The organism is Butyrivibrio sp. (genome assembly GCF_017940685.1).
Classification (GTDB): Bacteria; Bacillota; Clostridia; order Lachnospirales; family Lachnospiraceae; genus Butyrivibrio.
Window position 1 is genome coordinate 1 of the sequence record NZ_JAGAYD010000281.1, and the last position, 57,671, is coordinate 57,671.

The window sequence follows — 57,671 nt, forward strand, 5'->3', positions numbered from 1 at the left end:
AGAGCTTGGAGAGAGACTTCAGAGACTTACAGACGATTACACAGATGCATGTGTGACTATCAGAGAGCTTTATCCTGTAGGAGAAGAGAGAAAGCCTGGTATTGCAGACAAGATCAAGAAGTTTGTTAATTCCTATAACCTCATGGCTAAGGCAAAACAGCCAAGTGCAGAATTCCTTCGTGAAGCTGAGAGAGCTGACAATAAGGACGGCTTTAACAAGACAATTGATAAATACAGCAAGGGTACTGTGATTTTTAGAGAGGGTGAGCCTGGTAAGTGCATGTATGACATTCACTTTGGTACAATCGGTATCTATACCGGTTATGGCACTCCAAATGAGAAGTGCCTGACAACTCTCTATGCTGGCAAGTTCTTTGGAGAGATGGCCCTTCTTAGCGGCGAGACAAGAAGTGCTACAGCTGTTGCTCTTGAAGAGGGTACAATGCTTGAAGCTATCTATATGGATGATTTTGAGGAGATCTTTTCTAAGAACCCAACCAAGATCGAGTCAATCATCAAGCATATTTCCTTCAGGATCAGAAGACTTACATATGAGTATGTAAATGCCTGCAAGATGATCTATGATGCTGCAGAAGCTGAACTTAAAAATTCAGTAAATGATGAGCTCAAGAAGAAGGCACAGGAGTATAAAGAGAATTATTACGGCTGATAACGGTCAGAATTTGTGCCCGCTCAAAACTGAGCGGGCACATCTTTTTTATGAGGCAGGGAGAAAGCATGGAAGGTTCATCAAAACTCATTCAGGAAAATATCATGAGAAATATGGCAGAGGGTGTCATGTCCATCGGTTTTAATGGCGTGATAAACTATGTCAATCCTATAGCTGTAACAACTCTCGGACTTCCGGAGGACTGTGTCGGAAAGAAGTTTGCTGAGTGTTTCTTTGACAGCATTGACAACGACGAGTTTACGCAGATGGTCTTGGATGCTGTATATGACAGGACCAGGTCCCACGAGGGAATTGTGCCCTATATCAGAGGCAATATCACGCTGCAGCTGCGTGTTGTTACATCTTTTTTACAGGAGAAGGGTGAAAAAGTTGGCATCATCGTAGTTTTCAGTGATCTTAGCGAACTTATGGATCTAAGGGATGCTGTAAAGAGCATGGAAAAGATAAGAGCTCTTAATTCACAGCTTGAGCTTAGAAATAACCTCCTGTCTGAGACATTTGGAAGGTTCTTGTCTGACGACATCGTACGCCAGCTCCTTGATACCCCTGATGGTCTTAGGCTCGGCGGCAAGAAAAAAGAGCTGACAGTCATGATGAGTGATCTAAGGGGCTTTACAGCCATGAGCGAGAGGATGGATCCTGAGGATCTTATCACCATGTTAAACCACTACCTTGGTGAGATGACAGATGCCATCCAGAGCAAGGAAGGAACCATCATAGAGTTTATGGGAGATGGTATTTTTGCCATATTTGGGGCGCCGCTTGACAACGAAAGCCACGCTGCGGACGCAGTTGCTGCAGCTCTTGATATGCAGAGCAGGATGGAAGCCATCAATAAATGGAACATCGAAAGAGATTTCCCTCTCCTTGAGATGGGGATCGGTATAAACACAGGTGAAGTCATTGTTGGAAATATTGGCTCTGAAAAGCGCACCAAGTATGGCGTTGTAGGAAGTAATGTAAACCTCACCGGAAGAGTTGAGAGCTATACCATAAACGGTCAGATTCTTATATCCGGATCCACCAAGGAGTCAATTCTTTCAGATATGTCCATTGCAAAAGAAATTGTGGTTCATCCAAAGGGAGTCAAAGGGGACATGAAGCTGTATCAGGTTGTTGGTATAGGAGAGCCCTATAACCTGTTTATCGACGTTAAGAGCACTTTGCCCGACAAACTTGATAAGACCATACCTGTAACTTTCTATATTGTCGAAGGCAAGCACGGTGAAAAGAAATCTCACTACGGCGGAATAACTGCCCTTGGACAGGACATGGCTGTCATCGAAACCGAGGCAGAGCTTAACGTCTACGACAATATGCAGTTAGAAGCCGGAGGGGAACTGTACTGCAAGGTCATGGAGAAGAATGATTCCGGATACCTTATACATTTCACCTCTGTTCCATCGGGCTACAAGCAGTGGAAAGAATATTTTGTTGGAAAATGATTTTTTTTGAAATAAATCTGCCATGGTGACAGATCCTTCGTATAAATATATAGCAACACTATAAATGGCAGTGATCGGAGGATGATAGCTATGACAAGAAAAGGTTATAACACAGCAGATTTCATCATGGAGCAGCTCTCATTTGAGGAACTTGGGCTCATTACTGGTGGAGTAGGACTTGACAGCATATACATGATCGCAGCAAGCCCTAATACCACTCCGCCTCAGCCATGGTTTCCAAAGTGATCTCAAAATCCTTGGATCTGACTGGTACAGGAAAACTGTATGAAGAGTAGTGAAACTAAAAAGAAAAGATCACTAAAGAGGGTGGCACTAAGTGCTATCCTCTTTGGTGCAATAATAATCCTTTTTTCGGCGGTGCTTGTTGAGATAGTTCTTTTCATCTATCCGACCCTTGAAAACTACAAAAGGGAACTGACTCATGAGGGAGATTTTGCAACAGCGCTGATAGGTGATGAGTACCTGGAAAAAGTTTTTAGTGAGGTAAAGGACGTTTATTATAATACGCCTGAAGAGATACGGCATGAGCAGTATTCCGATGAGTATGTGAATATTATAAGGCCGTTGGTTGATGATGAATTTATGAATGCCAGGAACATCCTCACAACCTGCAGGGAAAGGTCAAAGCTTGAGAACGTATATTATACCTTTTTCGATGATGAATATGAAAGACTTGTTTATGTCATCGACGGCAATGACAGAAATTTTGCCTTCCTTCCGGGAATGTGGCTGTCTGATGAAAATGGCACCATTGATTCTCCCAAGGTGATAGAAAGAACCCTTAAGTCCAACTGGTATCTGCCTGTTACCTATGGAACTGTCCAGGGATGGACTGCTACCAATTACACTGCAGTTTACGATTCTTCAGGAAATGTCATCGGCTATATGACCATGAACATCACCATCAACTCTTTTGCCAGACAGATAAAGACGTTCCTGGCTATCTACATTCCGGTAATGGTAGTTGTGCTTGTTGGAATAGCTATTCTGGCAGCAGGTGCAATCAATAAGAGCATCATTGTTCCCATTAATAACCTGGCAGGAGCAGCAAGGAAGTATACATCCATCAGTAAGGTAGAAAGACATGTTGACACCTCAGTGTTTGAAGATCTCAGTATCAAAACTGGAGATGAGATAGAAGAGCTCTGGGAGACCATGGTAGACATGGAAGATGATGTATCCCAGGCAATGAAGCAGATAAGGGATGCAACGAAAAAGCAGGAGAGGCTTGCTACTGAGCTTGACCTTGCAAAGGGTATCCAGGCTGCAGTACTGCCCACAGATTTTAAAGAAATATCTGCAAAGGATGAGTTTGAGCTTTATGCTTATATGACTCCTGCCAAGGAGGTAGGTGGAGACTTCTACGATTTCTTCATGATAGACGATGACCATTTAGGTCTGGTGATAGCAGACGTATCAGGAAAGGGTGTTCCAGCAGCTCTTTTCATGATGATCAGTAAGAGCCTTATCAAGACAAGGGCCATGGAGGGGGGAAAGCCTTCTGAGATACTTAAGTTTGTAAATGACAGTCTCTGTGAAGACAATATAAACGATATGTTCGTTACTGTATGGCTGGGGATCCTGACCATATCCACAGGTGATGTGATCGCCGCAAATGCAGGCCATGAGTATCCGTTTATCACAGGAGAGGATGGAAAACTTACCCTTTATAAGGACCGCCATGGCATGGTAATAGGCGCCATGGGCGGAATACAGTACAAGGACTATGGCTTTAAGCTTGCAAAAGGTCAGAGACTTTTTGTCTATACAGATGGTGTGGCGGAAGCTACCAATGAAAAAAATGAGCTCTTTGGCCTTGAACGTATAGAGGAGAGCCTGAACAGGTACGATGGGGACAGTCCTGAGGGACTTATCAGATACATGAAGGCTGAGGTTGACGCCTTTGCCGGATCCATGGAACAGTTCGATGACATCACTATGCTGAGCCTATGGTATAAAGGATGATTGCCGCAGGCAGAGACTGTTTCGTATAAATATCCGATAGCATAAAAGTGATGCCAGAAAGAATGAGGGAGAAATATGAGTAAGAATTTGAAAAACGCCATGATAGGTGAGGATGAGCTTGAGCAGGTTTCAGGAGGAAAAGGATCTACTGCCAAGCATATCATCAAAACATCCAACATACAGCAGATTATCTGCAAGTACTGTAAAAAGCCGTTTTATGCTGATGTAAACAAGATACAGGTCACCTGCACAAACTGCAAAAAAAGAAATACTCTGGATGGCTGATTTGGTCTTTATTTCATTGAGCCATGCACTAAAAACAGATATAATTATTTTATAGTGACAAAAGCTGGGAGCGTGATTTCATGAAGATTTCTTTTGATCTGGATGAAGTACTATTTGTCTCACCTGATACCTTTGAAGTCGAGCCGGAACTAAAGTTTCCACTTAATAAGATGTTTACCGAGAGACTTAGAAAAGGGACTGTATATCTGATAAATGAACTTCAGAAAAGAGGTTTTGAAGTGTGGGTTTACACTTCTTCATTCAGGAGTGACGTGTACATTAAGGGACTGTTTCGGCAGTATGGTGTTCACTTCGATCAGATAGTAAATGGCTATAGGCACAAGGCTGAGGTCCAGGGTAACAGAGAACAGCTCTTGCCTCAGAAGATGCCACAGTTTTACAGGATATCACTTCATATAGATGACGAAGATGTTATTGTGCAGAACGCCAGAACTTATGGCTATAAGGTGCTTCAGATCTGTGATCCGGATCCTGACTGGACCACAAAGATCATTGATGAGGCTGAGCGCATCAGAAAGCTAGAAGAAGGGAAGTAAACCTTTATGACAGAACAAGATAAGAGAGAGAGAATAGCTTACGCTGAGTATCTTCTGGTGAAGAGTGGAGCAGCTCCAACGGACATAAAACCCAGAGGACAAGGCGAAAAAGAAAACAGACACATATACATCTTAAATGATAATTATTATCGCATTGGAGAAGCTACTTTTGAGGGAATCGACGATCCATATGTGGTGGTCAGTTGCACGGACACCAAAAAGTACGCAGAATATGGACTCTTTGATGACATCCATGCATTTGAATTTAACCTAAGTAATAAGGAGATGGAAAAAGAAATAAGGTTCGCCCTGGGACTGGACGAACTATTTCCAAGTTGATAATGACCGCCTTAATGACTGCTGACTCAGAAAAGTGTGAGACAGACAGTTTAAGGCGGCTTTTTTTATTGATGAGCTTTTCGCTGAAAAATTTATAAAAATTTTATTTCACATATTGCTAAAGCAGGCGCACTATTAATTCGTTAGTGTGTTATCATAGTATAAGGACTACTATATCTTGTGTTTTTGACTTTATGATTCAGAGGGGGAATCTTGTAAAATGGCAAGCAATCAAGTGTATCCATTCGAAAGAAATCGTTATTATCCAGGCAAGATGTTGACAACAGCTGATTTCCAGGCTGAACAGAGCTATCACATCAACAAGCTTCGGTTCATGAACAGCCTTATGTATGGCGCTGGGATCGTGTGCGGTTGTAGCGTGGTCAATCTGGACGATCTCTCAATCCTTGTAGAAAGCGGCGTTGTAATTGACGGTAGCGGCCGTGAGATAATAATCGATTCGTCTTTGGTAAAAAAGCTTTCGGCTATCGAGGGCTTTGATGATCTAAACAGCGACACTGCATGTCTGTGTGTGCGCTACAAAGAAAAAGACATTCATTCTGTTTATGCGGTAAGTCACAAGGAATCTGATCAGGAGTATGAGTTCAACCGCATAAGTGAAGGCTTTGAGATGTTCCTTGTAGACAAGGACGAATTTGACGAAGGCTTCGAAATGGAATCTGAATTCCTTCAGACTGAGAGCCTGTTTGTGGGCGCCAATTTTGAAGGAAGTATCACTATGCCTACAATTGTCAGCAAAGGCCGCAATGTAAAGGCAAGAGTAGAGATCCGCAAGACAAGTTCTGCGGATGTGAAACTGTCATATAGAGCTATATTGGATATCCCCAGCTTTTCTGCCCCCGACGGATCCCAACAGATAGATATTGAAATAGATGATATTGAACTTCCAGAAGGTGGAGTTTATTACAAGGATTTATGGATGGAAGTCCATAACAACGCAGGTATCGAGAGCAATGTGATCCTAAGAAGCGGATCAGCAACTGCTTTTGAAAACGACAAGGCTATTTCAGTAGAGAACAGCTTTGCCATGAAGGTAAGATTCTCAGAAGATACACCATCTTCTCTTATTAGAAGAGAAACAGGTAAGCTCTCCCTTGAAATGAGACAGGCTGTCACATCAGATGCCATAAAGCTTGCTGAGATCGATCTTATGAGAACTGACAGCGCTTATGTTATCGAGAACATAAGAGAGGTTAAAAAGAACCAGTATATCGACCTTCCTGCCCAGACAGGTATCAGAAATGACTACATGGAGTTCTTCAATAAGGAAGTAGATATTAAGGAAAAGCACGGCGAGTCTTCCTTTGAGCCATCCAAGGCTCCAGTTGTAGAGTACACAGGGTCAGAGCTTAAGAACGTTGCAACAGGTGTACTTGAGATTCCTTTGGGAAGAGATGCAAGAAAGGGCGACATCAGATATTCAGGTGAGATCACCCATGGCCTTGGATCAGGTAATGTTTATGTTTCGATAGGTTATGAGTATATTTCTCAGGACCAGACCCTTGGCGCAAGTGCCAAGAGCACTGTTTATGGCAATCCAGAGCTCTTTTCAAGACAGGCTCAGCAGCTTGTTGACGCTGAGACTGCTGTAAGAGTGCTTAATGATAAAGGAAGCTTTGTTGTTGCAGCAAGACTTCTTAGAGATGTGGACTTTTTGGTTCTTACCTACAGATGGGTTGCTATCAAGTTCCCTTCAGGAGAAGAGCTTGAGGCAGCAGATTACTATGGCAAGTCCATCACTGCCAAGACTCCTACTGTAGTTATGAGACCTAGGGAAAATTACTACTTTGGAGTTCAGTTCAACAATATGGATCCATGCAGTATCACATACGAGCTCACAGCTCCCGGAACAGGAGAGGTTTCAACTGATGGTGTATATTCTGCTCCTGCAAAAGAGGGCGTATATGAGATACGTATCTACTGTTCAGACATGCCTATGGTATGTACTTATGCTTATGCAATCGTTAAATCCACTGCTACGGAGGAGGATGTAGGAAGCATCAAGGAACAGGAAAGTGAGCCTATGGTCAAGCTACCGGATATGAAGGAATTCAACCTCTAAAGGGGATTAAAGAATGATCTACGAGTCCGACAAAATGCGGCTTTTGCCGGTGGCCACCAGAAGTCTTGGGGAAGTGAACGACTGCTATATCTGCAGGGATTTGAATTCTTCAGGTGGGATCTTATATACAACAGTGGTGATCCACCAACACGAAGTGGTACGCAAAGTTCTGGAACTGTTTAAGTTCTCCGGCAGAAGCGGAGAGCAGATACTGGTTGATAACTTTGCTGTAGGGGAAAAGCATGTTCTTGTTTTTCCCTACCACAACGAAAGACCGCTATTTGATTTCTATGAGGGGGAGTCAATGACGCTGGCTCAGTGCGAAGATATTTGTATCAGCACGATTCTTGCCTGCATAACGTCAGATCTCCCATATCCAATTTTATATTTGCTACTTAGTAACGGTAAGCTGAATCTGTCTGGTGACGGTTCGGTCTATTTTGGTTACGAAATGGACCTTAGCGAGCTAAACAGCGAGATAGGTGAAAAAGAGTGTACCGATGTGTGCGCAAGAACGCTCCTTCTCCTTCTCCAGCCCAAGTCAGGACAGAAGGCTACAAGCTTTTATCTGCTTGAGAAAAAGGTAGCCAATGGCAGTTACCACAGATTTACAGATCTGTACAGGGATATCACCATAGCTGCTGTTACAAAAAAGAAGATAACTCCATGGTTTTTATTTAAGCTGTGGGTTAAAAGAAATCAGGATGCTATCATCGGGATATTGTTCTGGATAAGCCTTATCCTGGGAGTTATTGCTCTTTCCATCATCCTTTCAAGGGTACTGCTTGGAGGCAATTCCTGGTTTAGATTACTGTTTAACACATTTAAGAAGATAGGAACTGAGAGTCTGTTGCAATAGGAGAACCTATAGATGGCAAGCAAAAGCTTAAGAACAAGAATCATCATAGTCCTTTACATCATTAGCTTTACAATATCTCTTTTCATCTTTTCCGCTTTGATGAGCCGGGTATCTGTGGATGTTGAATGTACTGCGTATTCACAGTATACGGTTTCAGGTGGTGATATTTACTATGCCCAGAACATGAAGGGCACAGGCGGTATCTTCAAGATGAATGGCAAGGGCAATGTTTCGAGGATGTACCTCACAAAGAGTATTGGAGATAAGAGGATTCTTGGGATCACAAATCGCGGGGATAACATTTATGCTGTGCTGTCTTCTTTTATAGAAGAAAAGGATCCAAATGATCCGGATGCCATCAAATATACTGCAGCTTATCGCATAATCTGTCTTGATAAAAAGCTTGCACTTCAGACCCAGACACAGAAGTTCACAATTAGCAACGATGAGATGATCAGTGGATTTTCCGCTGATGACAAGGCTCTTTTCATAACAACAATAAGCCTGGACGGTCAGTACGTAAGAGTTTACTCAGTTGATGTCAATCAGCTTAAAGACCCTAAAGATGTTGCAACAGATGCTCTTAAAGTATCATCTGTCAGATCAAAAAAAGCTACAGAGGGAAGGTTCTTTGCTGATGCCATCTACACTGCAGATGGTCTGCTTGTAAGAACTGATAGTGATGTTCCTGCAGGTGCTTTTGCAATTGACCCCTATATTCAGAGCGCAGTTTCAAATATGAAGCTGACCATCGGACAGCTCTGCTCACTGTATTCAACCTATATCATCTGGTATCTGGCAGGTCTTGCTATCTGGTTCATAGTTCTGTATCTGCTGATCAAGACCTTCGAAAACAGGAACAGATCTTTCTATTATATCGTTATTGCTGAGGCTACTTTGTTCTTCATCGTGCTCCTTGGAACTATCCAGATAGCTAAAAACCAGGCAGATGCAAGGGCTACAGAGCACTCAAGATTTGGGATCATTTCACTTATCAGTCTTGCAGATGAAGCAGGACTTACTGAGAATATCGAATACACTGATGATTTTTACGATTCAGAAAGATACTTTGAGATCGCAGGAAGTCTTGGAGAATTTGTAAAAAGAGAAGGAAATTCTGACATCTTCTATGATGTATTCGTATATAGACTTAGAGATGGAGTTGTCTGTGCAAGTGGAAGTGGAAGAAACAGACAGACTCTTACAGAGGTTTATGGACAGGATCTGGACTCGCTTGCCTACAATATCTACAGGGGACAGAGGTACACCGCAGTAGATACTGAGATCGAGGGACAGAACTACAGGGCAATAGCAGCAGCTGTAGATATTCTTGCTCCAGAGTATGCCCTGGTTGGCATCATCAATTCAACAACAACTGATGCCACAGTTTTTGCGGATAACAGAGGAGTGATCCTTGTATTTTTGCTTATCTACTTCCTGGCAAGTGCATTAGTGGTGCTTGTATGGTTCCTTCACATGAGAGACATCACAGCCCTGGAAGGCGCTCTTTCAGCTACAGCCCTTGGAGGTGAAATGCCAGAAAAGCCGGTATTTATTGGGCGTGACATCAAGGACATGTGGGACAGCGTTACAGAGATCCACAAGAGGATCGATGAGATCGAATACGCCAAGATAAGGATATTGGAGGCATACTTTAGATTCGCTCCAAAGAATGTTGAAAAGGTTCTTGGCAAGAAGTCAATCCTTGAAGTTCAGAGCGGAGATACCTGCAGCATTCAGGGCACGATCTCAATGATCGGTCTTGACCTTAAGGGCGGAAAGACCTTAAGAAAGCTTGACAAGATGATCGAAAACATAGGAGTTTACCAAAAGGATCACAACTCCATCATCATTGGCAAAGCTCCTGACCTTTCAAGACTTCAGCTGCTTTATCTTCATGATGAAAAACAATGTGTAAGGTCCTACATTGATCTGTTTGGATCAAGCTTTGGAAATAGTGATCACGCCAATATTTCAGCAGTACTGTTCTTTGACAGGTCAAGATTTGGCGTAATAGGAAGTGAAGAAGAGTCCACAACCTACATGTATTCTGACAATCAGGATCTAATCACTCAGATCAGCAGATTTATCACTCTTCACGGCCTTGGGCTTGTAATAACTGAAACTGTAAAGAGAAGAGAGAACATAAATCTTCCACTTCGTTTTGTGGGCTATGCAGGCAAGGATACAGACGGCAATATGGTTCAGCTCTATGAAGTACTTGATGTTTATTCAGCCAAGAAAAGAGCTGAGAGAATTGCTACTTTGGATAGATACAACGAAGCACTTCGCTTGTTCTATGAAAAAGATTTTTACATTGCCAGAACCAAGTTCTCAGACATCTTAAAGGAAACACCTGATGATGACCTTGTTAAGTGGTATGTATTTGAAGCTGACAGGTACTTAAATGAGAACGTTGAAGGCGATGCACACAAGATAATCCATCTTTGAGAAAGGGTTTTTAAACCATGGGCGAGGGATTTGGACTTCTTAATATTCTGATCCAGACTATTAAGTCCAAGATGACTGGACTTGTTACCAAGTTCAGACTCTACACAAACTGGAACTTCATAAAGACCAAGATTGTTGTAAGGATCCGAGACTTCTTCGCCAACATGATTGGCGTCAAGCCAAGGAACAAGGAGGACTACTACACCATTGGACGGTGGATGTTCAGTAAGCGCCTCCTGTACGCATTGGTTATTATCATTGGTGTTTTGAGCATCTGGTACATCACATCAGAGACTACTCTTTTCAGAAAGTTTTCTGAGGATGGGATTCAGACTTATAAATACAACTCAGTAAGACTTCGCACTGCAAAAGGAAGAGTAAGGATAACCGGAAAGAGCGGATACCTGGCATACGACGGCAGTGTTGAAAAGGGATATGTTACCGGCGATGGAACCCTCTACAACAAGGACGGCAATGTGGTTTACAAAGGAGCCTTCCTTCAGAACAAGTATGAGGGCTTTGGAACACAGAACTATGACAGTGGAGTACTTAAATATAAGGGAGCATTTCATGAAAACCTCTATGAAGGAGACGGAGTTCTCTACAGAGAGGACGGAACTACAGAATATAACGGCGAGTTTTCAGAGGGCATGAAAAATGGCCACGGAACCTTGTTTGACACAGGCGAAAACGAGATCTATGAGGGAACCTTTAGCAGCGACCATATAGCTTACAATGAGCTTCTTGGGAAAACAGTATCTGAGGTTTCGGACTGCTACAAGGCCCACAGAACACTTTTTATGACACCAACAGAGACTGTTGCCATCATGGATGATATAGGAGCCCTCTATCACGCCAGGAGCGATGCTGAGTCCCTTGAGGATGAAGAGGTAGTTGATTCAGTATATGTTCTTTCAAATACCTACAACATTGGAAATCAAGTGGTAGATACAGTTTCGGAACTCAAAGAAGTTTTTGGGGATCCTTCATATGAAGGTAACTCCAATGTGATCCTTCCTGAGGCAGTTGCCATCAACAAGTTAAATGAAAAAGAAAATGCCCTGTTTGGAAAGGTTGACATGGATGTGGAACAGACCTATTCAGACGTGGCAGAAGTAAACAGTTTTGACAGAAAGTATGTAGTTTACATCTATTCCTTTAAGCGAGGAGACGTAATGTACTCCTTCGTCTGCAAGGAAAAGGGTGCAGATTTTGACTTCTATTACATAACAGGAGCAGGAGATGAGAGTGCTTGAGAGTAAGCGAAAGCTGAATACTGTAAAGAGTATATTTGCAGGTACTCTGGCAGCAGTATGCCTTACTGTAAGCACTATGCCAATTCAGGCAGAGGCTGTGCTCCCGGCTCAGAAAAAACTCACCCTTGCTGCAGCAAGGAGGCTTGCTGTTGAAAACTCCACTGAGTATGAAAGCGCTGAGCTGACCATAGAGGCCAAAAAGGCTGCCTATGAAAGTGCTGTCAAGTCTGTAAAGCTAAAAGAGACTAGCATGAAGCAGTTCAGATGGAGCCCCGCTCTTAGTTTTAAATTTCCACAGGAACCCAATCTTGCAGAGGCTTCAGAGTTTAAATTTAAGCCTATTGCCAAACAGTATGAAGTAAGTGTTGCTGAGCACAACTATCAGGACAAGGTCTTTGCAATAAATGAAAAGACCAACAATCTCTACTGCGAGATAGTGGTACTTCAGGAGACCATCGCCTTTAATGAAAGGCGTCTTGAAGCAACCAAGGATGGTCTTGCCAAGAACGAAGCCAGGCTCCGTCTTGGACTTGCCAGTAAGGCTGACGTAGACAAACTTGAAAAGAAAGTCACATCCTTAAACAACAAGGTGGCAGCTGACAGGAGAACTCTTGAGGCGGACCTTAAAAAGCTCACCAAAATGGTGGGAATGGATGTTACAACAGGATATACATTTGAAAAGCCCTACATTGAGGCAACCATAGACAGAACTCAGCTCCAGCCCCTTATTCAGTACACAAGGGACAGAGACCAGACCTATTATGAGGCCTGTATCAATGAGTTCTCTGCAAGAACTGAGCTCACAACCAATGCAAGTCTCATGAAGCAGCATTACGGCAGTGAATATGGAATGATCGAGTCCTATGTGAGCATAGCTTTAAACGGCGGTGAAGTTAACAAAAAAGCTTTCACCAAGCAGTACAAAGCATTCCTTACACAGATAGACAGCCACTGGCAGGGCAAAAAGAAGATCTTCTGGTTCCTTAAGCTTCCAAAGATATGGTTTAAGGGTGACCTTGATGGAACAAGATATATAGAAGATGACGCGACAGTCCTTCAGACAAACGTACTTGACTACGTTTCAGCCCTTAACGACAAGAAGGGGGCAAGAGAAGAACTGGATCAGAGCGTAACTGATGCTTTTAATAATTACATTTCCGTTCGTAATTCGTATAAACAGTATATAAAGGATGTTGCTGATGCAGAGGAGAATCTTAAAAAGGACGAAATAAGAAACCGTGCAGGTGAAATGACCTTTGACGAGTACGACTCAGCAATGTCAAGTTTTGAGGAACTTCAGAACAATATGCTGGATTCCATGAAGCTGTATACTACAACACTTTACTCCTTTGACAGGCTTACCTGCGGAGGTATAAGCGCACTCCTTTCGGGAACAGATGCAGATATGAATTCAGCCAAGATAGGAGAGAGTTATATAGAAGAAAATAAGGCTGACGGTGCTTACTACACACTGGAATCCTTAGTAGAGGGAACAATTTTCGAACTGACTCTTCATATACCTGATGATTTCCCAGTTACCATAACTGATTATGAGCTGTGGATAAACAACATACAGGTTGGAGAAAAAACACCATCAGATAAAAAACTTCGTCACCTTACTTTGGACTATGACACAGTAAATGAAGCCAAGATAAGGGTATTTAATGGAGATGAGTTTATCGATGATGTGATCATCGATCCCACAGTTGAATCCGGTCCATTACCTATCAATACAGGATACGACATAAAGAGAGACCTTCCTGGTCAGGTTGGTACATTTAAGGTAGAGCAGAATGAGACCACGGGACTTATGTCACTTACCTTTGAACTTAACAGTGAACTTCCAGAAGTTACAAGCTTTAAGGTTCTAAACGATGAGGGCAAAGCCCTTGGCAAGGATGAGCCTATAGAAATTGACAAGCCACTTATATATGTGGAGCTTCTTAGGAAGTCACTTGATGATCTGACAGTAGAGTTTTACGACGAAGCTGGAGATCTTGTAGAAACAGCCAGATTTGATCAGGCCAACAGCGCAGTTATTCGAGAGGATGAGGAATAAATGAAATTTCCAAAGCTTTCCTACGACAAGTTAATAAGAAGAGGTATAGCCATTACCTTGTGCGCAGCTACTCTGGCACTTGTTTTTGGCAAGAGTTTTCAGTCACGGGCTCTTTTTGATGAGAGTAAGGCCATCAACTATCAGACCTTCGCATCAAGGACTACAGTGGAGAATTCAGTTCTCTTTATCGGAACTTATATCATCCACAAAGACGCCCTGACTGATGACCTCTATGAGAAAGCTCAGGATTCAGCTGCTGAGTCAGGTCAGAACAACATGTATTACAAGTCTGAACTGGCTGATGGAAACTGGTTTTTCCTTGATACAGTAGACAACGGCATCAAGGGAATTTCCTCCGAAGGTCTTCCTGAGAGCATAGATACCATCAATCCTTTGTATGTGACCTACTATGTTGGATCTGATGGAGTTTTAAGGGATGCCAAGACCATGGCTGGACTCAATCCTTTTGACATTCCGGATCCCTATAACCTTGCTAATCTTCCGGAGCTTGATCCCATAAGGACCCAGTACACCATGTCAGAGGGAGCAACCAGTATCTCACAGGAGGATTTCTTAAGTAACAGAAACTCCAAGGATTCAGGAAACCTTAGAAGTGATGTTTATTACTACCAGCTATTGTCCACGTTCTTTTCATTAAACCTTAGAGATGCGGCTACAGACAAGTGTGACACACAGCTTGCAAACTTGAATCAGTCCTATATCGCTCTAAAGGATGCAGGAGAAGATGAGAAGGCTGCTATTGTATATGACCTTATGAGTAAGGTAGATGCCACAAGAAGGCTTCTTATCATGGAGAGACTTTCTGAGATGGATGATAACCTCCTAAGTAAGCTCAATGAGTTATCTACCGGCACTTACTATACGCCTTATGGTAACTTCAAGGATTCTTCCGAGGATAAAAACAAAGATAACCTTCCGGACTATCTGGTAGATCTTGAAGACTCTACAAAGGGGGATATGAGTTCATCTTTTACATCTAATCCTTTTGTACTTCAAATGTTCAAACAGCTGGGTATTGTCTCCAATTCAAGTGGATGGTGGACAGTACTTGAGGAGTACGAGGCAGATAAGGAGAAAAGAGCTGAGGAGGCCAATGAAGATAATGATGACTACGTAAGAGACAAGTCTCCTTCAGAGTATCCTTTCGTACAGGATGCAGCAATCATTGAGGCTATTGGAACCGCAATGGAGAACTGCAACAACAGCTACAACACATACAGAGCTAAGGCATTAGTTGATTCTGATGATCTCTTGCAGCACTTTATCTATGATTACAGCACTCAGGTCATCGAGCAGACAGTTGGTACCACAGTTGGAGGCCCTATAGAGTTCCTTCAGCATGTCACCAACATAAAAGAAGATAAGATCAGCGACCAGGAAGGGGAGCTTACATATCTTTTAAACACTCTGATACCTATGGCAAGCAGCAGATATACTACATCTTCCAATGCTCAGCCAGGAGAAGCGTATGTGGCTGCTACTTCAGAAGGAGCTAAAAAGTCCGCCCTGGAAGATCAGAAAGCCGACCAGGAAGCTGACAGAGCAATGCTCCAGTTCCTGATAGAGGCCATGAGGCAGAGACAGACTGCTGAAACAGCCCTTGAATTTGTAAATGAGAGGATAACCATTACAGAAGGTCTTCTGTCAGCACTTCCTGATGGAGAGTACAGAACCTATTCAGCATCATCTGTTCAGGCCCACATTGTATGGCTCAAGGAAGAAGCCCAGAAGATCATTGATTCCGATGAATCCTTAAGATCCAAGCTGGCTGAGCTCCTTGCAAGGAAGAATGCTCTTCAGGATAAAAGAGATGGCTGCCTTGATAACAATGACCTGGCAGGAGCCAAGAAATATGATGCACTAATCGCAGCAGTTGATCAGGACATTGCAAGAGAAATCGCAGGCGGTGCAAGCGGCAGCCAGGACAATCTGGCAGACAAACTGGTAGATAAGGCACTTTCAAAGCTGGCAGATGATGCCAATGCAGATCTTTCCGGTATTGCTGATGCACTTGCAGAACTTGGAGAGGACGACAAACTTGATGCCCTTGCTGATAAGGCTGAGGCTTCCGGAGCAGGAGCTGATACTCTTGCAGGTATAAGCGATGCCAAGAACAAAGGAGATGGATCCGGTGTCGATTCGGATGCACTTCTTGCGCAGCTGGAAGCTCTTTTCGGAAAGAGCCTTGATGAAATGGACGAGGATGAGCTTGCAGTAGCAGGAGCAACCTGCTCAAGACTTTCAAGATCAGGTATTACTCCGGCAGATTCACTGACTCAGATCATTGTAGGTAAGCTCGTAGATAAAAATAACAGATTTACTTACAGCCAATACACTGAGAATGCATCCACAGAGTATATCAGCATGGAGACCCTGTCCAACTGTACAGATTTTAGATATTTTTACGATGATTCCAAAGCAATTGCTACCATGACCAAGGGTTCAATCGTATATATATTTAAGAGAGGTTCAGATGAGATGCATAAACAGGATACATCATCTGACGGAGAGCCCCTTACTGAGAAGGTTGCATACCAGGGAGTTGTATTCCTGGATGAGGATGATACTCAGAACTACTTTAATTGTGAAGCTGAGTATTGCAACAAGACCAAGTACGCTATCTGCCTTACAGCTCCCAAGCAGGCAGCTGTTAAGGATTACACAGAGAGACTAGAAGAGTTCTTTAAAGAAAACTGATGAAAGGACTTAACCTAAAATGGCTGATTATCCCATTATTGCAGACGTAAGTCAGTTTATAGTTAAGACGCTCAGGGACAAGATGTGTCCAGAGCCAATACCTTCTCCCAACAACATAGAGATTTCGTCCCCCACTTCACAGGACGTTGACTACCTTGTTGGTGTTTATCTCTATGACATAAGAGAAGAGGCAGAAGTTTCGACCCCAAGGTATATCCAGAAGGGAAGAACACAGATCACGAAACCTCCACGACCATATTCTCTTTACTATATGGTCTTCATCAACGGATCAGGTCAGATGGGCCTTAAAGATCCGGATATGCAAAAAATCATTGGGAAAATAGCGCAGATAGTTAACGACAACAATTCTATCTACCCCAATGAGCTCCAAAACTGGCTCGATGTGCCGGAACCTCCTATTGTACTGTCTCAGGCGAAGATAAGTCTGGAGGAAAAGGAACGGGTGTGGAGGATGGTCAACAAACCCTATCAGATCTCATTATTCTATAGGGCGGCCCCCGTTTACCTTTCAAGCGGCGAGTTTATCAATACTCCTCGCGTAAGCGATGCGAGCTTTGAAATTGGAGTAACCGGCGAAGAAAGGGGGTAAAAATTCTAAGTGACAACAGTGATTTCAGCAAAGTTATCACTAGCGGTAGCTCTCATGGATACTACTACAGGTCGGGGAGTTACTGAACCGGATGTCAGGTTCCTTAGAGATGGCAGGTTGATACCTGTCATGCGAAAAGGAGAAGGGCTGTACATCATTGTAAACGAAGGCAGGGAAGACTTTCCCATGCGAATAGAGGTTTACGGGTACGATCCAAAAGACGTCACGGTGTGCTATGAACAGCTGGATCCAAGGCTTCCTACGCTTGATGTCTTCCTGATGCCGTCAGAGAAGAACAGGCTTGGAGGATCAGTACTTGAAATATTCGGAACCCTTTCAAAACTGGAATATATCGAGGCGATCAATCTTGAACGCCCGATAGGTCTTTATCACAGCATGCAGGAGAAAAAAGGTGTTTATACCATGAACCTTTTACCTGTGCGCACAGGAGGTGGATGCAGGCTCGATCAGCTAAGCTACGCGCTTACTGATGAAGCATCAGAGCGCTACGATGTCTTTACTGTAAAAGAGCAGGATGCACCACTTAAGATCATCCTAAGAGATCCTTTCCAAAAAGAGCATAAGCTAAATGATAAGATCTTCCGTATCATTTATGGCAGAGCGGGTCCGGATGGTAAGTTCTCACTGAAGGTCAGAGATGACGCAAACTCACTTCCACATATTGTTCGTTTTGGAGTTGGAGGTAAGGAATACTTCAGAAAAGTAGACTTTCATCTGGAAAAAGGTGAAATAGATCTTTTAAAGGATGCAATAAAGGTAGAGCCTGTAGACCAGAAAGGAGAGGAACAAGATGAGTAATCTGGTAGTAGCAACAGGCACGGCAATGTGCACCATGGGAACGGCTCCTGGACCTATAAAGGTTACCAGTAACCAGAAGGTGTTAGCCAGCGGAAAACCCTGTGCAACCATTCAGGACAGTCAGCCCATGGCATGTGTAGGACCATTTGGGATGTGCACATCACTTGCTAACCCACAGGTTGCAGCAGCTACAGCAGCGGCTCTTGGAGTATTAACTCCCCAGCCCTGTATACCAGCTCCGGCAGGTACATGGATCCCAACTAAACCCAAGGTACTGATTGGCGGGAAACCGTGCCTTACCAATGACGCTAAGCTGGTATGTGCTTATGCAGGTCAGATTTCAATCACCAATCCAGGACAGGTCAAGGCAACAGCACAGTAAAACAAAAGAAAAGAGGTAAAGTATATGGCAGAGTATTTATCACCAGGCGTATACGTTGAAGAATATGATAACTCTCCACGGAGTATCGAAGGCGTAGGTACAAGTACAGCGGGCTTTATCGGACTGGCAGAAAAAGGACCTTTAGAGGGTGCCCCACTTCTCGTAACCAGCATGAGGAGCTTCAAACAGCAGTTTGGCGGATTCCTTTCCGAGTTTGGCTACGGCGAGTACAGATTCCTTGCAAACAGCGTAGAGCAGTTCTTTGATAATGGCGGAACAAGATGTTATGTAATGCGTGTTGCTCCAAGAGATGCAAAGCCTGCTTCAGCCAAAAAAGGTCTCTTAAACGTAACAGCAACAAGCCCAGGAACATGGGGAAACAAGATCCAGGTTATGCTCTCAACCAATAAAAAGCGTAAACTCCAGCTTGTTGAAAAGACAGATGCTGGATTTAAGGCTAAGACTCTTGAGGGCTTCAGAGAAGGCGATCTTGTAGAGTTTGAAGGAACCTTTACCAGAATTAAAACTATATTCGACAGAGAAGTTACTTTCGAGGATGACATCCCAGATGCAGCTGTAGATGCTGATATCATTCCAAAGTCTCTTTTGTACCTGGTAAGCATCGACATGACAGTTCGCTACGGCGACGATGTTGAGAACTACTCAGAGCTCTCTGTTAACACACAGTCACCTAAGTACATAGGATCAAGACTTGCTGGTTCAGATATCATCAAGGTTGAGGTATCTAATCAGAAGACTCCTGGAAACCCTGTAGCAGACATCCTTGGTGATGACGTTACAGACGGAGTATTCTTCCTTGAGGGCGGTACAGACGGTTCTGTATCCAAGATCGATCCTTCAACTTATATTGGTGAGGACAACGGCCCTGGCAAGAGAACAGGACTTCAGGCATTCGTAGAGAACAACACAGTCAGCATGCTGGCTATTCCTGGCATCACAATGCCAGAGGTTGTAGTAGCTCTTGTTGGACACTGTGAGAGACTTCGCAGCCGCTTTGCAGTTCTGGATATGCCAAAAGAGATGTACAAGACAGCAGATCTTATTGGCTACAGACAGATGGTAGATTCCACATACTGTGCAATGTATCATCCATGGATCCAGGTATTTGACAGATCCTCCAACAAGTCTGATTACATCCCACCTTCAGGTGCAGTAATGGGCGTTTATTCAAGAACAGATATCGACCGCGGTGTTCATAAGGCACCAGCTAATGAGGTTGTATTCTGTACTGGCCTTTCAGTTAACTATACCAAGGATGAGCAGGATATCCTTAATCCAGAGGGAATCAACCTTATCAGAGCCCTTCCTGGACAGGGAATCCGTATCTGGGGCGCAAGAACAGCTTCCAGCAACAGTGCATTTAAGTATGTTAACGTTCGAAGACTCTTTATCTTCGTTGAGGAGAGCATCAAGGCTAATACCAACTGGGTTGTATTTGAGCCTAATGATCCTACCCTCTGGCAGAGAGTTAATCTCACAATCTCCAACTTCCTTGATGGACTTTGGAGAAACGGAATGCTGGCAGGCGATTCAGCTGCTGACAGCTACTTCGTAGAGATCGGACCTTCCACAATGACAAGAGACGACATCATGAACGGAAGACTTATCTGCAACATTGGTATAGCTCCATCTCGTCCTGCAGAGTTTGTAATCTTCAGAGTAACACAGCATACATCTGAAGCAGGCGGCGAAGGCGGAGAAGAATAAAAAATAGAAAGGAGTCATAGAATATGGCTACTGGAGCATATGATAATGGTAAAGGTTCTGCCTATCCATTAACCAAAATGAACTTCCTCGTAACCGTAGATCAGGTTTCGGGAGTTGCAGCTTTTTCTGAGGTAACAGGAATCGAGGCAACAGTTGATGTTATAGAGTTCCGTCAGGGTAATTCAGGTTCACTTGCACCTGTTAAGATCCCAGGACTTGTAAAGCATGGAAATGTTACACTTAAGATGGGCTACATCGTTGACAGTGCATTCAAGACATGGTGCATGGAGTGTGTCAGCGAGATGCGTGGACAGATTCCTCGTTCAAATGTGACCATCGAGTTGGTTGATATCAACTCAGGTGCACCTACAGCAGCGCTTACAGCAAACGTTGGTGCAAGACAGTGGACACTTACCAATGCTTGGGTTACTAAGTATCAGGCTCCTGATCTTGATGCTAAGAACTCTGATGTAGCGATCGAGACAGTTGAGATTGCATACGAGGAACTGGTAATTCCGAATTAAGCATGGTTGTTTGCTTTTTGGGCATAGGAGCGTAAGCTCCTGTGTCCTGTAAAGCAAATAAATCTAATAAAGGTTTAAGGAGGAAAGTATGGAGACTATCTATGATTTTACTCTTCCAAAGGGGTATATTGATGCATCGGGGGAGGTGCACAAACACGGAAGAATGAGACTGGCTACGGCTGGTGATGAAATATCAGCAACAAGGGACCCAAGAGTACTTGCTAATCCCTCATATCTCACAATAGTGATCCTTAGTAAGGTAGTGACAGAGCTTGAAGGGCTGGATGCAGTAACAGCCACCACAATAGAAAAGCTCTTTACTGCCGATTTGGCGTATCTGCAGGACATGTATCAGAGGATCAACGACGTTGAGCCCCCAACAATGACCTGCGTATGTCCTGATTGTGGCAAGACCTTTGAGGTGCCACTAAATTTTACACAGGAGGGCTAAGGCTGTACCCAAAAGATGATCTCTACAGGGAAATGTCTTTTATCTCCTATTACTTCCACTGGGGTGAGGACCAGGTAATGGGGCTTCCCCACGCTGAGAGGCGCAGGTGGTGCAGTGAGATCAGCAGTATCAATAAGAGCCTTAATCCCTCTAAGAAGGAAAAAGAAAAGAGTATTTTTGACCTGAAACCAACCAGGTAAAGAGGAAAACACATGCCAAGAAGCTACATATCAGTTGAAGATGGTAAAACCACCATAAATACCACAGAAGACGGCGCTTTTAGCGGTAGTGCTTTAGAGGCTTCGGTCCTTGGTAATACGGATTTTGATGCCATCAATAATCCCATAACAGCTTTTAACTTCGTACTTGAGGTTGAAGGTTTGTATTTTCTGCCCATAAAATCTGTAAGAGCTTTTACCAAGGAAAATGAATTTGAGTATATCAGAGAAGGTGGTCTTAATGACTACGTTCATTTAAAGCGTAAGCCTATTTCAAAACCTTTTACCTTTCAGATTGAGAGATACGTGGGAACAGAGAGGTTTCTGGACCCTCTGGCCAATGGAACAGAACTTGTATTGCCTCTTGTCCTTTATGTATACAGGCATAAAGCCAGGTCAGGTCTCACTCAGTCTGCACCTGAGTGGCCTGCAAGAGTTTATACTTTTACCGGATGTACTGTAATGAGTAAAGAGTATGGAGGGCTGGATGCTGAAAAGTCCGGTCTCTTGACAGAAACAACAACCATTGCCTACAGAGAACTTGTTGTGCTCACCAATCCGTTCCAGGCAAGTTCCGAGGCTGAAGAATGGAATCCTAAAAAGGATCCAAGTCTCTACAAGAAAAGCGGCCCTGGCGCCTTAACCAAGTATGCGGCCACAAGCCCTAATGACAAGGAAGATTCAGGTACTTACTGGTATGAATGGGTCAATGAAGACAATGTGACCCAGATGAGGATGAAGGACGATGCACCATATCCTTTTCGAAGTGCTGCATGGGATGGAGATCCTAAAAACAGTAAGCGTCCTAAAAAAGCTGGGCCCGATGTACTTGGAGAGACTTACGAACAGGGAACAGTTGATGGTAAGCAGACACTTGTCAGAAAAGATTCATCAGACTTTAACAGACCTGCCTACAGTTTTGCAGATGATGGCAGCAAGCCCAAGTATGCGCAGCAGAGCCCTGTGGATATGAACACCGGTGAAAAGATCTATGACAAGGATGCAAAGGGCAACGTAAAGAGAATAGATCACGCCGAGAATAATAAGCCTGAGTGGACAGGAGCCAAGGATACCAAGGTGGCATGGGCAGCACAGGCTGCTCCGGACAAGGCTGGAAATACCTACTCAGTTACCAAGAAAGACGGCAACAAGGTCGTAAAGAGAAAAGACTCCGGACAGTTCAATGCAGGAGCCTACAATATCAGTAAAGACAAGAGCAAGAATAAGAGAGCCCAGGTAAGCTCCATTGACAAGAATGCTGCATCTCCAATCTACAAACAGGAGAAGGGACATACAGTAAGAAAAGACAATTCAGACGTAAACAAGGGTGCTTACAACATAGCCAAGGATAGAAATGTATCCAAGTACGCCAATGAGGCGAAAAATTCCATGGCCAGACCAGAGACAGGACCTGCTTACTCCATAGGAGAAGACGGATCTACTGCAAGATATGCCCAGGAAGCTTCCACAAGCCACGATAAGCCAGAGGCTCGCGCACCATACAAGATCTCTGATGGAAGTGCACCTAAGTACGCAGCCAAATCTCCTAAGGATGGTCAGAAGGCCGAGGCAAAACAGCCATACAAGATAGGAGACGGATCGGCAGCCAAGTATGCAGCCAAGTCCCCCAAGGACAGTGAAAAGCCAGAGGCAAGAGGACCATACAAGATATCCGATGGAAGCGGTGCAAAGTTTGCAGCAACATCACCTAAGGACGGCGAAAAGCCCGAGGCTCGTGCACCATACTCCATCAAGGCAGACGGAGCAAAGCCTAAGTACGCGGTACCATCACCTACCAATAAGCCTCTGCAGACTCCCGTGACTTGGCCTCCGACCCGCAGAGCACTTATGGCGGAGAACCTCAAGAAATAAATATTTAGTTAAGGATAGATATTAAATGTTAACGATTTCGGCGCCTATAGAGTTGAAAGCGAAAAGTACATACATTAGAGATCCGGAAGCGTTCTACCATAGGATTGTAGGAAATTATAGTCTTATGGAGAATCGCATAGATGAGGAGGATCTGCTGCATATAGCGTCTACGCCCCCTGAGATTTATGTTCAGGAAGGGGAGGGGATGACCAGTATCCTTCAGTACAGTGAGAGGAATGAGACCAATCTTAATAAGGTGGATATTCTCAATAATGTGCTGAACAGGATTGTGGCAAGTGCAGATGTGAATCTTACTTATCAGGACAGGGTTTTTATAACAGATGCATTGTACAAACTTGGTGTAAAGGATGACAGAAGGTTTATGAAGGCCTTCTATCAGATAGCAGAAGAGACCAAGAATACAAATACTCTCATTAACCTTTATCTCGAAAGAGGCGGTGAGCTGAGAGAGCTTATTGAAGAGGTTGAGACAAGAGAGAGGGAGCTGGTAAGTGCCTCAGAAAAGACCACTGAAACACAGAGAGAGAATTATCTCTATAACACAGTGATGGACAGGTTAAATACAGGAGCTATTTACCAGATAGTTTCCAACTTTAACAGGACAGTTGAGAACAACAATATCGATGCAAGCGAGTATTCAATAGCTGATCAGAGTTATACAGCTCAGCACATACTTTTGTCGGTTCTTAGAGAAAGGGCGGGAGTTGGAGCTGAGAACCTGGTGTTCCTCAACGAGAATACTTATGAGGAGACCATAGAGAACGAAGAGAATCTTGGAGGATCTGTTAAGAATGAGATCACCGCAGCAGTCCTTATGGATATGGTAAAGAATATTTACCATACGGGATTTGACAGGTTCTACACCAACAACCAGACATTTTACAGGTTTGAGGATACGTTCTTTAAATCATCAGACAAGACTTTCTTAAGACTGGTTGGTGGAAGTACAGAGAATTATTTTACAGAGAATATTGAAAGCGAAAACTACTACACAGAAAACAACAGGCTTACTTCCAGTGAGATAGAGCTTCTTGAAACCAGGACTGAGGGCGAGATGAGCCAGGAGGAGATCCTAAGGCTTACAGAGACAGTAAATGCCATTAATGTCCAGAATGAGCAAAGGCGTATTGAATACATGCAGGTTGTTGAGGAACTCAAAAGCAGGCAGGAGCCTCAAAAACCAGAAGAGGGACTTAAGCAGACCAGAAGGGATGCAGTCCTTGCTCTTACGGAACCACAAAAGCTCATGGAAAAGCTTGAAGAGAGAGCTCAAAGGCGTGACAAGAGAAGAAGAGAAGTTCTTACTGAACTTCGAAACATCATACCTGACCAGTCCATGGAAGTATATCAGCTTCTTGAACAGTACTATGAAGGTGACAGCAGTGTTGTGAACAACTTTGTCAGAAGAGCTGATGTGGGAGAACTCATCTATGACATTAACGATGTGGAGAATCCAAGGACAGAGACAGTAGTTGTACAAGCTCCTGAAGCTATGGAAGATAGCGCCATAGAAAGTCTTAGACAGATCCGGGCAGCCAGGGAAGAAGAGCAGATAAGACAGCTGGATGAAAGGGCAAGGAGAATGCCCGTTGAAACAGTTCACAGACTCAATGAAACCCTGACAGCTGAGGATATTACAGAGCAGCTAAACACCATGGAGAGCAACATCAAAAAGAATATCAAAAAAGATGTTGAGACCCAGATAATTGAAGAAAATCATGTTACTAACAAAACTTCTGTAGTGACCAATGAGACAGAGGTCAATCATTTAACGGCAAGAGATGTACAGACTCTTGTAGAAAACGGCTTAAAGAGCCATATGACTACAATAAGCAATCAGGTTATCAATAAACTTGAGAGGCAGATGAAGAATGAAAAGATGAGACGTGGCTATTAGCCTTCGTTTGAGAAAGGAGGATGACATATGGATGCATTATCAAGCCTAGGATCTAACTTTGGAAGCAGTGCAAAGGGCATGTTTTCTGAGAATGTCGGAGAAAAGGCACTATTATATATCTATCTGATCGATCTTTCTGGTGAAAATGACACCACGCTTTTGGATCTGAGCGGCTCAAGTAGCTTTGCAGATGAGATCAATAATTTAAACAAGCTGCAAAAGACCCTTATGAATAAAACAAAAGGAAAACTGAGCCTGTCATCAATCACAAGCGGTATTGGGAATGCAATCTCAGATCAGATCGACGCCTTAAAGCCCGGAGCAAACAGCCCTGACAAGGTAGGAACTGTTGACGGTGATTTTGTTAAATTCAAAGTGCAATATAATCCGGCAACCATGAGGCTTTACTCTGTAAATGGTAAGGTCCAGTCCAGGAGAGGCCAGGATAGCATCGATGAGTTGAAGGTCTACAATTACTCCGGAAAGAGTAAGCTCTCCTTTGATCTTATCTTTGATGATTGTGACAATATGAATGCCTTTGGACTTAATGAGGCAGCTAATGTCAATATGACTTCACTTGTCAATAAAGGACTTAGTGCATGGTCCAGCGGAGGACTGACCCATAGTGTCAGAAAAAGGATGGACGCTATAATGTCACTGCTTTCATCTGCAGCTACGCAGCAGGTGGTGTTTTTCTGGTCAAACATGGTATTCAGGGGAACTATCACTGACGTTGGCAACAAGTTTACCATGTTCAATCCGGAAGGTAATCCTATAAGAGGAGAGATGCACCTTGAGATCACTCAGGACAGGCAGTTTAAACAGCTTAAATACGATGAGACCTATTGGGAAAATGCCTTCAAAAAGTGCTTCAAAGCCAAATCAGGCCTTGCAGGCCTTGCAGGAGGCCAGTCTCTTACCAGTAAGCTTACTAATAACAACCTTATCAATCTTAGTTTATAAACGGAGTAGAACTTATGCCACTTAACCCTGATGCCAAAACGGGTATCGGCTCTGCGCTTAAGAATGGAGCAGCATCCCTGGCAGGCTTTAATCAAAAAGCTATAATTGAAATTGCAGATTTTTCTGACCTTAAACTGGTGGAAAAAGATGCCCAAAAACCAAGCTCAGGTGTGGGATTTGGTGGTCTTGGCGGCCTTAATCTTGACATTGGATTTAATCTGGATGCCGTCAAGAAGTTTGCATCAGCTATCGGACTTGCCGAGGATGATACTTTTGAGCTTTATGGAAATGTTAAAAAGTTCAGAATGGAATGTCAGTTCAATCCAAGTGAACTTAATATCAGCGGCTATGGAGGTGAGGAAATCCCTACCCAGAAATTCGCGGCAGCAGAAGAAAAAAAAGATGGACATGAGGGCGGAGATGAAGGAAAAAAGAAGAAGGGCACTAGAAACGGATCTACAATGGCTTCTGCATCAACACGTATTGATATGAACTTCAGGATTGCTTTTGATAAGTCCAATCCACAGGATGCTTTTTTCTCGGACAAGTTTACTCTTTCCCAGACAAACATCGGAAAGGGACTTTTAAGAGGAGGTCTTAAGGCTGCAGGCAAATCTTCTACCTCAGTTCAGCCGGAGGTGGAAGCTCTGACTGCCATAGTAAGAAACGAAAAGAGACGACTTGTAAGATTTGCATGGGGAGATATGTCCTATGAAGGAGTACTTAACAGCGTAAATGCAGAGTATGTGATGTTTAATATAAATGGTGAACCCTGCAGAGCTTTTGTTTCTATTGGTATGGTTCTCTACGATGAAGATGTAGCTGGAGCTAATACAGATATTTGGCAGGGTGAGTACATGGCTGATTTCTACAAATTGAAATCAGGACTTATTTCCCTTAAGCCTAGCATATAAAGGAACTTGACAGATGGCATCTATTGATCTTGAACAACTATATACGAAATATGAAGGCTATTACTATCCGCAGGTAAAAGTTTATCTTGGTGGCATTGATCCCACAGAGATAAAAAAGCTAAGTCTCGTTCCGGTGGATTTCAGCGTAGAACTCACCAGTGACTATAAGGCCAGCATAGCTACTTTTTCCCTGCTTGGGGTCTATGAAGTAAATATAGGCTACTTTATAACCCATGATCTTAAACCCCTTATTTCTCTTGGAACTGATGTCAAAATCCTCATGGGACATGCATCTGAGGTCACGGAGGTCTTTAAAGGCTATGTTGCAGGAGTGGATTTTGTATATAACAGTGATTCACCGTCAGAGTCATCCATAAGACTTACATGCCTTGATATCAAAGGCGTGATGATGGCGAATAGCTACAGTAAAAGACTTAAGGCCAACTATTATTCTGATGCTGTAAAAGAGATATTTGATTCGCAGGTTTATCAGAACCTGAAAAACAGCGGAGTAGTGGACAGCATATCCGTGGCTGATACTCCTGACAAGCCTCCGGGAGGGATACCTGCAGGAGCAGGTCCAGGTGCTCCGGACATCAGAATAGAGATGGCAGCGGAATCGGATTATGACTTTGTGGTAAAGGCTGCAAAGAGATTCAACTTCGAGTTCTTTTCCATAGGCGGTAACGTGGTATTTAGGAAGGCTAAGCTAAACACCTCAGTACTTGGAAGAATAGTCCCTCATGCAAGTATCATTTCTTTTGATATTGGCTATGACATCACGGGAGTTGTAGGACAAGTCCTGGTAAGGACCATGGATATAGGAAAGGGTAACAAGATAGAAGCCAAAAAGAAAAATGGTGGCACGTTTTCCTTAGGAGCCAAGGCAAAGCCACTAGTTACAAGCCAGCAGTATGTTTACATAGACTCTGCAATAGAGAGTCAGGAAGACGCCGATAACAGGGCAGCTTATATTATGGAGGACATGTCCTACAGGTTTGGAAAACTGACCATGACACTTTGCGGTATCCCGGAGTTTGTTCCTGGAAGATTCATTTCCTTAGTGGGCTTTGGGGATGCTGCTTCCAACACCTTCTACATCACTGATGTGGTCCATGAATATTATGCAGGTGGAAAATACACTACCACTATACTGGCAAAGGCAGCCACCTTATGAATAACAACCAGGGAGAGACAATATGCCATTTTTTGACATTGTAGACGATGTAGCCCGTCATCAGAACGAAAGAAGTGATATGGGCGATAACAGAATAAGCGGAGTCATGGTGTGTGAGGTGGTCAAGAACTATGATCAGGAAAGACAGGGCTTTGTACAGGTCAACATAAGCACCAGAGACTACGATGAAAACAGGCTTGTATGGGCCAGAATGGCGCTTCCCTATGGCGGCAGCAAATGGGGTGAGTACTTCTATCCTGAGGTGGGAGATCAGGTCATTGTGGTATTTGAACAGGGCAATATAGAAAGACCCTTTGTCATAGGTTCAGTTCCAAAAGCTAATTCAGGATTTATGAAGAAAGCTTTTGATGAAAAGAATCAGATAAAGCGTATTACCACCAGAAATGGCAACACCATTGATATCATCGATAAATCTGAGGGGGATGGAGACAAAGACAAGATAACCATTACCACCTCTAAAGGAAATCACAAGCTTGAGCTTGATAATGAAAAGAAAAAGATACTCATTTCTGATAAAGAGGGTGAGAACAAAATAGAAATGAAGACCGAAAACGGTCAGATGGAGATAGTTGCCAAGCAGAAACTCACCATAAAGGTTGGAGACAACATCAAGATGATCATGAACGGAAGTAATGGAACAGTTACTTTGGAGGCACAGAAGTTCAAGATCGACACTTCCGATACCACAGAAGTAAAAGCCAACAACAGGATAAATGTTGAAGGCGGAAACGTGACCGTAGCCGGAAACTCAATGCTGAAACTAAAGAGCAGCGGACCGGTATCAGTTGAGGGAACACCAATCAAGCTTGGATGATCAGGAGATTAGCATGGAACAGACTTTTTTAGGAACAGGGGTTACCTTTCCTCCGCAAATAGATCCTGCTACAGGCAGGTTTAAAATGAGTAGTGGCCCGCAGAGTGTCAAGGAGTCCATATATCTTATCCTTATGACGCAGGTAACTGAACGACTCACAAGGCCGAATTTTGGTACTGAGACAGCTTCATACGTCTTCATGGATGTATCACTTACAGAGCTGACCATCATGCGAAGGGACCTTACAGACAGCATACTCCGTCAGGAACCAAGAGTCAGCACAGTGGACATAACTACAGATATGCAGGCACAGCAGGGGTACATAATGATCAGTATCGACTACACCCTTGCAGATACCAATCAGAGAGACAATCTGGTATTCCCGTTCTATCTGAATGCAGAGCCGGAACCTTCTGAAGAAGAGGAATATTTTGAACCCGAAATTATTGACGTGGGAGATATCGACTGATGACTAATGCCTTTAAGCCCTTAAGTGCTGGGGATATTGAGAACAGAATAGAAGAGCTTAGAAAGAGCTATGCACCTGAGTGGAAGTTTGACAGGGATAACCCTGATGCAGGTAGCGTGATAGCCCAGATCTTTGCCCGTCAGCTGGAAGAAAACAACAGGCTCATGAGTCAGATGCCAGAGCGCTATCACATGGAGTTTGTCAACATGCTGGACGCAAACCTGCGCCCTGCACAGCCAGCAGCCAGTATGGTCATCTTTAACTATGACGGTGGAACCATAATGGGAACCCAGATCCCCAAGGGCACCAGACTTACGGCAGAGTCTGCTGACACGGATTCAGGACTTATTGTCTATGAGACTGAGCGAAACATCTATGTGACAGATTCTGAGATAGAGGCAGTCTTTATGACTGACGCTGAGGAGGGAACTCTGTCTCCTGTTTTTGGAGACTTCGATGTTCCACAGATCATCTCAGGAGAGATAAGAACTGACGCTGAGGAAGAAGAATCATCACTGTTTGCAGAGGAAGAAACGGAAGATATAGGGCTTGGACTTTCCAGGCATGTTCCGCCATTTACACTCTTTGGTGAAAAGGAAAATCTTGGCAGAAGCATTCTTATCATGTATGAGCAGAGGCTTTTTGACGGTATTGATGAGCCTATCTACATAAGGCTTGAAGGCGCAGAAGAAGTAATAAACAGGGTTCAGAGCGGTGAACTTACCTTTAAGTACTATACAAAAAAAGGATTTGAAACCTTTAAGAGTGTAAAGCTCATGGAGGATGGCTTCACTTTTATGCTGATCAAGGACAAAGAGTCCCAGAAGACCACCATTGGTGAGAAAGAGTACTCTGTAGTGATCCTTGAAGAGAATAAGGTGATGATCGATTCTCTTGAAGTCCAGAATATCCTGCTTTCAGCAGGTGGCAATTCCAAAGCTCCTGAATATGTTGGAGATGGAAGTCAGGAACTGGATCCGGGCAAATTTGATCCTTTTACTGATGAACTTGCAGTATTTAACGAGTGTTACATTGGCCATGATCCAAGCTTTTCAAAAGCAGGAGCAAGGATAAGTCTTGATTTTAAGGTTACTTACCATGAAAACCAGGTCAGGGTCACAGCTGAGGAGGAAGAGGCTGAGCTTTTGGTCATCAAGAGAAAGCCCAAGAAAACTCCCTATGACACTCCTGCACAGGTCAAGGTTGATGAGATCATAATCGAGTATTTCAACGGAATTGGCTGGAAAAAATTAAAATGTGACACAGAGTACGCCGGACTTTTTGAAGCCTGCGAAGAGGGTGACTACAAGCTCTCCTTCATATGTCCTGAGGACTGGCAAAGCTCTGAGTCAGGACCATATTCAGGAAGGTGCTTAAGGATCAGGATAACCAAGTCAGCAAACTGCTATATCCGCCCTGCGATCCACACCTATCCTACCATTGAGAATCTTAAGATCGCATACAGCTATGAGGGCCGCTTTACAGCTCCAGGCAGACTTGAAAGAATAGCCGGCACAAGGAAAGAAGATATAACAGCATGTCTTTTCTCAGATAAGTCCTTTACTGTCCTATCTGGAAACGAATATGCTGAGGATGCTATCTATATAGGCTTTGACAAAAAGCTTACAGAGGGACCTGTCAGTATTTACTTCCAGCTCTCTGACAACAATAACCAGAATGGTGTTAAGGTCAAGCTTGAATATGTAGGTGCAAATGGCTTTACTGAGATGCGCTTTACAGATCTTACTGAGGATTTTACAAGGTCTGGAACACTTATGTTCTTGCCACCTGCAGACATGTCAGACATGACCATCGAGGGGAAAAAGCTCTTTTGGCTAAGGCTCTCAAGAGCTAAGAAGCAAAAGGGCGCTGATAAAGATGTATTCCTTCCCAAAATAGCCAGGATGTGTCTAAATGCAGTGGTTGTCACCAACGTTCAGACCAGTGAAGAAGGTGACTACTACATAGAAGATGTTGTTCCAAACACCAGTGTTTCACTGGGAAGAGATAACATTTTGGATGCTGAGGTATGGGTCAATGAAGTTGGCTTTACCCGCAAGGAGGAGATGGATTATCTTCTTGAGAATTTCCCTGAAAGGGCAAGAGCTGAATATGACTTCCTTGGCAGAGTGTCTGCATTTTACGTGTTGTGGGATGAAGTGGACAGCTTTGACAGAGCCCCTCACAGAAGGTGCTATCGCATTGACAGGATGACCGGTAAGATCCATTTCTCCGACGGATACAAGTGTGACATGCCAAGAGTGACCACAGATGTGGCCTTTAAGGCAAGGATCAGATCAACTGACGGTGAAAAGGGCAACCTTGGAGAGGGTGAGATCACAAGCTTTATCGGGGCTGCACCCTATATTGAATCCGTATTTAACCCCATAAGAGCCCACGGCGGATCCAATCTTGAGACCATAGACCATGCACTGGACAGATGCGCAGGCATTATGCACTCAAGATACAGACTCATATCAGAGACTGACTATATCAGATTCTGCAAAGAGTTTTCCGACAGCATTGACAGGACAAGCATAGTGACCGGACAGCTCATTGACGGCTCCAAAAATCCGGCAGACATTTCAGTTGTACTTCTTATGAAAGACTATGCGGATGGTGCTTTCTCTTTTCACAGGATAGCAGCTCTTTTGCAAAAAGAGATGTTGGAAAACTGCGAACTGACTGTATCTGCCAACAATCTTCACATCGTTGAGCCTATCTTTGTAGATATCTCAGTAAATGTGTGGGCCATGGTCATGGATATGGACGACGCCTTTGAGGTGCAGAACGAAGTTAAGTCAGTACTGTCTGATTATCTGGACCCTGTAAGAAGCGGGGGCTCAGATGGATGGGATATTGGAACCCTTCCAAAGGAAACCCAGATACTGATGAAGCTTGGAGTAATGAGATCCAAGGCAGTCATTCAGAGGATCACCATGATCGGCCACTACGTTGATGCAGATGGCGAGCATGAGCTTGATACCAAGGATATAGATATTACTCCGTTTATGGTTCCAAGAAACGGAGAGCATAAGGTAATAATCACTAACAAGTAAGGACAAGACTAAAATGCTAAGTGTTGATGAACTACAAAGCAGAACCTATGAAGAGAGAATGGAGGATGTGCTCAGAGAGCTTCCTATAAGATCATCTGAGTGGACCAACTACAATCCTTCTGACCCTGGAATAACGATCCTGGAGAACATGACGGCTTTTTCGGCTCTTCAGGGTGCAGAAATTGTGTCACTTAGCTACAGAGCCAAGATGGCCCTGCTTAAGATGGCAGGTTTTGTCCCAAAGAGGGGCAAGTGCGCAAAGGTTCTTCTGTCATCGGACCAGCTGCCAGGGCCCTATACTCTTAAGTCAGGAGAGAGATTTCATTTAGGAGATCTGGTATTTGAGATTTCAAGGCCGACTTTAGTAGGTGCATCCCGCATCATAGGAATATTTGCAAAAGAAAATGATGAATTCAGGGATATTTCTTTTTGCCTGGATAAAGAGATATCAGTTCCTGCAAGAATCTTTGGAGAGGAGCCCCAGGAAGGCAACTCATTATATCTTGTGTTTGACAAAAAGCCTGACGATCTAAGGGAACTCATCCTCTACATCAAGGCTGTTGAGAGCAGTCACAGAAACAAGACTGAGGACAGAACAGAGCATATCTTTGCCGATGTTGAGTGGGAAGTTTATACAGAGACTGGCTTTGTCAAAGTTAACGCAAGGGATTTTACCTCTGCCTTTGTAGCAAGCGGAGAAGTCAGGATCTCGCTTCCGGAACAGAAATGCGCAGTATGTAATGAAACACCTGTTGAAGGCTATTGCGTAAGAGCTACATTAAAAAGAGCTGAGTACGACATTATCCCCAAGATCACCAACATCTATGGACCGCTTTTTGAAGTGTGGCAGAGGGATACAAAAGCTTTTTCCCAGACCTATAACAAGAATGACAAGATTTCTATAGATTCACCCATTGGCAAGGACGTATATTACCTTGTATTTGGAAAGGAAAAGAAGGGATCTTCCTACAGAAGATATGAGCTTGTAAACAGCGCTTATGATCAGGGAAGATACTGCTACTATGAGAACACAAAAGGTGGCATCAATGTTACTTTTAGCCAGGAAGACTTTGGATATGCGCCAATAAAATGTAAAGACTGCGTCAGAGTCATTATATACGGCGAGGATGTGATGCGCAGGTACAACGTTGGAAAGGTCATAGGCTACGATGACCAGGAGATCAGTATTCCTGGAAACAATATAGTTCACGAGACATTTTTTCTGATCGCCAGAAGAAAGGATGAAGAGGGCTATATCTACGACTTTGTAAGACCTGAGAAGAAGGACGATGGAGCACTTTACTATCACCTTCTGGAGGGTGAAGGCAAGATCGTGATTGAAGATCCCGGCGATTTTATTGATGCTGACCTGTTTATGGGAAGCGTTGCCGTAACTGGAGGTCCAAGAGGAAACATCGGCGCTGGCAATATACTTAATGTTGACGACGAAAACGTAGAGGATGGTTTCTATAATCCTGCAGAAGGCCAGGGAGGGTGCTACCGAGAAAAGCTTGAAGAAGTAAAAGCGCGCTTTCTTAAGGATATGAGGACCCCATACAGGGCTGTAACAGCAGGGGACTATGAGTATATTGTAAAGAGCACCCCAGGACTTTGCATCAAGAAGGCCAAGGCGGTAATGGATGAGAGCAAGAACATGGTCAGGGTGGCAGTTTTGCCGGATTCTGATGAGAAGTTCCCAAAACTCTCAAGGATCTACTCAGACAAGATCACCGAAAGACTTAAAGAGAGGCGCCTTATCACCTCCGAGTTTGAAGTAATAAGACCAAGTTTTGCAGCAATTGGCGTAAAGGGTACAGTTTATGTAAAAAGACATTACTCCGACTGCAAGCGCCAGATCGAGGACAGGATCCGCGCAAAGCTTGATTACATCAATTCTGAAAAGAACTTTGGCGACAGGCTCATGTTTGAGGATGTGTTCCACGCTATTGAGGACCTGCCTTGTGTTGAGTATGTTTATGATCTGTCACTTCACTCTGAGAATGGCAAGCTGGCTCAGATGAAGGAATATGATATCTATCCAAGATTTGACTGCTTGTGTTATCCGGGAGAGATCAGTCTTGAGCTTGTAACATCCGATAAGTAATTTAGGAGCAGACCAAAATATGGCTAACGACATATGGTATACCATCAAGAATAACAGAATAAAGCAGGGCTACATTGAAGGCTTTAATGTCTATGACAACAACAGGCTTGAGCTTGATGAGACTAAAAGGGATCACTTCGTATTCCTTCGCCCAATTGACGGAGTAAATGACGATTCTCACTGGGGCAGGCTCTCATGCAACCTCCTTTTGTCAGAAGAAATAGTGTGTTATATTTATGTTATAGCATCAAATACACTAGATATTGTGATTGGCGAGGGAGAAAGCGTCCATCTTGATGATATTTTATTTGGAAAAGAGATGGAGACCTACAAAAAGGTTTCTCTGCTCATGAACCTTGGAGCAAAGAGGTTTGTCAACAACAATGACTTCCTACTCTATGACTTTAAGGGAAGATATCTCTTTGTGGCCATAGAGATGCTTGGAACAGGCAAGGCATCCATTGGAAATATCAGAGTTGGTGTCAGGGGCGATAACTTTATGGGAGCATTTCCGGAAGTCTATCGTCAGGAAAACAGCTTTTTCCACAGATATCTGTCAATCTTTTCAAGTATCTACAATGACATCAGTGAACAAAATGACAAGCTATACGAGATGCTGGATCTGGATAAGTGTTCACCAGAGCTTCTTGAGATGTACGGTTCCTGGTTCGGAATCGATCTTAGAGGTGGATTCTTATCTGAGGATGTGCTTAGGACAATAGTCAAAGAAGCATATCAGCTAAACCGAATGAAGGGTACCAGGAAGGTCATTGAGAGGATCCTTGAAATAATGCTGGGTGATGATGCAGTTCTTTTGGAAAACAGACGGCAGGACGGCGGGATATTTGATGTGACCATTCTTGTTAATCGCAAGCTCACAGAGGAACTGCGGCATCAGCTGACGTTCCTTCTGAATCAGTTTAAGCCTATAAGGACCAACATACGTCTCCTTCAGATGGAGAAAGAGGCTGTCATGGATGGCAACAGCTATCTTGATATGAATGCCACTATTCCTGCTGAGAAGCATGTTGTGCTTGATGAAGAAGCCCTTTATGATGGTGCTATTACACTTTTGTAAGTACTTAGGAGAAACACGGAAATGACAATTGACGAAAGCAGAAGCGATGATAAGCTTCAACTCAATCTTCATGGCAAGATTGATGCAGTATCCAGTCCGGAACTGCAAAATGAGGTTTTGAAGGCGTTTCAGAAATGCCCAAATGTAATACTTAATTTTGCAGATGTTCCTTACATCTCCAGTGCAGGACTCAGGGCTCTTTTGATAGGACAAAAAACTGCCGGTTCCAAGGGTGGTAAGTTCCTTATCATCAATGCAAGTGATGCTGTAGTGGAAGTATTTAGGGTGACAGGACTTCAGAAGGTGCTGACCATACAATGATATCTTTTTCTCACGTGACTAAAAAGTATGAAAATGAAGACGGCAAGGTTTTAGTCTATGAGGATTTTTCCGAGGAGATAGGAAAAGGGGAGTTTGTGGTCCTTACTGGGGAAAGCGGATCAGGTAAGACCACGCTTATAAAGATGCTGCTTAAAGAGACTGAGCCTGACAGCGGAACTATCTTTGTGGACGGCAAGGACATTAGTAAGATCGGCCGCAAGGACATTCCTTTTTACAGGCGCAGTATCGGCGTTTTGTTCCAGGACTTTAGGCTGATACAAGAGAGCAGTGTCTATGACAATCTGATGTCAGCAATCCTGGCAACAGGAGGTTCATATAAAGAAGCAGAAAAGAAGATCGTGGATGTTCTTACAATGCTGGGGATAGACTCTCTTCACAAAAGGTTTCCAAAACAGATGAGCGGCGGAGAGCAGCAAAAGGTCTGCCTTGCCAGAGCCATCATCAATAATCCGGGGATCCTTTTAGTGGATGAGCCAACTGGAAACCTTGATCCTTCTTCCAGCGCAGAGATAAACAGACTTCTCGATGTAGTAAATGGACAGGGCATCACAATAGTGATGGCAACCCATGATATTGCGGCGGCAGAAAGGCCTGGCCGCAGACGGATCGATCTTGATAATTTGGTAAAAGCATAAGTATTGAATCTATTATTCTTTAGGGGGAAAGTACATAGATGACCAAGAACCAGAAAATCTCACTAGTAGCAGCTTGTATCTTTTATGTTCTGACAATTGTAGGATTTTTCTTCTTCAGTCTTACGCTGATAGTCCTGTTGTTTTTAGGTTTTTCATTGTCAATTGCATATTTTTCAATGCAGTGCTATCAAAGACATAACGACTACACGGGAGCTGAGCATTTGCAGCAGGAAATAGGGATGCTTACAGCAGAAAAAGAACAGCTCTCAAAAGACTATGAGACTCTTGTTTCAGAAAAGGACAAGGCCATTGAAGAGAGCAACCAGAGAGCTGATGAGCTTGAAAAAGAGCTTGAAGTTGTCAAGGCTGATTTTGAGAAGTACAAAGAGGAAAACAAGGAAAACAGCGATAAAAATGCTGCCTCTGTTAAAAATGAATTTGAAAGCCTTCTTCCTCCTGAGGAGGACGATGATGCAGCCAACGTCGACATCATCGAGATTGCAAGAAGGGCTATAAAAGAGCTTGAGGAAGCTGCCCATAAGGCAGGTCTTAGGGTCAATATATCAAGTGCCTCTGACAAGCTGATGGTACATGCATCGGCCAAGAGGCTTCTTATCATGTTTAGGAATATTATAGATAACTCCATCAAGTACATGCAGAAAGAGGGTACGCTTGTAATCACAATTTCTGCCATTGAGGATGATATCTTTATTGTTCTTAAGGATACTGGTAAAGGTCTTCCTGAGAATGAGACCAAGCATATCTTTGAGCTTAATTACCAGGGATCCAACAGAATCAGTGGAAACGGACTTGGACTTACTCAGGCCAAGGCCATTGTAGAACACTACGGCGGAACAATTTATGCCCGCAGCCCACAGGGCAACGGAATGGGTATCTATATCCAGTTGCCAACGACCTGATGATGGGTGATGGTGGGCAAAAGTCCGGTTTGGCGGGCCAGTGGCATAAGTTGCCATTTTTGCTCTGTTAAACCGAACACTCCGTTAAGCCCAGAGCAGCAATCTCTGCGCGCAAGGGCGCTTGAGATTACTTGGTCTTAACTTCGTGGTTTAAAATCACAAAAATGTCAACTTATGCCACTGGTCCGCCAAACCGGTCTTTTGCCCTACCATCACATACTAAATATTTGCTTTCTAGAAGGGGGAAGTATGAGAGATAACCAGAGGATATTTATATTCTTGATGACGTTTTTTACAGTTATAGCGCTGGGGTCACTTTTGTTCTTATCACAGACCGGATCAGCCTTTAACAGGACTAATAAGTCGTTGGGAGCAGAGACGGCGGTGCTGACGCAGACGATCATAAATGAGCCAGAGGAGGTTGAGGCGCAACCGGAGGAGTCAGTTGAGGAGACTGCACCAGAGGCACCTGTAGTTGAGGATACAATGGCATCATTGGCTGAAGCTTCAGTTGAACCAGAGCCTGAACCTGAGCCGGAGCCAGAACCGGAGCCGGAGCCTGAGCCACAGATAAGGTATTTTTCTTATAAGGTTGATACCTCGGTTACTATCTTAAGACTTAGGGAATCACCTTCAGAGTTTTCAGAGGTTATTGCCAAGCTTGCCAAGGGAAGCACTGGATATGTGATCCAGCCGGGCAACCAGTGGTGCAAAGTTGTTTCAGCAAAAGGAAATACTGGTTACTGTTCTACTGACTATCTCATTCTTACTGAGATGACTGAGGAAGAGTTTCCAGAGGAGTACAGGGGAGAAGTTGAAGTATCAGAAGATTCCCTTTCAGCACCTTTTGAGAGCCATATAGCTAACAGAGAAACATTTGGAACAGGTGAAGCTGCGCAGGAGCCTTCGGAGGCTTCTTCAGAGACAGCTTCTGAAGGGGCAGGAACTGAGACTGACCCGTCACAGAGCAGCACAGAGCCTGATAATGGCTAAGCAGAGGTAAGTGATATGTCGAAATTTGTTGATGAAATGATGGCCGGAGAACGTGAAAAAGAGAAAAACAGAAAGGCGAAGATCCGGAATGAAGAGAAGGATATTGACAGCGAAGAGGGCGAAGAAACCTATATGTATGATATCCGCAAACCCATGGCATTCATCAACGAAGGTGAGCATGGAGTATTTGATATAACTAAACAGACTGGCCTTAATACTGCAAAAAGCGTATTTGATAAAGGGGCAGTTTTTAAAACCTGATAGATTTATTCATATCGACAACATGAGGGGCGTAAGATATGGGAAGTTATGAGCAGGATAGAAACGGTAAGCCGTTCAGGGACTATACCGAGTACATGCAGTATATGTTTGACTGCGTAAACGGTTGTCTCGATACATATATTTCCAAAATGAAGGTCACCTTTGCCAACGGCGAGGGTGGTTATAAGAACGTGCTTTATCCTGATATTGAGCTGGCTGGAGATGCCTGCAAAAACAGACTTCAGGCATCCTACAAGGAGAGATTCGGAGGCGGAGAGTCTGCTGGATCATCTTCCGATGAAGCTGACAGTGATGACAATATTACAGATAAAGATGCACAGGACGCTGAGGATCTCTTTGGAGGTCTCTTTGGATCTGATGAAGACAGCGATTCTGACAGCGACAGTGATGACAACATCGATGATGATCTGATGCGTCTTCTTGGCAATTTCGCATCTGAAAATCCCGTAGATGAAGAGGAAGAGTCAGAGACGGAAGTTTGGGATGAGATTGACAAGGATACCAAGATTCCGGTTCTTGAGAGACTTCGCATAATAGATGAAAGAGCAGAGCTTACACTGGCTGAGGGCATTGAGCTTCCTTTTTATGAGCTGTGTAAGCGTCTTAAGTTTGAGCAGTTTACCAAGTTCTGTTTTGCCTGCGGAATCCTTTCTTCAACTCAGACTGATTACGCCGGCGTTTTCCATATCATCAACGAAAACAGTATGCTTTCTGCGCCTACAATCGAGTCTGCAGCCAAGGTCTTCTATGGCTCAGAGTTTTCCATAACTGGCGCATATGGTGACATGAGTGCCTGCCTTGAGCAGCTCCTTCCGGTGCTTCCTCTGCAGGTACAGGGCAGTATGCCTTTTTCAACAGTTGTTTCCCCAGACAAGAGAATAATCGACTTCCTGTTCGGTAGAAATCCTCTTCTTCTTGATGAGAATTACGACCGATTTATCAGCATGCTCACAGATGATAAAGAGCTTGATCCTGTTATGGCCAATGAGGGAAGACTTGAGGCTATGAAGACTTCCTATGGCGATGGCGTAAGGATCTTTTATTACTACGGTGATGACGGCAGCGGAAGAAAGTTCTTTGTTAAACACTTCTGCAAGGAAAAGGGCCTTAAGGCCATCGCCATCAACTGTAAGAAGCTCTTTAACTATGACTATCAGTTCGTAGACAGAGCCCTTTGGTCTGTTACAAGAGAGTGTATCCTTGCAAAGGCCTGCTGCTGTCTTACAGAGCTCACCTATAGAGACGAGGAAAAAGAGAAGTTCTTCGGATATATGGATCTTGCTTTTAGTAAGCTCACTGAAAAAGACATCCTGGTATTTGCCATGAGTAAGCTCTACATCGACTTTAGAGAAGTAACAAAAATGGCATTTACAGATCTTGAGCTTCCAACACCAACTACAACTGAGAGACTTACCTGCTGGCAGTATTTTGCAAAGGGATATGACCTTGCGGAAGATGTGGATCTTCTTGAGATGTCTACAAAATTCCTGTTCACAGCTGGTAAGGTCCACGACGCCCTTGTTAAGGCGAAAGCTCTTTCCAACATGGACAAGGAAGACAAGATATCAAGAGGCAACCTCTTTAAGGGGTGCTACGCGCAGATGTCCTCTGAGCTGTCCCAGAAGGCAACCAGAGTTGAGGCTAAGTTCGGATTTGAAGATATCGTCATGAACGAGAGCCAGAGAGAGACCATCTCTCACGCCATCGAGCAGATGACATACAGGAAACAGGTTTACGAGAACTGGGATTACACTAAGAAGTATCCATACGGCCGTGGACTTACGGTTCTTTTGTTCGGTGCTCCTGGTACTGGTAAATCCATGATGGCTCAGGTTATTGCCCATGAGCTTAACCTTGAGCTTTACAGAGTAGATATTTCAAAGGTTGTAGATAAGTACGTCGGTGAGACAGAGAAATCCCTGTCCATGATCTTCAGAGAAGCCAAGAAGTGTAACGTCGTACTGTTCTTCGATGAGTGTGATACCATCTTCGCTAAGCGTTCTGACGACGGTGGTTCAAACCAGGCTTCAGCCAACAACAAGACAGCCCTCCTTCTTCAGGAAATGGAAGCTTACGACGGTGTCTGCGTTCTGGCTACAAACTACAAGCACAACATCGACCCTGCGTTCTTTAGACGTATGAAATATATCGTTGAGTTCCAGTTCCCGGATGTGGATACAAGAGAAATGCTGTGGCGTACCACTATTCCAAAGAGTACACCACTTGCCGACGACGTGGATATCAGATTCCTTGCTGAGAAGTTCGAGTTCGTTGGTGGTAATATCAAGAACTGTATCCTCAACGCAGCTTTCCTTGCAGCAGCTGATCCTGATGCAAATGGTGAGGTTCACATGAAACATTACCTAAACGCTATCAAGTACGAGTTCGTTAAGGTTGGTAAGGTCTTCACCAAGTCAGACTTCGAGCCATACGCTGAGGACGTTGGACTTGCCTGAAGAAAGTGGGCAGGAAAAAATAATTCGCCAGATATATCCGCTTATTCGTATAAAGGTATGAAAGGTGAAAATGTTTTTGTGAAGATTGCTGATTGGCATCAGGAAGTAATTTGCCGATATACATATGAGAGCATTTATGCTTTTGAAATAAAATAGCGATACTGTTCTTTAAGAGAGCTATGAGGGGAAATATTATGAAATTGAGAAAACAGTTTAGTAATCTAAAGAAAGGCGCAAAGAAAGTATTCATTGGAATGCTGGTTTTGTGCCTTGTTTCTACTGCCACAGGCATTGGTTCCATATTTGCATACGCAGATGAATGTGAAAACCACTACGCAGATAGCTATAACTGCTACGATGAGCACACTCACATAGGAACCTGTGTTAACTGCGGAAAAGAGATCGAAGCAGAACACAGTTTTAACAGCGAAGGCAAGTGCACAGTATGTGGCTATAACCCAGGACCCCAAAATGATACCGATGATGATAATGATGATGGAGATGACGGCAGCGGAGATGACGGCAGTTCCTATGGTGAATGGCAGAAAAACGATGCGACAACTCATATTAGATATAACGACGCCGGAGAATCTGAAACTCAGGATCATCAGTTTACTGACTGGGTAAGTAATGGCAACGGAGTCATGGCAAGAGTCTGCACTGTCTGTGGCTACATGGAAGAGCAGGAAGATACCACAGGCGGAGATACTCATACCCATACATATACCTACACTGATAACGGAGACGGCACTCACACTGCTGTCTGCTCAGAATGTGAAGATACCAAGACGGAAGCCCATAACCTTGGCAATTGGACATCTGATGGTCGTGGCAACCATACCAGGACCTGTGCTCTTTGTGACTATTCAGAGGTAGAGCCATGCTCATTTGATGAGAATGGTATCTGTACAGTCTGTGGCGCTAATCAGGCAGACATGATCATTGCTTCTTCCAAGAAGGTAATGAAGTTTAGTGCAAGGAATATGTTTAGGGGACTAGGTGCGACAGCAAACGGCGGACTTGATGAGTCTGATTACGAAGGGCTATACACTTATTCTCAATTTTATTCTACTGCTCCGAGCGTGAATACAGGTCTTGTTTATGATGGTTCGGAACAAGAGCTGTTCACTATAGGTCAATTAAAAGATAGTAGTGATTTAACCGGAATGGGAGTTACGTATACAAATTTCATTCCGTTGGAAGCAGTGCCAGAAAGAAAACAGACAAATGCTGAAACTTATGTATACGAGCACACAATCAATTACAAATATACCGATCCTGATGATGGATCTGAAAAAAATGGATATGCGACAGGCAAATTTACTGTTACGATTGATGCGGCAGATTTTGATAATTCTGTGACATTTACGCCTAATGCTGACTCTGTAGAATACGTAACACTTTCTGAAAGCGCACCATTTTTTAAATTAACTACTTTAAGTGGTGTATCGTTGGTGATGGACGTAGATTATGTATGCTCGTTTTCATCACCGGTTGGCAATACACCAGAAATTGGTACTAGTGATGTTGTTTTGACATTTTCACCATTTCCAGGTTCTGAAAACTTTACTTCCAGTAATGGTGTAACCAAGACTATTAAGTTTGGAGAAGTTGGCTACACATTTAATAATTCTGCTCCACCATCCACTGGTACATATGATAGCAATGGGGCAATTACAGTAAAGGCACCCACTGGTTATAAAGTCAGCAACTCCGCAAATGGGGATTTTTCTGACCAGTTCACCTATGACGTTAAAGGGGAATCCACTCTGGATGTTTATTGTAAATATGAATCGACAGGGAAGATTGTTCACAAATCTCATAGCGTTAAGATTAGCCGAGATTTGGTATTTGACGACTTTATAACATCTGAACCTGAATTTAATGAGGAAAATACTTATACCGGATCTGCTGTTACTTTAGCTTCGAAGCTGCCTGTTTTCAATCAGAACTTAATTAATGATCCATTAAATAAGATCACAAGTTTTTCATATTATTTCAAAGAAGTAACAAGCGGAGAAGAATTTATAAACTCCTCTCCGACAGCAACAGATTGTGGCGAGTATGGGTATAAACTGCACATTGTTTTCAAGGAAAATGGTGCGGATAAAGATCTTGAGGGTAGCAATACCTACACTACCAGAGTATTAAAAAGTGTTTCAGGGTCATACATGAAGTTTGAGCCAAAGTACCCAGATTATCAGTCATTAGATCCTTCCAGAGTACCGCTTTTGGCTGATGCTTTTGATGTATATGATGGTAGTACATTACTTCAACGTAATCATAACTACTCAGTTACTATTACTGAACCTTCTACAGCTCCTTATGAGACAGGCTCAGTACTTACCTATAAATTCGATGGTCTCAATGATGGGACTTCATATTATACCGGAACAACAACAAAAACACTTCCGGTAAGCAGGGTGAATGTTCTTTTAAATGGCAGTGCGCAAAAGAGTAGTTATGATGATGAAGTTATATTTACTGCAGATGGATACTCAATTTGTGATACTCCGGATGGACATTTTAATACTGAGTTTCCTTTCTCAGAACCATGTACTAACTATTCATTGACACTGTATTTTATGAATGATGATACATCAAAAATAGTCAAACAGGATGTCACTGGTCTCAACATAGGACCTGCAGCAGCAATTAAGCTCCTCTATGACGGAGATGAAGAACTAAAGCCTTTCTATTACGATTCAGTAAGGATATCTGCTGAAGGGTATACCGTATCAAAGACAAGGAATGGTACGTTTAGCGAGAACTATCAGCTCAGTTATGATGCTTCCAAGAATATGGAACCGGTTGATGACTTTGATCTTTACTTTAAGAACAAAACCACCGGATTGGTTACGCTGAAAAAAGTCTCTGGTATTAATCTCTTTGAGTCGCCTACTATAGAGATTCTATATAATGGAACCGAGCAAAAAGACTGGTACTCTGATAATGTAACGATTACAGCTAATGGATATAAGATAGCTACAGAAACTAATAGGAGTTTGGTAAATAAGTACACTGCGAAATATGTGATGTCAGGTAGTGGGACTGTTTCAGAACCGTTGTATTTTATTCCAAAAGATGCAACTACAGCTACTTCTTCAAATTGGAAGAAATTCAATATTGTGGTATCAATCGACAAAACCGCACCAACTGGTGTTATCAACCTTTCAAGTTACAGCAGCGATTCATTCACCACCAAGGACGCTGTTAAGGCCTATACTAATGGATCACAGAAGGCAACTATTTCTGCATCAGATGCTCTGTCAGGAATTGATTACATTCACTACTATGTATCAGACACCTTCTATTCATCACCATCTGATGTAAAGGCTGCTATTTCAGAAAAGAGCGGAGCGTGGAGAACTTACTCTTCATCCTCACAGCCGGCACTTGTAAAAGATAAGAACAATTACATTTACGCAAAGCTTGTAGATAAGGCGGGCAATGAGACCATCATCTCCCTTGGCAATATCCTTTACGACACTGTAGCTCCTAAGATGACTACAGCCAAGGTTACTCCATCATCGAGTGACTCATCCAAGACCATGATCGGCCTTGCAGGAACAGATAAGCTTAGTGGAATCAACAGATTTAAGTATGTCTTTAAAGAAAAAGAAGAAGGTAAGAAGTACGACACTCCAGGCAAAGACTGGATGTTTGACAATGGTGAGGTAGTAAAGACATCAGAAGAGAAGGACGGAACTTCTGTTGCAAGTACATCAATAGATGCTCTCGATTCTGAAAAGACATATCTTTTCTACTTCATAGCTGTTGACAGAGCTGGAAACATAAGTGATGTCATGACCCAGGAAGTTAAAGGTGAAGCTGCCTCATCCAATAAGAACAGCGGATCAGGTGCATCAGGCGGCAGCAGCGCTGGTGCAAATGGCCTTACTCCTGCACCTAATGGAATTGCAGGTGGCGGATCAGGTTCAGGCAGCAAACAGGGCGGTAGCTCTGGAGCATCATCAGGCGCAGGCTCATCTAAGTCTTCAAAGAGCAGCAAGAGCTCCCAGAGTGCTCTTGGTGACAAGGACAGAGAGATCAACAGGAATCCTTACATTGCTGAAGCAACTGGCAATGTAAAGATTGGAATAAATGAGACCAGTGGCTGGAACAAGATTGCCAGCGAAGTTAATAAAGCAGATAAAGGCGCAGTCGTTGAAGTTGAGATGGCAGGTCTTTCAAATGTATCCAATGAGCTCTTCACCTCCATGAACAACAGAGACGTGCAGGTTAAACTCCGCATGGCTGAAGATGTTGAGTGGGAGATCAAGGGCGAAGAGGTTCCAGATGCCAGAAGTGACATTGACATGGGAGTAAGACTGGGCAGCAGGAATATTCCTGAGCAGATCATTGCAGATGTAGCTGGAACCAATCCTCATGTGGAGTTTTCTATTAACCATAATGGAGATTTTGGATTTGTTGCGACTATAGCAGTGCCTGTAGGTGAGTCTAACAAGGGCATGTACACAACTCTTTACCACTACGACGAGGCAAAGAAAGAACTTGAAGTAGCAGGCGATGGAAGAGTAGATGACAGAGGATATGCTAAGTTCCCTCTTACTCACGCTTCAGATTACACAGTTGTAATAACTCCTGAGAGGATACTTACAGCAGCAGAAACTGATGCACAGACCAATACACTTGTGGGAGCAGAAGCAGAAAGTCAGAGCAGCCAGTATCTTGATGGGGCAAGACTTCGTCTTACAGATCTCTTCAGGATCAAGGGCAGCATGAGGATCTGGCTATTCTTCATAGCTCTCTTAAGTGCAACAATATGCATGGTAATTCTGTATCTGCCAGCACTTCAGTCACGTAACCAAAACGACCAAGGAGACTTATTCTGATGGCTTTTTTGGAAGAAATATCTCCTGCCAACATGCGCTCTTTTGAGCCCTTCATTCCGGAGGCCCTCAAGCAAAAAGCTTTTCTTGAGGATATGCACTTTTTCGGGATAAGCGAATCAGATGAAGCGGCAGGCTGTATCATTTATGTAGACAAAATAACCGTTGCGGAGATAAGGTACCTCTACATCGTACCTTATCTTCGTGGTACGGGTGCAATGGATCAGGCTCTCATGGAGTTTTTCTACAATCTCCGTGATGAGGGCTATACTCATGTGCGCGTAAATTACATACCTGAGGAATTTAGGAATTTTATCGCCATTTCAAAGCGGTTTGGGTTTGAGGAAACCAGACTTGACCTGGCTTATTTCAGGTTCAGGGCGGAGGATATCAAAAAGTGCAGGGCTACTTCTTTTTCTCCCAAGAATATCATGAGGCTCAAGTATTTGCCGGAGGATAAAAAGCAAAAGCTCTTTAAGATCATTGATAAGAACATGACATTCTACAACTATGATCTTTCTGCTGAAAGCGATATCCTGCCATACAGTATGGCCTATCTGGAAAACGATGACCCCAAGGGAGCTCTGGTAGTAGAATCCCCAAGACTTACTCTGCTGCCAGCTACAGAGGAAAAGAACACCTTCCCTGATCCCAACGCTTTTGATCTGGTGCTTTTTTTTGTTGGAACAAAGACCCTTATGGCTCCGCTATATCTATTGAGCGGGCTGTGCAAGGTCATTCAGACAGAGCTAAACGACAATGTAGTTCTTACAGGTTATTTTCAGGAAGGCCATGTTACCAGGCTCATAGAAGGAACGCTTGGAATTAAGGGCTACCATGAAGTTTGTGCTACTTTGGATTTAATGCAGCTGTAAGGAGGTTTTCAAATTGCCACCTGTAATACCAGAAGATGCAACGTTAGCGGTTCAAAAAGACAGACAGAAGGACATTTTTGTCAACCAGAGAAATGAAGACTACCAGGCTAATCTGGATAGATTTACTAATGGTGAAGTTTCTTTTGATGAACACTTTATACGAACTCAGGCAAGAGGCCAGCAGGATTTTTACGGCGAGTATGAACGCAAGTGGAAACAAAAGCCTGATGGTTTTATTGTTGCGCCTCCAATTCAGGTTGAACCAGAGGAAATCAGGCTTAATAACACCAAGCTTTCTTATTGGGACAGAAAAGAGCGAAAAGCGTCTGTAAATGCCAGTTACGATGCCTGGAGCAGGAAGATGGCAGAGTCTTCTGCGTATGATCTTCGGCTGGAGGACACTCTTTCTGAAGAAGAAATAGCAAAAAAACAGGCTAAGCTATGGAAGAAGAATCCTGAAGCAGAACTTAAGCATGAGTATAAGTCTACGTCTTCAACCTTTGATCTTATGAAGAGCACAGCAAAACTTTCTGCCAAGGAGAACGCCAAGAAAACCCTTGTAAATGAGGCGATGGAAGGCAAGGAGGTAAATCCGCTTTTTAAGCAGTATATGAATCATTTTCTTGCTGTTGCACCTCAGCTGGTAGCGCTAGAGACCGAGGGACCCGGGCAGAATGTGCAGATCACTGAGGCGTCGAAGGAAGCATTTAAGGCCTTCATAGAAAGAGCTATGGAAAATCCTGTTGAGGTTTTAAAGGAGGCGGTATCAGATCATCTTTTCTCCTTCAGACAGATCCAGGACAAGCTTCTTGATAAGAAGGCAATGGCGCAGAAATTCGATGAAGTCAAGGAACTGCGAGACAGATTTAAAGCTATCACAGATCTTTTTACCGAAAGAGATGATGAGATGGGAAAAGCTTTTAAAGAACTTAGTGAAAACCAGGAAGAAGCTCCCCATGACAATATCCTTTTTGCAAAAGCCCTGTATCAGAGAATTGACGCTGATATGCGTTTTTGCCTTGAAAACAACAAGATGAAATTCCGCGATAATGGATCACTCGTTGACAGAAGGAAAACTAAAAATCTTCATATTGCTGTTGATGGAAAGCAGTCAGCCAGCCTCTTAAGGGCTGTAAAAGCAAACGCAACACAGGAGCAGCATGATGATGTTGAGAGATACTGGGATCAGAAGTGCAAAAAGCTCCTTATGGATGATAGTTCAAAAGAGACAAAGGCAGATAAGGACTTTGTTGATAACTATCAGATAGCAACTGCCGTTACTGCTATTAAGGATCAAAAGAGAAGTAAGGTTAAAGGCAAAGAAAATACGGGACTCTTTGATGATCTGTGTGATAATGCGGATCAGATTGCCCTTGCTGTGGCACAGATAGACAAAGAACTTGCAAAATCAGAGAACATTTTTCAGCAAAAGGCAGCTGAGTTTAAGGCTCGACCTATGGCCAAGGCTCAGCTTGAAAAGTACCTGCAAAAGAGAAAAATCCAGCAGGTAAATCTTCTTGAGAGGGCAGCAGGAATAATCAATGCCCTTAACTACCTTGCCGGAGCTGAGCAGCTTAAGGCTAATGGCCGCCAGGTTCTTGATGAGAACAGGAAGGTAAAGAGCAAGGTTACTACAGTTACAAGGAATAATACGACTGATGAAGCCTTGGTAAATGAATTTGAACAGGTTGAATTTATCAAAGAGGAGATGTTTGGAAGAAAAGAGATCATGGGGCAACTTTCCCAGAGTGCCTTGACTTTTAAGGACACTAAGAACATGCTCCTTGATAAGTTCAAAGACAAGGTTGACGGAAGGCTAAAGAATCTCCTTGAAAGAGGAAGTGCTGAGCTAAGGGTCAATTACATTACTATGCAAAAAACCAACCTGCTTGAGCTTGATTATGACAGAGTATGCCAGTTACTTGACCAAGTAACCACTGTTGAAGAGTATACTCAGGCTCTAAGATCTAACATCACAGCCAACAATCAAAATGCAGATAAACTGTACGCTAAGCTGAACAATAAAAACCTTGATCAGATGACTGATAAGGAGCTTGAGTATTTCATAAGGGATTATAAAAATCTTCAAAAATCTATTTATGCTGCTAACAAGATGAGGAAGATGAAGCCAGGTATAAGCAACTTTACGCTGGATGTACTCCTTAAGAATAACAGAACAGTGCAGGATGTGGAAAAAGATAAGAAAAATGACCTTATCACAAACTTCAAGTTCAAGATGATAAGCGATATGGTCAATAAGTACCGTTGGGAATATATTACAAATGAAGTACAAGCTGGAAGTTCTGATTCAGAACTGCTTAGTCCCGCTGAAAAAAGTAAGCTGGGTAAATTAAAGACTGAACAGTCAAGACTTTATTACATCAAGTCTCTTGCATTACAGGCAGATAATCTGCACGGCAAACATTTTGGAGAGTTTGATGAAGCTCTTAATAATGATGAAGCTTTGGCAGAACTTCATTCTTCCAGGCATCAAGCTGCTGAGCAGCAAATGCAAGATGGGCTTCATGAAGAGGAATTCGATATCCAAGATGAGTTTAAAGAGTATACCAAGGAGGAGAGAAAGGCACGAAAGAATAAGAAAAACACAGTTCTTGCAAATGATTTTGACGAGAAGACTGAAGAAGAACGTGTAAGGGATCGCGATTACGTACTGAGGAATAAGTATGTAAGGAAGTATGGCAGTGATATTCTTCCATACTTTGAGCAGAAAATGCGAGGAATGCCTAATTATAAGGATAACTGCCTTGGAAAGATCTCCAATGAAGTACAAAGGTTCATACTCTGCGAAAATTTTGGTAACTTTAAGACAGATGAGAAAGCTCTTGATGAGGTGCTGAAAGATTCTGCAAAGACAGAGGAAGAAAAGACATTTTTATCTATTTTTAAAGAAGCTTACAAGAACCTTAGTACAAGCGGCTATGTTGACAATATCATAAATGAGCTCGTTCCTAAAAAAGCTCTTAAAAACGCTGATCTGGACAATATCAATCTGCCTGTGGAGCAGGATAATAAAGATTTCTTGTGGTTAGTAAATCATTTTAATGCAGTTAAGAATATGGATGACGTCAAGGACTTAAAGAAATGGTGGGAGATCAGAAATGATTTCTTCAAGGGCGTATATGGACAAGGCTGCGATAAGACTGTTTACCACAAGGGAAAAGCTCTTTTAGATGCAATGGTGGAAATCTATGACAAGCAGCAGAGCCAGGCGAAGCTCAAGAAAAATGTCGATGGTATCAGCGGATATAAGCCTCAGGTAAAACAGGAGGAACAGGAAAAGACATTTAATCTTAAGGACAACGACAAGGACAATATCTATGAATTTGATCAGCATCAGAAGGGAAGTCATGGATGCTGGGCTGCATCTCATACCTATGTCGTAAATGCCTATATGAAAGTACATAACATTGAAGGAGAGAAGTTTACTCAGAGCACGTTCAAAAATGAAGAAAACTTTATACCTAATGAAACGGCCTTGAAGTATATGGACGACCACAGTGATCAGAATCCGGAATCCATGAGCTTTAATCAGGAAGGTCAAAATATACAGAACTTCCTTGCAAAGGACAAGACAGGTAATCCTTACATTACTGCGGATACTGTCATCAATGCCCTTCCAAAAACAGCTGAGCATCACCTTTTATTTACCAATTTCTATTTAAATGTCCTGGATGAAAAGAAAGAAGAGGTAAAGACCAAGCTCACTGATTACATCATGGACAAGATACAGGGGGAACTTCAAAGGACCAAGACTCCGATATCTCTTTTGAAATCTGGGCACTATCTGTCAGTAGTAGGAGTAGACAGGAGCAAAAAGGAACTCATCACCATGGATTCATTGAAGACTGGTAAAAAGCTTGAAGAGCCCACTATTGTTAAAATTTCCGATCTGATCGAGATAGACAAGTTTGAGCTTGTTTATCCTGAGAACCTTGAAGATGGAAACCTTAAGTACTTAAGCGATAAATTCGGGCTTAAAAAGGATCTATACGACAAGGATGGAAAGATGAACATGAATGATGAGGAAGTTAAAAAGGCTGAAAAGGACAGCCTTGAAAAACCTCAAAACATGCTTCATATAAGCGGAGTAGAGTTTGAAAGAAAGACCAGGGACTTCGATTTTGAGGAAAATTTCGTTTCAGAACAGATCTACATGCCTAAGGATCTCAAACTGAAAAAAGAAGAGACAAAGTAAATTGTATAACTAAGTGCAAGGTGTTATAATATCCGCATGTTATAACACCTTGCAGATTTTTTTGAGGAGGAATTTTAAGGTATGGAGCGTTACAAGGAAGAGTTTATCGAGTTTATGGTGGACAGCAATGTCCTTAAGTTTGGGGAGTTCACACTTAAGAGCGGAAGGAAGTCCCCATTTTTCATGAATGCGGGAGCCTATGTTACAGGTACTCAGCTTAAAAAGCTTGGAAGCTACTATGCAAGAGCTATCCACGACACTTTCGGTCTTGAGTTTGATGTGCTTTTTGGACCTGCATACAAGGGCATTCCTCTTTCAGTAGTTACTTCAGTTGCAATAAGCGAGCTCTACGGAAGAGAGATCAGATACTGCTCTAACAGAAAAGAGATAAAGGACCACGGCGACAAGGGAATCCTTCTTGGAAGTAAGCTCCGTGACGGAGACAGAGTTCTTATCATCGAGGATGTTACCACTTCCGGCAAGTCAATCGAAGAGACAGTGCCTATCATCCAGGAACAGGCTGACTGCGATATCGTTGGACTTATGGTTTCTTTGAACAGACAGGAAAAGGGCCAGAATTCAGATATGAGCGCCCTTGATGAGATCAAGGAAAGATATGGTTTTTCAGCTCATTCGATCGTAACTATGGACGATGTTGTTTCATACCTTTATAACAGGCCAATTGATGGTGAAGTTCTTTTAACTCCAGACATCAAGAAGTCAATTGACGCTTACTACGCTGAGTACGGCGCCAAGGCATAATATATTTTGGAGGGGTTAATAATGGAAGAGCGTACATACAAGGTTCTTGGCGGAACCGGTGCTTTAAACTTAACATTTGGAGTCATCTCTATTGTAGTTGGACTTACAGCAGGGATACTTCTTATCATCAGCGGAGCCAAGCTTCTTGGCAGCAGAAGGAACGTAATTATCTGATTCTATGAAAAAGATTCGCATCAAAAAGTTTGAACCGGTCAGAGACCGATATATGTTTACTGACAACAGACATCCTGAGAAGGGCGTAATGAGCGCCATCTTAGGATGCATATCAGTGACTGCACTTATAGCCGCTGTCGTTTTTACTTACAACGACGGCGGGCAGGCACAGCTTAGATACGCCGCAGCAGCTATGGTTGCGGCCATTTTTTCTGTTGCGGGACTTGTTCTTGGGATTATGTCCAGAATGGAGAAGGACATATTTAAGCTGTTCCCAAACCTTGGAATAGTGCTAAACTCACTTTCCATTGCATTTATCATATTTATTTTAGTGTTAGGACTTAGTTGATCATGAATAATGAAGAACTTATTTTTGAATTTGAAAGTGGAGAAGATGTAGTTAGTGAGAGACTTGAGCTGGCGGCAGACAGGATAAAAGCCATGCAGGACGAGTCTCTTTCTAATGATAGGTTCGATGACTATTTTAAAAAGGTGTCAGCCTTTACCAATATGGTCATTGATACTTACAAGTGGGTGCTTGATGGCGGCCCTGACAAGGACTCTTTAAATGAGCTTCAAAAGAGAAACAGGATGCTCTTTGAGGACATCCTTCCAGACAACTATGGGAAGAGCTATGGAAATCCGGATGTGGCAGTAGAGAAGCTCTCAAAAGATTATGGACAACTCCTTTCAGCTCTTTATTTTGAACTCAGGTCCATGATCGGATATGCATTTGAGGGCAAGAAGGAAGAGCTTGTAATCCGCATAGAGCTCTTTTTAGAGATCTACGCAGTGTTCGCGGATGCAGATAAAAACGGCGCTTTGCCAAAGGCTGAGGACATTAAAAAGATCATGTACTGGTTCTACAGCGATTATGCTGAAGAAGAGAGAATGGCAAGATTTGGAAGTATTGTTGATCCAGGCAACTCATTTTTCAGGGACATAATTATTGGCAGCGACCTTACAGATGTCCGTTATCTCTACAAGTTTGGCGAGTATATTACAGATAATGAGCTTGAAACCGCAAGGCATCTTGCTTCTCTTTCGAAGGATGAGATAGACAAGATGGCCACCACTTTTACAGAGGGCTACCGCATCGGCTTTGAGATGACAGGCAAGGACATCAACATCAAGAAGACTGCCTCCATCATCTACAACCTGGGCTTTGAGCTTATTGTGAAAAAAGCTATCGAAAACCTGAAGGCCATTGACCTTGATGCCACCATCTACAGATCAATAACAAGTACCTTCTATATGGGAGGAAGCGGTTCAAGAAATGCCTGCACTGGCGCAGTTCCAAACAAGCAGTTTGACTACGATCACAAGGATGATGAGGGTCTGTTCCTTGACAGCCAGCTTATAAACAGAAGGCTCGAGGCCATAAGGGCAGCAGGAGAAAAGTACAAGGATAAGGCAAGAGTCTTTGGAGGCCCTGCAGTAATAGAGGTGTTTGGTGAAACTCCTTTTTCACCAGTGCCCAAGGAAAATGCAGTTCATCTTAGCCCTTCTCAAAAGAAGATGGTAAGCGAATACAAGATCCAGGCTTCTCTTATCCAGAATGAATATATTATAGGAAAAGAGAGAAGCTTTACCATTATCTCTTTCCCAATCCCGGAGATCGGCGATAATTTCAAGACCATATTTGATGAGATAGTAAGGATCAACACTTTAGATTACAAGTTATATCAGACTATTCAGCAGAAACTTGTGGATGCACTGGATGAAGCTGAATATGTGCTGGTTAAGGGAATGGGCGACAATCATACTGATATGAAGGTATGCTTACGAAAACTCCAGGATAAGTCCAGGGAGACCAACTTCGAAAACTGCGTGGCAGATGTAAATATCCCTGTTGGAGAGGTGTTCACATCTCCAAGGCTCACAGGTACAGAGGGCGTTCTTCATGTGACCGGAGTTTATCTTGAGGGACTTTTCTTTAAGAATCTTGAGATCCGCTTCAAAGATGGCTGCACAACAACATACACCTGCAGCAATTTTGAAGATGAAGCGGAAAATAAAAAGTATATCGAGGATAACATCCTGTTTAACCACAAGATGCTGCCTATAGGAGAGTTTGCAATAGGAACCAACACACTGGCTTATGTCATTGCAAGGAAGTATGGAATAGAAGAAAAGCTTCCGATCCTCATTGCAGAAAAGACAGGACCACACTTTGCTGTTGGCGATACCTGCTACTCCTATGAGGAGGACAATGTGACCTATAACCCTGATGGCAAGGCTATTGTGGCAAGAGAGAATGAGATTTCCTGTAAGAGAAAAGAAAACCCGAAGGAAGCTTACTTTAGCTGCCACACTGACATCACAATTCCCTATGATGAACTTGGAGAAATAAGGGCAGTCAGAGAGGATGGAAGCAGCGTAGTCATCATAGATAAAGGGCGCTTCGTTCTTCCTGGAACAGAGGAACTTAACAAGCCACTTGATGGCGAGTTTTAAATGTTAAATTTTTTGTAAATAATCTAGCACAATATTTAGTATTATGGTATGATATGACCGACTAAATATTGAAATTATCAGCACAAGGCTTTTATAGGAGGCACAATGGCACAGGTTGGAATAGTAATGGGAAGCGATTCAGATATGCCAGTTATGAGCAAGGCTGCAGATATTTTGGAGCAGCTTGGCATATCCTATGAGATGAGGATCATCTCAGCACACAGAGAGCCGGATGAGTTCTTTGAATATGCGAAAACAGCAGAGGATAAAGGCTTTAAGGTTATCATAGCAGGAGCTGGTATGGCAGCACACCTTCCTGGTATGTGCGCAGCTATTTTCCCAATGCCGGTCATCGGTATTCCAATGCACACAACTTCCCTTGGAGGAAGAGATTCTTTATACAGCATAGTGCAGATGCCTTCAGGTATTCCTGTGGCAACAGTGGCTATTAACGGAGGCGCAAATGCAGGCCTTCTTGCTGCCAAGATCCTGGCAACATCAGATCCTGAGCTTCTTAAAAAGCTCAAGGACTACAGCGCATCACTTAAGGATCAGGTAGTGGCCAAGGATAAGAAACTTCAGGAAGTTGGCTATAAAAATTACAATTAAATATAGAAACATATCATTACAAACGTAGTAAGGAAAGGGAGAGCACATGGCACTGGATTACAAAAAGGCGGGAGTTGATATCGAGGCAGGCTACAAGTCTGTTGAACTTATTAAGGGATATGTTAAAGAGACGATGAGACCTGAAGTACTTGGAGGTCTTGGCGGCTTCTCCGGAGCATTTTCCATGAAGGATATTAAGAACATGGAGGACCCGGTTCTTTTATCCGGAACAGACGGCGTAGGAACCAAGATCAAGCTGGCATTTCTTTTAGATAAGCACGACACCATCGGAATTGATGCTGTGGCAATGTGTGTGAATGATGTGGCATGTGCAGGCGGAGAACCTTTATTTTTCCTGGATTATATAGCATGTGGCAAGAACTATCCTGAGAAGATAGCTGCCATTGTAAAGGGAGTTGCTGAAGGCTGCAAGCAGTCTGATTGTGCACTTATAGGCGGCGAAACTGCTGAGCATCCAGGGCTTATGCCTGAGGATGAGTACGACGTAGCAGGATTTACTGTTGGCGTTGTAGACAGAAAAGACATGATCGATGGCTCTACCATTAAGGACGGAGACGTTCTTATCGGTGTTGCAAGTAGCGGCGTTCATTCAAATGGCTTTTCACTTGTAAGAAAGGTCTTTGATATGACAAAAGAGAGCCTTGAAACTTACTACGATGAACTTGGAATGACTCTTGGTGAGTGTCTTCTTACACCAACCAGGATTTATGTACATATGATGAAGTCCCTTAAGAATGCAGGGGTTAAGGTTAAGGGCTGCAGCCATATCACAGGCGGCGGTTTTTACGAGAACATCCCAAGGATGCTTCCAGACGGGATCAAGGCAGTTGTTGAAAAGAATAGCTACGACATCCCACCAATCTTTAAGCTCATGCAGAAAAAGGGCCAGATTGAGGAACAGATGATGTACAACACCTACAATATGGGACTTGGAATGGTTCTTGCTGTTGATCCTGCAGACGTAGATACAGCACTTAAGGCTATCGAGGCAGCAGGCGACAAGGCATGGGTAGTTGGAAAGGCAGCTAGCGGCGAAAAGGGTGTAGAATTACTGTAATGATGTATATGCAGCCCGAATCACATGCTGATGAGGGCGTGAGAAAATGATACGAATGTGAGCCTGCTCCTTTGCCAAAGGCAACTTTAATGAGCAGGCGATCAGGTTTGCGAAGGAACAGAGCAAAATGAAGATAGCTGTACTTGTGTCTGGAGGCGGAACCAATCTTCAGGCCATAATAGATGGAATAAATAATGGAACTATCACTAATACAGAGATTTGCCTTGTGTATTCCAATAACCCTGGAGCATACGCTCTTGAGAGAGCTAAAAAGGCTGGAATACCAAGCGTTTGCAAGTCACCCAAGGACTATGAGACAAGGGATGCTTTCAACGAAGCTCTTTTACAGACCCTTGTGGATGCAGATCCTGACCTCATCGTTTTAGCTGGATGTCTTGTGGTTATTCCAGAGAGCGTAGTTAAGAGATTTCAGGGAAGGATCATCAATATCCATCCATCTCTTATCCCATCATTTTGCGGAACGGGATTTTACGGACTTAAAGTACACGAGAAGGCTCTTGAAAGAGGCGTAAGGGTTTCTGGCGCCACTGTTCATTTTGTTGATGAGGGCACAGACACAGGTCCTATCATCTTACAGAAGCCTGTAATGATAAGAGATGATGACACAGCGAAAACTCTTCAGCAGCGCATTATGGAGCAGGCTGAGTGGAAGATACTTCCAATGGCTATTGATCTTATTGCTAACGGCAAGGTAAGTATTACAGATGGTCATGTAGTGATTGATGGTTATGATGACAAGGTTCTCTCAGAACTATAAATGGGGATAATAGAGGAAAGAGGCTAGGTATGAAAGTTTTGATCGTTGGTGGAGGCGGAAGAGAGCATGCAATTGCTGAAGCCGTATCCAGGAGTAAGCAGGTAGACAAGATTTACTGTGCGCCGGGTAATGGCGGAATTGCGGAGCTTGCTGAGTGCGTTCCGATAACTCCAATGGAGTTTGATAAACTTGTTGCTTTTGCAAAAGAAAACAAGATTGACCTTACAATCGTTGGCATGGACGATCCACTGGTTGGAGGAATCGTTGATGCATTTGAGGCTGAGGGCCTTAGGGTATTTGGACCAAGAAAGAACGCAGCTATCCTTGAGGGAAGCAAAGCTTTTTCCAAGGACCTTATGAAAAAGTATGGTATTCCTACAGCTGCCTATGA

47 protein-coding genes (1 of these 47 running past the window's edge) are annotated in these 57,671 nt (G+C 43.3%); all 47 read left to right on the forward strand.

Translation table 11 applies throughout. From position 1 onward, the window contains the following. Positions 1-670, forward strand: a 670-nt coding sequence (locus J6I68_RS17000) for a cyclic nucleotide-binding domain-containing protein (protein WP_292222049.1), incomplete at its 5' end; no start/stop codon positions are given. A gap of 68 nt (positions 671-738) precedes the next feature. Further along, the gene (locus J6I68_RS17005) at positions 739-2,136 is read left to right on the forward strand and encodes an adenylate/guanylate cyclase domain-containing protein (RefSeq protein WP_292222050.1); all 1,398 of its coding nucleotides are present in this window, start codon (positions 739-741) and stop codon (positions 2,134-2,136) included. A gap of 90 nt (positions 2,137-2,226) precedes the next feature. Beyond that, positions 2,227-2,382, forward strand: coding sequence for a hypothetical protein (locus J6I68_RS17010; protein ID WP_292222052.1), 156 nt, complete (start codon positions 2,227-2,229; stop codon positions 2,380-2,382). 39 nt (positions 2,383-2,421) lie between these two features. Beyond that, positions 2,422-4,122 (forward strand): PP2C family protein-serine/threonine phosphatase, encoded by a 1,701-nt coding sequence (locus J6I68_RS17015; protein WP_292222054.1) that lies wholly within the window; start codon positions 2,422-2,424, stop codon positions 4,120-4,122. Positions 4,123-4,197: 75 nt separating this feature from the next. After that, positions 4,198-4,407 (forward strand): hypothetical protein, encoded by a 210-nt coding sequence (locus J6I68_RS17020; protein ID WP_292222055.1) that lies wholly within the window; start codon positions 4,198-4,200, stop codon positions 4,405-4,407. A gap of 80 nt (positions 4,408-4,487) precedes the next feature. Then, positions 4,488-4,964 carry an HAD family hydrolase gene (locus J6I68_RS17025; RefSeq protein ID WP_292222057.1) on the forward strand — a complete coding sequence of 159 codons (477 nt, stop codon included), beginning with the start codon at positions 4,488-4,490 and terminating at the stop codon, positions 4,962-4,964. A 6-nt stretch (positions 4,965-4,970) separates the two neighbouring features. After that, complete coding sequence (locus J6I68_RS17030) at positions 4,971-5,303, forward strand: hypothetical protein (protein WP_292222058.1); 333 nt, start codon at positions 4,971-4,973, stop codon at positions 5,301-5,303. Between the two features lie 220 nt (positions 5,304-5,523). Beyond that, on the forward strand, positions 5,524-7,386 hold the full coding sequence (locus tag J6I68_RS17035; protein ID WP_292222059.1) for a hypothetical protein: 1,863 nt from the start codon (positions 5,524-5,526) through the stop codon (positions 7,384-7,386). A gap of 13 nt (positions 7,387-7,399) precedes the next feature. Continuing rightward, positions 7,400-8,245 carry a hypothetical protein gene (locus J6I68_RS17040; protein WP_292222060.1) on the forward strand — a complete coding sequence of 282 codons (846 nt, stop codon included), beginning with the start codon at positions 7,400-7,402 and terminating at the stop codon, positions 8,243-8,245. A 12-nt stretch (positions 8,246-8,257) separates the two neighbouring features. Then, positions 8,258-10,696: a hypothetical protein gene (locus J6I68_RS17045; RefSeq protein WP_292222061.1), complete on the forward strand. Its 2,439-nt coding sequence runs from the start codon at positions 8,258-8,260 to the stop codon at positions 10,694-10,696. Positions 10,697-10,713: 17 nt separating this feature from the next. Then, positions 10,714-11,952: a hypothetical protein gene (locus tag J6I68_RS17050; RefSeq protein WP_292222062.1), complete on the forward strand. Its 1,239-nt coding sequence runs from the start codon at positions 10,714-10,716 to the stop codon at positions 11,950-11,952. Next, on the forward strand, positions 11,945-14,011 hold the full coding sequence (locus J6I68_RS17055; protein ID WP_292222063.1) for a TolC family protein: 2,067 nt from the start codon (positions 11,945-11,947) through the stop codon (positions 14,009-14,011). Before J6I68_RS17050 ends, J6I68_RS17055 begins: the two co-directional genes overlap by 8 nt. Beyond that, complete coding sequence (locus J6I68_RS17060) at positions 14,012-16,729, forward strand: hypothetical protein (protein ID WP_292222065.1); 2,718 nt, start codon at positions 14,012-14,014, stop codon at positions 16,727-16,729. It begins immediately after the preceding gene. Between the two features lie 19 nt (positions 16,730-16,748). Next, entirely contained in the window at positions 16,749-17,339 is a 591-nt protein-coding gene (locus J6I68_RS17065) for a DUF4255 domain-containing protein (RefSeq protein ID WP_292222066.1), read from the forward strand. Between the two features lie 9 nt (positions 17,340-17,348). Continuing rightward, positions 17,349-18,158 carry a hypothetical protein gene (locus tag J6I68_RS17070; RefSeq protein ID WP_292222068.1) on the forward strand — a complete coding sequence of 270 codons (810 nt, stop codon included), beginning with the start codon at positions 17,349-17,351 and terminating at the stop codon, positions 18,156-18,158. Continuing rightward, positions 18,151-18,540, forward strand: a complete 390-nt coding sequence (locus J6I68_RS17075) for a DUF4280 domain-containing protein (RefSeq protein WP_292222070.1) — start codon at positions 18,151-18,153, stop codon at positions 18,538-18,540. Before J6I68_RS17070 ends, J6I68_RS17075 begins: the two co-directional genes overlap by 8 nt. 24 nt (positions 18,541-18,564) lie before the next feature. Next, positions 18,565-20,268: a phage tail sheath family protein gene (locus J6I68_RS17080; RefSeq protein WP_292222072.1), complete on the forward strand. Its 1,704-nt coding sequence runs from the start codon at positions 18,565-18,567 to the stop codon at positions 20,266-20,268. 23 nt (positions 20,269-20,291) lie between these two features. After that, on the forward strand, positions 20,292-20,792 hold the full coding sequence (locus J6I68_RS17085) for a phage tail protein (RefSeq protein WP_292222074.1): 501 nt from the start codon (positions 20,292-20,294) through the stop codon (positions 20,790-20,792). Between the two features lie 88 nt (positions 20,793-20,880). Beyond that, a complete protein-coding gene (locus tag J6I68_RS17090; protein ID WP_292222075.1) occupies positions 20,881-21,243 on the forward strand; it encodes a phage tail assembly protein in 363 nt (120 codons plus the stop codon). A gap of 2 nt (positions 21,244-21,245) precedes the next feature. Then, a complete protein-coding gene (locus J6I68_RS17325) occupies positions 21,246-21,443 on the forward strand; it encodes a DUF6760 family protein (RefSeq protein ID WP_330622575.1) in 198 nt (65 codons plus the stop codon). Positions 21,444-21,455: 12 nt separating this feature from the next. Next, the gene (locus tag J6I68_RS17100) at positions 21,456-23,333 is read left to right on the forward strand and encodes a hypothetical protein (RefSeq protein ID WP_292222078.1); all 1,878 of its coding nucleotides are present in this window, start codon (positions 21,456-21,458) and stop codon (positions 23,331-23,333) included. A gap of 124 nt (positions 23,334-23,457) precedes the next feature. After that, on the forward strand, positions 23,458-25,251 hold the full coding sequence (locus tag J6I68_RS17105) for a hypothetical protein (RefSeq protein WP_292222079.1): 1,794 nt from the start codon (positions 23,458-23,460) through the stop codon (positions 25,249-25,251). A gap of 27 nt (positions 25,252-25,278) precedes the next feature. After that, the gene (locus tag J6I68_RS17110; RefSeq protein WP_292222080.1) at positions 25,279-26,214 is read left to right on the forward strand and encodes a CIS tube protein; all 936 of its coding nucleotides are present in this window, start codon (positions 25,279-25,281) and stop codon (positions 26,212-26,214) included. Between the two features lie 14 nt (positions 26,215-26,228). Beyond that, entirely contained in the window at positions 26,229-27,128 is a 900-nt protein-coding gene (locus J6I68_RS17115) for a CIS tube protein (protein WP_292222082.1), read from the forward strand. A gap of 13 nt (positions 27,129-27,141) precedes the next feature. Beyond that, positions 27,142-28,305, forward strand: a complete 1,164-nt coding sequence (locus tag J6I68_RS17120; protein ID WP_292222083.1) for a phage late control D family protein — start codon at positions 27,142-27,144, stop codon at positions 28,303-28,305. Positions 28,306-28,327: 22 nt separating this feature from the next. Further along, positions 28,328-29,140 carry a phage baseplate assembly protein V gene (locus tag J6I68_RS17125; protein WP_292222084.1) on the forward strand — a complete coding sequence of 271 codons (813 nt, stop codon included), beginning with the start codon at positions 28,328-28,330 and terminating at the stop codon, positions 29,138-29,140. Between the two features lie 13 nt (positions 29,141-29,153). Next, on the forward strand, positions 29,154-29,609 hold the full coding sequence (locus J6I68_RS17130; protein ID WP_292222086.1) for a GPW/gp25 family protein: 456 nt from the start codon (positions 29,154-29,156) through the stop codon (positions 29,607-29,609). Beyond that, positions 29,609-32,668, forward strand: coding sequence for a hypothetical protein (locus J6I68_RS17135; RefSeq protein ID WP_292222088.1), 3,060 nt, complete (start codon positions 29,609-29,611; stop codon positions 32,666-32,668). Before J6I68_RS17130 ends, J6I68_RS17135 begins: the two co-directional genes overlap by 1 nt. 13 nt (positions 32,669-32,681) lie before the next feature. After that, on the forward strand, positions 32,682-34,772 hold the full coding sequence (locus J6I68_RS17140) for a baseplate J/gp47 family protein (RefSeq protein ID WP_292222089.1): 2,091 nt from the start codon (positions 32,682-32,684) through the stop codon (positions 34,770-34,772). A gap of 19 nt (positions 34,773-34,791) precedes the next feature. Beyond that, entirely contained in the window at positions 34,792-35,850 is a 1,059-nt protein-coding gene (locus tag J6I68_RS17145) for a phage tail protein (protein WP_292222090.1), read from the forward strand. Positions 35,851-35,871: 21 nt separating this feature from the next. Beyond that, positions 35,872-36,171 (forward strand): STAS domain-containing protein, encoded by a 300-nt coding sequence (locus J6I68_RS17150; RefSeq protein ID WP_292222092.1) that lies wholly within the window; start codon positions 35,872-35,874, stop codon positions 36,169-36,171. Continuing rightward, positions 36,168-36,827 carry a cell division ATP-binding protein FtsE gene (locus tag J6I68_RS17155; protein ID WP_292222093.1) on the forward strand — a complete coding sequence of 220 codons (660 nt, stop codon included), beginning with the start codon at positions 36,168-36,170 and terminating at the stop codon, positions 36,825-36,827. Before J6I68_RS17150 ends, J6I68_RS17155 begins: the two co-directional genes overlap by 4 nt. Positions 36,828-36,865: 38 nt before the next feature. Continuing rightward, entirely contained in the window at positions 36,866-37,747 is an 882-nt protein-coding gene (locus J6I68_RS17160; protein ID WP_292222094.1) for an ATP-binding protein, read from the forward strand. Between the two features lie 249 nt (positions 37,748-37,996). Beyond that, on the forward strand, positions 37,997-38,740 hold the full coding sequence (locus J6I68_RS17165; RefSeq protein ID WP_292222096.1) for an SH3 domain-containing protein: 744 nt from the start codon (positions 37,997-37,999) through the stop codon (positions 38,738-38,740). A 15-nt stretch (positions 38,741-38,755) separates the two neighbouring features. Further along, complete coding sequence (locus J6I68_RS17170; protein WP_292222097.1) at positions 38,756-39,001, forward strand: hypothetical protein; 246 nt, start codon at positions 38,756-38,758, stop codon at positions 38,999-39,001. Positions 39,002-39,039: 38 nt separating this feature from the next. After that, positions 39,040-41,478 carry an ATP-binding protein gene (locus J6I68_RS17175; RefSeq protein ID WP_292222098.1) on the forward strand — a complete coding sequence of 813 codons (2,439 nt, stop codon included), beginning with the start codon at positions 39,040-39,042 and terminating at the stop codon, positions 41,476-41,478. Between the two features lie 194 nt (positions 41,479-41,672). Then, a complete protein-coding gene (locus J6I68_RS17180; RefSeq protein WP_292222100.1) occupies positions 41,673-46,334 on the forward strand; it encodes a hypothetical protein in 4,662 nt (1,553 codons plus the stop codon). Beyond that, positions 46,334-47,206: a hypothetical protein gene (locus tag J6I68_RS17185; RefSeq protein WP_292222102.1), complete on the forward strand. Its 873-nt coding sequence runs from the start codon at positions 46,334-46,336 to the stop codon at positions 47,204-47,206. Before J6I68_RS17180 ends, J6I68_RS17185 begins: the two co-directional genes overlap by 1 nt. A gap of 13 nt (positions 47,207-47,219) precedes the next feature. Beyond that, complete coding sequence (locus tag J6I68_RS17190) at positions 47,220-51,422, forward strand: hypothetical protein (protein ID WP_292222104.1); 4,203 nt, start codon at positions 47,220-47,222, stop codon at positions 51,420-51,422. A gap of 81 nt (positions 51,423-51,503) precedes the next feature. Continuing rightward, a complete protein-coding gene (gene pyrE / locus J6I68_RS17195) occupies positions 51,504-52,184 on the forward strand; it encodes an orotate phosphoribosyltransferase (protein ID WP_292222106.1) in 681 nt (226 codons plus the stop codon). A 21-nt stretch (positions 52,185-52,205) separates the two neighbouring features. Then, positions 52,206-52,358, forward strand: coding sequence for a hypothetical protein (locus J6I68_RS17200; protein ID WP_292222107.1), 153 nt, complete (start codon positions 52,206-52,208; stop codon positions 52,356-52,358). 52 nt (positions 52,359-52,410) lie between these two features. Further along, positions 52,411-52,707, forward strand: a complete 297-nt coding sequence (locus tag J6I68_RS17205; RefSeq protein ID WP_292222108.1) for a DUF6142 family protein — start codon at positions 52,411-52,413, stop codon at positions 52,705-52,707. 2 nt (positions 52,708-52,709) lie between these two features. Beyond that, the gene (locus J6I68_RS17210) at positions 52,710-54,815 is read left to right on the forward strand and encodes an aminopeptidase (protein WP_292222110.1); all 2,106 of its coding nucleotides are present in this window, start codon (positions 52,710-52,712) and stop codon (positions 54,813-54,815) included. 105 nt (positions 54,816-54,920) lie between these two features. Then, the gene (gene purE / locus J6I68_RS17215) at positions 54,921-55,424 is read left to right on the forward strand and encodes a 5-(carboxyamino)imidazole ribonucleotide mutase (protein WP_292222112.1); all 504 of its coding nucleotides are present in this window, start codon (positions 54,921-54,923) and stop codon (positions 55,422-55,424) included. A gap of 52 nt (positions 55,425-55,476) precedes the next feature. Then, positions 55,477-56,502, forward strand: coding sequence for a phosphoribosylformylglycinamidine cyclo-ligase (purM, locus tag J6I68_RS17220; RefSeq protein WP_292222126.1), 1,026 nt, complete (start codon positions 55,477-55,479; stop codon positions 56,500-56,502). Positions 56,503-56,629: 127 nt separating this feature from the next. After that, entirely contained in the window at positions 56,630-57,280 is a 651-nt protein-coding gene (purN, locus tag J6I68_RS17225) for a phosphoribosylglycinamide formyltransferase (RefSeq protein WP_292222114.1), read from the forward strand. A gap of 29 nt (positions 57,281-57,309) precedes the next feature. Next, positions 57,310-57,671: the 5' portion of a phosphoribosylamine--glycine ligase gene (gene purD, locus J6I68_RS17230; RefSeq protein WP_292222115.1), read on the forward strand. The gene runs 916 nt beyond the window's last position; only the first 362 of its 1,278 coding nucleotides appear in the window; its start codon is at positions 57,310-57,312; the stop codon falls past the right edge of the window.

Excerpts from the sequence above, each read along its gene's own strand:
- J6I68_RS17115 (WP_292222082.1), top strand. The coding sequence starts at position 26,229 with ATGCCACTTAACCCTGATGCCAAAACGGGTATCGGCTCTGCGCTTAAG.
- J6I68_RS17120 (WP_292222083.1), top strand. The coding sequence starts at position 27,142 with ATGGCATCTATTGATCTTGAACAACTATATACGAAATATGAAGGCTAT.
- J6I68_RS17205 (WP_292222108.1), top strand. The coding sequence starts at position 52,411 with ATGTTTACTGACAACAGACATCCTGAGAAGGGCGTAATGAGCGCCATC.
- J6I68_RS17155 (WP_292222093.1), top strand. The coding sequence starts at position 36,168 with ATGATATCTTTTTCTCACGTGACTAAAAAGTATGAAAATGAAGACGGC.
- J6I68_RS17100 (WP_292222078.1), top strand. The coding sequence starts at position 21,456 with ATGCCAAGAAGCTACATATCAGTTGAAGATGGTAAAACCACCATAAAT.
- J6I68_RS17085 (WP_292222074.1), top strand. The coding sequence starts at position 20,292 with ATGGCTACTGGAGCATATGATAATGGTAAAGGTTCTGCCTATCCATTA.
- J6I68_RS17080 (WP_292222072.1), top strand. The coding sequence starts at position 18,565 with ATGGCAGAGTATTTATCACCAGGCGTATACGTTGAAGAATATGATAAC.
- J6I68_RS17180 (WP_292222100.1), top strand. The coding sequence starts at position 41,673 with ATGAAATTGAGAAAACAGTTTAGTAATCTAAAGAAAGGCGCAAAGAAA.
- J6I68_RS17160 (WP_292222094.1), top strand. The coding sequence starts at position 36,866 with ATGACCAAGAACCAGAAAATCTCACTAGTAGCAGCTTGTATCTTTTAT.
- J6I68_RS17015 (WP_292222054.1), top strand. The coding sequence starts at position 2,422 with ATGAAGAGTAGTGAAACTAAAAAGAAAAGATCACTAAAGAGGGTGGCA.
- J6I68_RS17065 (WP_292222066.1), top strand. The coding sequence starts at position 16,749 with ATGGCTGATTATCCCATTATTGCAGACGTAAGTCAGTTTATAGTTAAG.
- purN (WP_292222114.1), top strand. The coding sequence starts at position 56,630 with ATGAAGATAGCTGTACTTGTGTCTGGAGGCGGAACCAATCTTCAGGCC.
- J6I68_RS17125 (WP_292222084.1), top strand. The coding sequence starts at position 28,328 with ATGCCATTTTTTGACATTGTAGACGATGTAGCCCGTCATCAGAACGAA.
- J6I68_RS17045 (WP_292222061.1), top strand. The coding sequence starts at position 8,258 with ATGGCAAGCAAAAGCTTAAGAACAAGAATCATCATAGTCCTTTACATC.
- J6I68_RS17210 (WP_292222110.1), top strand. The coding sequence starts at position 52,710 with ATGAATAATGAAGAACTTATTTTTGAATTTGAAAGTGGAGAAGATGTA.
- J6I68_RS17200 (WP_292222107.1), top strand. The coding sequence starts at position 52,206 with ATGGAAGAGCGTACATACAAGGTTCTTGGCGGAACCGGTGCTTTAAAC.
- purE (WP_292222112.1), top strand. The coding sequence starts at position 54,921 with ATGGCACAGGTTGGAATAGTAATGGGAAGCGATTCAGATATGCCAGTT.
- J6I68_RS17145 (WP_292222090.1), top strand. The coding sequence starts at position 34,792 with ATGGCTAACGACATATGGTATACCATCAAGAATAACAGAATAAAGCAG.
- J6I68_RS17135 (WP_292222088.1), top strand. The coding sequence starts at position 29,609 with ATGACTAATGCCTTTAAGCCCTTAAGTGCTGGGGATATTGAGAACAGA.
- J6I68_RS17040 (WP_292222060.1), top strand. The coding sequence starts at position 7,400 with ATGATCTACGAGTCCGACAAAATGCGGCTTTTGCCGGTGGCCACCAGA.
- J6I68_RS17105 (WP_292222079.1), top strand. The coding sequence starts at position 23,458 with ATGGAGAATCGCATAGATGAGGAGGATCTGCTGCATATAGCGTCTACG.
- J6I68_RS17060 (WP_292222065.1), top strand. The coding sequence starts at position 14,012 with ATGAAATTTCCAAAGCTTTCCTACGACAAGTTAATAAGAAGAGGTATA.
- J6I68_RS17110 (WP_292222080.1), top strand. The coding sequence starts at position 25,279 with ATGGATGCATTATCAAGCCTAGGATCTAACTTTGGAAGCAGTGCAAAG.
- J6I68_RS17050 (WP_292222062.1), top strand. The coding sequence starts at position 10,714 with ATGGGCGAGGGATTTGGACTTCTTAATATTCTGATCCAGACTATTAAG.
- J6I68_RS17185 (WP_292222102.1), top strand. The coding sequence starts at position 46,334 with ATGGCTTTTTTGGAAGAAATATCTCCTGCCAACATGCGCTCTTTTGAG.
- J6I68_RS17075 (WP_292222070.1), top strand. The coding sequence starts at position 18,151 with ATGAGTAATCTGGTAGTAGCAACAGGCACGGCAATGTGCACCATGGGA.
- J6I68_RS17150 (WP_292222092.1), top strand. The coding sequence starts at position 35,872 with ATGACAATTGACGAAAGCAGAAGCGATGATAAGCTTCAACTCAATCTT.
- J6I68_RS17020 (WP_292222055.1), top strand. The coding sequence starts at position 4,198 with ATGAGTAAGAATTTGAAAAACGCCATGATAGGTGAGGATGAGCTTGAG.
- J6I68_RS17130 (WP_292222086.1), top strand. The coding sequence starts at position 29,154 with ATGGAACAGACTTTTTTAGGAACAGGGGTTACCTTTCCTCCGCAAATA.
- J6I68_RS17175 (WP_292222098.1), top strand. The coding sequence starts at position 39,040 with ATGGGAAGTTATGAGCAGGATAGAAACGGTAAGCCGTTCAGGGACTAT.
- J6I68_RS17005 (WP_292222050.1), top strand. The coding sequence starts at position 739 with ATGGAAGGTTCATCAAAACTCATTCAGGAAAATATCATGAGAAATATG.
- J6I68_RS17025 (WP_292222057.1), top strand. The coding sequence starts at position 4,488 with ATGAAGATTTCTTTTGATCTGGATGAAGTACTATTTGTCTCACCTGAT.
- J6I68_RS17030 (WP_292222058.1), top strand. The coding sequence starts at position 4,971 with ATGACAGAACAAGATAAGAGAGAGAGAATAGCTTACGCTGAGTATCTT.
- J6I68_RS17140 (WP_292222089.1), top strand. The coding sequence starts at position 32,682 with ATGCTAAGTGTTGATGAACTACAAAGCAGAACCTATGAAGAGAGAATG.
- J6I68_RS17010 (WP_292222052.1), top strand. The coding sequence starts at position 2,227 with ATGACAAGAAAAGGTTATAACACAGCAGATTTCATCATGGAGCAGCTC.
- pyrE (WP_292222106.1), top strand. The coding sequence starts at position 51,504 with ATGGAGCGTTACAAGGAAGAGTTTATCGAGTTTATGGTGGACAGCAAT.
- J6I68_RS17035 (WP_292222059.1), top strand. The coding sequence starts at position 5,524 with ATGGCAAGCAATCAAGTGTATCCATTCGAAAGAAATCGTTATTATCCA.
- J6I68_RS17090 (WP_292222075.1), top strand. The coding sequence starts at position 20,881 with ATGGAGACTATCTATGATTTTACTCTTCCAAAGGGGTATATTGATGCA.
- J6I68_RS17170 (WP_292222097.1), top strand. The coding sequence starts at position 38,756 with ATGTCGAAATTTGTTGATGAAATGATGGCCGGAGAACGTGAAAAAGAG.
- J6I68_RS17165 (WP_292222096.1), top strand. The coding sequence starts at position 37,997 with ATGAGAGATAACCAGAGGATATTTATATTCTTGATGACGTTTTTTACA.